Origin of the sequence: Streptomyces sp. CA-106110, from assembly GCF_050936285.1 — a bacterium.
Taxonomy (GTDB): Bacteria; Actinomycetota; Actinomycetes; order Streptomycetales; family Streptomycetaceae; genus Streptomyces.
In genome coordinates this window covers 9,047,501-9,105,171 of sequence record NZ_JBNJNB010000001.1, presented here as the reverse complement: position 1 = coordinate 9,105,171, position 57,671 = coordinate 9,047,501, and the positions used below count along the sequence as shown (strand labels likewise).

Sequence of the window (57,671 nt, the reverse complement as noted above, 5' to 3'; positions counted from 1 at the left end):
GGCGACATGCGGCCGAGCCCCTCAGCAGGGCCGCCCACCGAGAGTACGGGGGCGTTTCCCCCGGCTGTCAAGGCTGTCCATACTGTGAGCTGTGCGTCTCAAGTCGGTTGACGTGGATACGGAAGCCTGTTCCACTTGGCACACGCATCGACAGCAGCGGCTGGTCACCCGCTCCCACATCGACTTCGGTCGTGTGTGGTCCTGTTCCTGTTGAGCCGACCCCCTGCTCGCCCCGGTTTTGCCGGGCCTCTTCCGCGTACCTCCCGCGCCTTCACACGCGTTTCCCCTCCCCTCTTCGCGTTTCCCCTCCCTCGCGCTGTTCCGCCTTCTGCTCCCAGGAGACCGCAGACCATGCGTGCGTCCTCACGCTCCCGCCACGGCTTTCTTCACCTGTGTCCTCACCGTGCCGGCGGCCCCTGTCCCTGACCGCGTGCGGCGAACTCGGTGATCATCGGGTCCGCCGCTGGAATCGACGGACGGCTCTCCCAGCACGATGCCCCGTCAGGGGGCGTACCGGCAGCGCCTCAGCAGTCGCAGCCGCAGTCGCAGCAGTCACAACCATCGCAGCCGTCGCAGCAGTTGCCGCAGCACTCGCACACGTCACAGCAGTCGCAGCAGTCCTGGCAGGCCCCCTGCTTGCGCTCCCGGTTCCAGGGGTCCTCGTACGTCCCGCAGCACAGTTGGCAGGTGCAGGCGAGGCCCAGCCACACCGCGCAGCCCGCGATGAGCCCGCGCCGGTCGCGGCGGGGCGGCTCCGGCGGCGGGCCTCCCGGATCCCCGGGGCCGCCGGGCGCGTACGGTCCGTTCGGCGTGTACGGCCCCGAGGGCGGCGGCCCGTACAGCCGGGGCGCGTCGTGCGAGCAGGCGGTCGTACCGAAGGCTCGGTCCACGGAGTTACGCAGCTCGTGGACGAGCAGGACGTGCGCGAGGCGTTTGTCGGCGAAGGTCACTTCGCGCAGCGCGAGCCGTATGCCGTGCAGCGCGTCGTCGGCGAGTCGACGGGCCTCCTCCAGCGAGGTACCGGTGGCCGTCAGAGGGTTCCAGGCACCTGACGCGGCGTCGGCCGCCCTGTCCTCGACGGCGTCCAGCAGGTGGGCGAGCCGTCCGAAGAGCAGGCCCGCCTCGGCGAGCGGCTCGGCGTTGCGGGGACGTCCGGCCAGGACCGCCGTGTGCGCGAAGGCGGCGGCGGTGGCGGTCTCGGTCGGTTCGGTGACGGTCAGGATCGCCGTGCCGGGCCCGGCGAGCGACTCAAGGCCGGCCTGCCGGTCCACGGCGTCGACGAGTACGGCGGTGTCGAACCCGACCGCGGATCCGGTACGGGCGCCGGCCCTGCCCCAGCTCGCGGCGACCCAGCGCGCGGCGGCCGCCACGGGCCTGCGCGCCAACAGCCCGTCACCGTCGGAGATGTGGTCGCGCACCTTGGCGGAGGCGAGCACCAGGGAGACCGCCGCCGCGAGTCGCGCCCCCTCACCCCGGGCGACGGAGGCCGTGCGCATTCCACGCAGCGGGCAGGGGCCCGCGGTGCGCCGCCACCCCGTGGTCCGCTCCGACTGAGCCCCCGTCAGAACCGAGACGAGCAGACCGTCGCAGTTCGTGACGACTCTGGCGAGCTGACCGTGGTCGCCGCGCAGCGCGAGGCACAGCCCGCACAGATGCGCCATCCACTGGGTTCTCAGGCCCTCACTCAGCCGGTGACGGCAGGGCCGGACTATTCCGAACACGACACTCCCCCGTGGCTCGTTCGACGTTGAGCTGCGGCATCGTAACGACCCCTTCGTTCACCCGTACGCTCCGACCGTCACCCGAACGCCAACGAACATAATATTTCACTCTCAGTCAGCAGCCGTATGTCTTACAGCCCTTGGGGTACGCGGGCTCTCGACGTATTGGCCGTGCACCAGTACCGTCACGAAACCCCCGCGCGCCGTCTATCCACTTGGCGCTGCATCCGCATCATGGACGACCATGGGGTTGCGGAAAGCATGAAGGACCGCTGTGAGAGGAGGCGTCCATGGGATCGGTACGCAAGGCGAGCGCCTGGCTGGGCCTCGTCGACGACAACGATGACGAGCGTTACTACGAAGACGACTACGCCGAGGGCCAGGAGCACGGCGACACCTGGGTGACCGACCCGCGCGTGAAGGTCGCCTCCGAGTCGGCGGAGGAGAAGGGCCGCCGGATCGGCACGGTCACCCCGGACAGCTTCCGGGACGCCCGCGTCATCGGCGAACTCTTCCGGGACGGCGTCCCGGTCATCATGAACTTGACGAACATGGAGTCGCCCGACGCCAAGCGTGTGGTGGACTTCGCAGCCGGTCTGATCTTCGGCCTGCGTGGCTCGATCGACCGTGTCTCCAACCGCGTGTTCCTGCTGACCCCCGCGAACACGGAGATCGTCAGCGGCGACGCCGCGAGCCGGCAGAACAACGGCTTCTTCAACCAGAGCTGAGGCAGGGCCGCTCACCGGCCCTGCCCGCTTCGGGCACGGTCACCGGAAGGCGTCGAGTCCGGTGAGCGCCTTGCCCAGCACGAGCTGGTGCATCTCGACGGTGCCCTCGTAGGTGAGCACCGACTCCAGGTTGGTGGCGTGCCGCATCACCGGGTACTCGAGCGAGATCCCGTTGGCGCCGAGGATCGTGCGGGCGGTACGGCAGATCTCGATCGCCTCGCGCACGTTGTTGAGCTTGCCGAAGCTGATCTGCTCGGGACGGAGCCGTCCCGCGTCCATGCGCCGCCCCAGATGGTGGGCGAGCAGAATCCCCTTGTGCAGTTCGACCGCCATGTCGGCGAGCTTCGCCTGGGTCAGCTGGAACCCGCCGATGGGCCTGCCGAACTGCTCCCTGCTCTTCGCGTACCCGACGGCGGACTCGAAACACGACCGGGCCGCGCCCATGGCACCCCACACGATGCCGTACCGGGCGTGCGAGAGACAGCTGAGCGGCCCCTTGAGCCCGACGACATCGGGCAGTACGGCGTCGGAGGGCAGCCGCACGTCGTCCAGGACGAGTTCACTGGTGACGGAGGCCCGCAGGGACCACTTGTGCCGGATCTCCGGGGCGGAGAAGCCGGGACTGCCGGCCGGGACGACGAACCCGCGGATCCCCTCGTCGGTGCGCGCCCAGACCACGGCGACACCGGCGACGGAACCGTTGGTGATCCACATCTTGCGGCCGTTGAGCACCCAGTCCCCGCCGTCGCGCTTGGCGTGGGTGCGCATCGAGGCGGGGTCGGAGCCGTGGTCGGGTTCGGTGAGCCCGAAGCACCCGATGACCTCGCCCGCCGCCATGCGTGGCAGCCATTGCTGCTTCTGCTCCTCGCTCCCGAACCGGTGGATCGCGTACATGGCGAGGGAGCCCTGCACGGAGACCAGGGACCGGATGCCGGAGTCGGCGGCCTCCAGTTCCAGACAGGCGAGCCCGTACTGCACGGCGCTGGCCCCGGCGCAGCCGTATCCGCTCAGCGACATGCCGAGCGCACCGAGCGAGCCCAGTTCCTTGGCGAGTTCGCGGATCCCCGGCAGCTCCCCCGTCTCGTACCAGTCGGCCACGTACGGCAGTACGCGTTCGGCCGCCCAGGTCCGCACGGTGTCGCGGATGGCGAGGTCCTCGGCCTCCAGCAGGTCGTCGAGCCCGAGCGGATCGGCGGGGTCGAAGGGCGGCAACGTCGAGGACGCGGACATGGAGCAGCCTCCGTGACACTGAAAACTAGCAGCGCTAACCGAACCGGACGGCCCGACCGTACGTCGCGCCGGGCCGTACGTCCAGTATCGGGCGCCGTCCGGTCCGCGGGCACCGTCAGGCGGTGACGCGTGAGTCCGCGGCCTCGCGCTGTGCGGGCACCACGGCCGAGCCGGGCGCGGGTGGCGCCTCGCAGTTCATGGCCCTCGGCAGCCGCAGTGCCATCACCGCGCCCAACAGCAAGAGCGCGGCGCTGACCAGAAGTGTCACATGCAGGCCGTGGACGAAGGAGTCGCGCGCGGCGTGCCGCAGGACGGCGCCGCGTGCCCCGCCCAGCCGGCCGGCCACCTCGTACGCCTCCCCCAGCGACTGACCGGCGGCCCGGGAGGCCGACGCCGGAACCCCGGGCACCGAGGACAGGCCCGGCGCGTACGCCGCGTTCATCACACTGCCGAGCAGCGCGATCCCGATGCCCGCGCCCAGCTGGTACGAGGTCTCACCGATCGCCGCCGCTCCGCCTGCCTGCGACTGCGGCGCCTCGCTCAGCATCGACTCGTACGCCCCGAAGAGCGTCGTCTCAAGACCGAAGCCGAGCAGGACGAAACCGGGCAGCAGCAGCGACGGGTTGTCCCGGTCGCCCATCGCCATCAGCGTGATCACCGCCGCGGCCGTGAGGCAGAAACCGAACGCGACCATGCGTCGCGGACCGAAGCGGCGCAGCGCCTTCGAGCCGACCAGTCCGGCCGCCATCGCCGCGAGCGTCAAAGGAAGCAGCCTCAGCCCAGTCGCCAGGGGCGAGAGGTGCAATACGAGCTGCAGGTACTGGGCCGCGATCAGCTCGAGCCCGACCAGGGCCAGCATCGCGAGCACGATGCAGCCGACCGACGTGCTGAACGCCGGACGCGCGAACATCCGCAGATCCACCAGGGGATGCCTACGGCGTCGCTGCCGCCGTACGAAGGCCACCATCAGGGCCGCGCCCACCACCGGCGGCAGCAGCGTCCACGCGCTCAGCAGCGGCGCTCCGCCACCGAGCCGCTTGACGCCGAGGATCAGTCCGAACAGACCGGCCGCGGCCATGAGCGCTCCGACCACGTCCCAGGGACCGTCGCGGTCGCCCGTCGACTCCGGCAGCAGGAGCCGCCCGACCGGCAGGCTGACCAGCATCAGCGGGATGTTGATCAGGAAGACCGAACCCCACCAGAAGTGCTCGAGGAGGAAGCCGCCCAGCAGCGGCCCGACCGCCGCCCCCACCGCGGCCACCGCGCTCCAGATACCGATCGCGGTCGCCCGCTCGCGGCGGTCGGGGAAGACCTGCCGGAGGATGGACAGCGTGGCGGGCATGATCATCGCGCCGCCCACACCGAGCAGCGCCCGCGCCGCGATCAGCATCTGCGGGTCCCGGGAGAGCGCGGCGAGACCGGAGGCGATGCCGAAGAGGCCGTAGCCGAGCAGCAGGACCCGTCTGCGGCCGACCCGGTCGCCCAGCGTGCCGAACAGGATCAACAGCGAGGCGCAGACCAGCGGATAGGTGTCGACGATCCAGAGCAGTTCTATGGCGCTGGGCTTGAGGTCCTCCGTGACGGCCGGCATCGCGACGTGCAACACAGTGGCGTCGACGGCCACGAGCAGCAGACTCACGCAGAGGACGAAGAGAACGACCCAGCGGTTGGCACCGGCCCCGGCCGCCCGACGGCGCAGCCCAGCGGCGGCCGTGGTCGTCCCGGACATGTACGTACCTCCCAGATGGTCCCTCGCTCCGGCGGATCGACGGGGTGGGGACTCCCCGCGGCTGCGGCCGGGAGGAGCGGGGTCCCGGGGCCACGCGAGGAAGCGAGCGAGTCGTCAGCGTACGCGAGTTCCCGCGGGCGTCGCGTGGCGGACCTCTCATGATTCCCGGGGAGGGGTGTGGCGTGCGCCACCTCCCCCGCGTCCATCACGCGGCCGATGGCGTCTGCGGTTCCGTAATACACCGATAATCGAGCGCGTGACCGATCTTGGAACGCGCCCGGCGCCGACCCGCACCGGCGCCCTGCGCCGGGCCGCCCCCGCGCTGGCGGGATACGCGGCCGTCCGCGCCCTGGGCCTGGTCGTGCTCGCGGTGTGGAGCGCGGCGCGCGGCGCGAGCCCGCACACCCTGCTCACCGCACGCTGGGACTCCCTCTGGTACACCCGGGTCGCCGCCCTCGGCTACGGCTACGAGGTCCGCCTCCCGAACGGCGACGTCCACTCCAGCCTCGCGTTCTTCCCGCTGCTGCCCTGGCTGGAGCAGCTCGGCGCGGCGGTGACCCCTCTGTCGTACGCCGACGCGGGTCTGCTCGTCTCGACGCTCGCCTCGCTCGCGGCCGCCTGGGGGATCTTCGCTGTCGCCGACCATGTGTACGGTCGCCGGGTCGGCGTCTGCGCGGCCCTGCTCTGGGCGGTGCTTCCGGTCGGTGTCGTTCAGTCGATGGCATACAGCGAGTCCCTGTTCACGGCGCTCGCGGCCTGGGCGCTGTACGCGGTCCTGACGGACCGCTGGGTGACGGCGGGCGTGCTCGCCTCGCTGGCGGGTCTGACCCGGCCGGTGGGGGCGGCCGTCGTCGCGGCCGTGTGGGCGGCGGCGATCGCCTCGTACATACGGGACGGGCGTGAGCGCCGGACCGGCGGACCACCGTTCCCTCGCCGGGCCCTCGGCATGCTTCTCGCCCCGCTCGGCGCCGCCGGCTACGTCCTGTGGGTCGGCCACCGCACCGGCCGGGGCCCTCTCGGCTACCTGGACGTCCAGGCGGGGTGGCGCAACGGCTTCGACGGCGGCTACGCCTTCGCCCGTTTCATCGCGAACACCTTCACCTCCTTCCCCTCGGCCCTCGCGGGCATCGGGCTGATCATCGGTGTCGCCGCGATCGTCTGGCTGTACGTGGTGTGCGTACGGCAGGGCCAGCCGCTGCCGCTGCTCGTGTACGCGGGGGTCGTCACCGCGCTCGCCCTGTGCGCGTCGAGCTACTTCGGCTCGAAGCCCCGTCTCCTGTTGCCCGCCTTCCCGTTGCTGCTCCCCCTCGCCCGAGGTCTCGCCCGGTTGCGACCGCCGAGGTCGGCGGCGGTCCTCGGCGGTGTCGCGGTGGCGTCGGCCCTCTACGGAGCGTTCTGGCTCAACGGCTCCGGTCCGCCATGATCGTTCGCGACGACCGGTGACCGGGAGGGTAAGTCCGCCCGAGCATTCGGTGAACGAATAGATAAGGGGCATAAAACGGAGGCGTTGTCGATCAATGGAATTGAAGGCCGAGTGTGACCCCGATAGCGGAATCCATAGAAATAAACCCGCTGTTGAGAGGAATCCCACATCACATCGTCATCACAACCCCGGTGATTCGCGTGGGTGTGGAGCTCACTCGCTGTAACGTCGATTGAGTGCGTACCGAACGAAAGCTGAGCCGTCCAGACCGGGTGTTCGCCCGGTTGGACCGTGAGCCGGAACGACCAGCTCACATTGACGTGCCCAGGATGAGCCGGCACCGAGTGGTTCTCTTCTCGGCAACTCTGGCCTTCTACACGGCGATCGTGTGGGCCGTCGTCGTCTCCTCATGGCTGGTCCGGCTCGACTGGCAGGTCATGTTTTTCCGGCCGTACCAGCAGTGGCCGCAGATCCACGCCTTCCTCGACTACTACGTGGTGCTGGGCCAGCGCGGCCCCACCGCGGTGATGGTCGCGGCCTGGCTGGGCTGGCGCTCCTGGCGGCAGCACACCCTGCGCCCGCTGCTCACCCTGGGCGCCGCGCTGCTCCTGCTCAACATCACGGTGGGCGCCGCCAAGTACGGGATGGGCCGCCTTGGACCGCACTACGCGACCGTCATCGGGTCCAACGAGATGTGGCGAGGCGGCGATATATTTCCCTCCGGCCACACCGCGAACGCCGTGGTGACCTGGGGGATTCTGGCGTATCTGGCCTCCACGCCGCGGGCCAGGCGCTGGCTGTCCGCGCTCTCCGCGGTGACCTCCCTGGGCGTCGGCATGACCACGGTCTACCTCGGGACGCACTGGCTGAGCGACGTGCTCCTCGGCTGGGCCGCGGGTCTGCTGATCCTGCTGGCGCTGCCCTGGTTCGAGCCGCTGATCGCCCGCGCGGAGATCGCCATCCTCGCCCTGCGGGACCGTCGGCGCAGCGGCCGTGCCGTCCCCGTCCCCGTGCCCGCTCCGGCCCCGGTCGCCGCCCGCCCGGCGTTCGTCGCCCCGCGCGTGCCGACCGAGGAGGGGGCCCAGGTCCGGGAACCGGTGGGCGTCACCCGGACGACCAAGGCGCCGGTGTACATGGCCCCCGGTCCGCACACGAGTCGTGGCGAGCGCACCCCGGTGACCCCGGTGGGCAGCCGGCGTCCGCCGAACTCGGACCGCGTGTCGCGCGGCACCCCCTCGGCCCGGCCCCTGACGGGAAGCTGACCAGCGACTACGACGCGGGGACCGGTACGCACGACCTCCTCGCACGGCGAAGGCCCCGGCTCATATCGAGCCGGGGCCTTCGCCGTGGGCGTCACCGGGGCCGGGCCTCAGGGCCCTTTGTCAGCCTTTCCAGCAGCGCCTGACCGTGCCGTCCACGACTTCGAAGTTCAGCCGTCCGACGCGGTACTCCATGGTGATGATCGTCCCCGGCGGCAGCGAACGGACCGTGCTCCAGCCGCGCTCACGGGCCAGCCGCTCGGCACGGTCGGCCGCCAGGCCGACGTACGTCTCGGGGATGTCGTCGGGTTCGGCTCCAGGGGGGTGAATGGGTGCCATGCCGCCACGGTAGGCCGCGGGATCTCACCGGGGAAGTGCACAGCCGTCTCTTCTGTCACACATCCCTCTCCTGTCACGCTTGTGTCACAGAATCACGACACTCGTTTCGTCGACGCGACTGTCACACGTACGAGGGGTTCTCATCCACGGACAACACCTCGAACATAATTCGGAACTGTTCCGCCATCACCGGAAGGGGTGTGAATAACTGCGGAATGCGCGGTGCCGGTCGAACAAGCGGATTGCATTCCCCATTCGGCGGTCGGTATGCATCCGGTCCCGCATAAGAAGTACACGGATTCAGCACAGAATCCACTACCCCGGCCGGGCCGCCTCAGGCCCGCCTCGCGCTACGACGACCGTTCCACGGCCCGGGACAGCAGGTCCCGTGCGGCACGGAGCCTCCCGGTCAGTTCGGCGGGCTCCAGCACCTCGAACTCGAGGCCCGTCATCATCACGTGAATCGCCATCACGTCGAGGTTCGGTGCTCCCGTGCGCAGCAGACAGCTGCCCTCGGTCTCGGCCTCCAGGGTGCCCGCCGACGGCGAGATCCGCTCGGCCGCCTCGTGCAGCGGCACCAGCAGCCGTACGACGGCCTGGGCGGCGTACGCGCGCGTGGAGACGCCCCTGGAGACGTACTCGGCCAGGTCCTCCGCCGGTGGCGTCCGCGGTGTGAAGCGGGGTCCGTGCGGCGGCTTGAGGACCATGCGGTCGACGCGGAACGTGCGCCAGTCGTCGCGGTCGAGATCCCAGGCGACCAGATACCAGCGGCGCTCGGTGCACACCAGGCGGTGCGGCTCGACCGTGCGGCGGGTCAGGGCGCCCAGGGCGTTCTCCCCGCCCGAGCCTGTCCGGGACCGGGGGTGGTCGCGGTACTCGAAGCGCAACCGCTCCGCGTCCCGGCACAGATGGGCGACTTCGGTCAGTACGGCCGGGTCGACCGCCGACGGCCCGGGACCGCGCAGCATCGGCACGGTGAAGGAGTTGAGGGCGCTCACGCGGCGGCGCAGCCGGCTCGGCAGGACCTGTTCGAGCTTGGCGAGGGCGCGTACGGACGTCTCGCCGATGCCCTCGATGCCCTGTCCCGCGGCCGTGCGCAGCCCGACCGCCACGGCGACCGCCTCGTCGTCGTCCAGGAGCAGCGGCGGCAGTTCGGCCCCCGCGCCGAGCTGATAACCGCCGCCGGTGCCCGGGCTGGCGCTGACGGGGTAGCCGAGTTCGCGCAGCCGGTCCACATCGCGGCGCACGGTGCGCGGGCTGACGCCGAGGCGCTCGGCCAGATCGGCTCCGGACCATTCACGGTGGGCCTGGAGCAGGGACAGCAGGCGCAGCAGTCGTGCCGAGGTCTCCAGCATGGCCCCGAGTCTGCCAGCCCTTGCGGACAGCGACTGTCCGCAAGGGAGTACGGGCCAAGGGGCTGACGGACACCGGCAGATCGCGGTACGCCACCCAGAACGGCCTTGCCTCGACCTCTCCCTGCTCCACCCGCAGCGCGGCCTTCGGAGGGCGGAACACCGGCTGCCTGTCGGCGACGTCGGCCGACGGTCGCACGCGCCGCCCTGCGGCCTCTTGCCCCGGCAGGCGCCGCATCGCGCCGCCGGCGACCGGGCCCGGTGTCGGACCCGACAGGGATGGTGGCCGGAACGCCACCGGGCTCCGGCGCCGCGATGCGACGCCGGAGCCCGGTGCACGGACACGCTCAGAGTGCGAGCCGCTGTCCCGGCACGATCATGTCGGGGTCGCCGCCGATGACCGCCTTGTTGCGCGCGTAGAGCTCCCGCCAGTCGATCCCGTGGCGCTCGGCGATCCCGCTGAGGGTGTCGCCGCTGCGGACGGTGTAGTCGCCGCGGGACGCCCCGCGGGCCGTGTGTCCCGCCGAGTGCTCCGGCGCCTTCGCCGGACGCGTCGTCGGGGCGGACTCAGTGGTGGCGGAACCCGAGGACGACCTCGTGGCCGACTGCCCGCCCGACCCGGCGGGCGCGCTTCCGTAGGCTCCGGCACGCGCCGAGCAGACGGGCCATGCGCCCCATCCCTGCGCGTGCTGCACCTTGGCGGCCACGGCTATCTGCGCCTCCCTGGAAGCCTGGTCGGCGGTCGCGGCGTAAGCCGTACCGCCGTACGCGCGCCAGGTGCCGGCAGAGAACTGCAGTCCCCCGTAGTAGCCGTTGCCGGTGTTGATGTGCCAGTTCCCGCCGCTCTCGCACTGGGCGATGCGGTCCCACACTCCGCCGTCGGCCGCGGCGGCGTTGCCGGTCGCGGCGAGCAGTCCGAGCGGGGCGAGCAGGGCCGCGCCGGCGAGGACCGCCGTCGTACGGGTCGTACGGGTCTTACGGGTGTTGTCGGCACATTCAGACATGTAATTCCCTCTCCACAAACCCGGGATCCCCCAAGGCGGGACACGTCGATCCGCGGATGATTCGCGGCCGTCGTGTTCCGCCCCGTCCACCGGAGGTGGTGCTGCGCGCCGACTGTGCGGCGCGGCCGGTGGACGTACCCGGGCGGTGCTCGTTGCACACGGCGGAGGAATGTAGGGAGATCCACCGCCCGTTTTCAACCAACTCCTAGTCATTCCAGGCCAGTTCGCCGTTACCCCCGGTATCGTCGATTTTCGGCCACCCACTTCATTCGCTGATTTCAGGATTTGTCGGCCAGGCGGCTCGATGACCTGTGAGCCACTTCACGCAACCAACTTCCCTGAGCCCTGCAAGAGTTGACACGGAGTAACCGGTTCCGCAGGTACGTTCACCCAGCGCAGCGGATGGTGCGAATCCGTTCGCTCCCGGGCGTGACTCCGGCCACAGATCGGCCGTTGTCTTCTTCATGAGCCGGGGACCGCCGGGCTCATGGGCCGGGAGCCACCCGGCACCGTCACGTACCGCATCCCGAGGGAGCCACCCGTGCCGCGCATGCTCGACGTCAGCGACGCCGTACGCGCCGAGATCGGCGACGAAGAAGCCGACCGGCTGCTCGCCGGAGACAACGCCCCGGGCAGTTATGACTGCACCTCGTGCCGCACGCCCGGCGACTCCGAACAGGAGCGCACCAGCACCGTCCTGTTCATCGGCGAGGAGACCGCCGTCCTCGCTTTCGCCCATGCCTCCTGCCTGCCCTCCCAGGTCGTCCAGGTCACCGAGGAGCAGTTGCAGGGCGCGGTGCGCTCCATCACCGCCGACGAGCAATTCAGCACGGCTGCCCCCGAGCAGGCCGTGCTGGGCGTCACCAGCGGACTGGTGCTGATCGCCGGGGAGTTGCACCCGGCGCTGGTCGTGGAGCCCACCGCGCCCATCGTGCGCCCGGGCACGATGGGGATCGGCGACGACTTCCTGCCCCTGCTCATCGAGCAGGGGTTCATGCCGCTGACCGTGATCGAGTCCGTGCCGCCCGTGCTGCACGGGTGGTCGGTGCTGCTCGCCATGGGCCAGCTGCACGCCGTGCTGCAGCCCGGCGCGAACGGCGGGCAGCCGGTCGCCTGGTGGCAGGCGCACCAGCCGCTCCAGGTCACGGACGGGTGGCGGGCGGCCGCCAACAAGCACCAGCAGATCCTGATGTTCGCCGCGCCGGTGGGCTCGATCGGCCGCCAGCCCCGGGAGGATCTGCTGCGCGACGCGCTGGACAAGGCGGCGGCGAACGGCAAGCTGGTCGCCGCCGCGCTGCCGCTGGCCGGGACCTGAGGTTCCGGGACGGTCCGTTCCAGGGGCCGGGTAGGGAGGTGCGGGTCCGCCGCGGTCGATCGCACGGTTCCCGTACCCCCTCACGGGATGCGGGCTCGCCCGTCAAGTGGCGTGCCGCAGTGGCTGATCGCGCAGCTCCCCGACCCTGTTTCAGCGGCTCCCGCCCCATGGACGGGTGTGCCTGTACGGCGGCGGCACACCTGCGTACAGCCCCCGCGCCCCAGTCGGAGCGCGGGGGCTTTACTTGTGACGAAGCGGACTAATCGACCGCATCCCTTGGGCTGCAGTGTCGTTGGCACCTACGTGCATGCATATGACGTCCCCCGCCGCCAGTCCTACCAGCCGATCCCCTCCGGGCGAGCGGACCAGGACCCGGGCGGCTCATCGGCCACGCCGATCTACGACGAGTACGTCACGTCCTTCAAGGCCTTCCCGGGCGACCGCAGCGGCGAGGAGGACACCGACTTCGTCCCTTTCGCCAACTTCCCACGGGACACGGACTCTTACGGCACGGGGACGTACGGCATCCGCCACGGCACCCCCCGGCACGCGACCGGGCGACTGGCCGCCCAGCACGGCCAGTCGGCCACGGCGAACGACGTCTGGCAGCAGGTGGCCCGGCACGCGAGGGGCATGCACCACGTCCCGGCGCTACCGCCCGCACCGCGCAGGGGGCTGTGAGGACGATGCGAAAGGGGCGGCCCGCCATGGAGCCGCCCCTTCGACGTCTTCGGTGTCCCTACGTCACTTCTTCTTGCTGCGCTTCTCGCGCACACGCACCGAGATGTGGATCGGCGCACCCTCGAAGCCGAACGCCTCGCGCAGCCGTCGCTCGATGAACCGGCGGTAGCCGGCCTCGATGAAACCGGAGGCGAAGAGCACGAACCGCGGCGGCTTGGTGCCCGCCTGCGTGCCGAAGAGGATGCGCGGCTGCTTGCCTCCGCGGACCGGGTGGGGGTGGGCGGCGACCAGCTCGCCGAGGAAGGCGTTGAGGCGGCCCGTGGGGACCCGGGTCTCCCAGCCGTCGAGGGCGGTCTCGATCGCCGGGACCAGCTTCTCCATGTGCCGTCCGGTGCGCGCCGAGACGTTCACCCGCGGCGCCCAGGCGACCTGGGCGAGCTCCGTCTCGATCTCCCGCTCCAGGTAGTAGCGGCGCTCCTCGTCAAGGGTGTCCCACTTGTTGTAGGCGAGGACGAGCGCGCGCCCGGCCTCCACCGCCATGGTGACGATGCGCTGGTCCTGGACCGAGATGTTCTCGGAGGCGTCGAGCAGCACGACGGCGACCTCGGCCTTCTCGACGGCGGCCGCGGTGCGCAGCGAGGCGTAGTAGTCGGCGCCCTGCTGCAGATGCACCCGCTTGCGGATGCCGGCCGTGTCGACGAACTTCCAGGTCTTGCCGCCGAGTTGGATCAGCTCGTCGACCGGGTCGCGGGTGGTGCCGGCGAGTTCGTCGACGACCACGCGGTCCTCGCCCGCGACCTTGTTCAGCAGGGAGGACTTGCCGACGTTGGGACGGCCGATCAGGGCCACGCGGCGCGGTCCGCCGATCCCGGCGGCACCGAAGGTCTGGGCGGGCGCCTCGGGCAGCGCCTCCAGGACGGCGTCCAGCATGTCACCGGTGCCGCGGCCGTGAAGGGCGGACACGGGGTGCGGCTCGCCGAGACCGAGGTTCCACAGGTATGCCGCGTCCGCCTCGCCGCTCTGGCCGTCGACCTTGTTGGCGGCCAGCACCACGGGCTTGCCGGCCTTGCGCAACAGGCGCACGACCGCCTCGTCGGTGTCGGTGGCGCCGACCTTCGCGTCGACGACGAAGACGACCGCGTCGGCCGCCTCGATCGCGTACTCGGCCTGCGCGGCCACGGAGGCGTCGATACCGAGGACGTCCTGCTCCCAACCGCCTGTGTCGACGACCTTGAAGCGGCGGCCCGCCCACTCGGCCTCGTAGGTGACACGGTCGCGGGTGACACCGGGCTTGTCCTCGACGACCGCCTCACGACGGCCGATGATCCGGTTCACCAGAGTCGACTTGCCGACATTGGGGCGACCGACGACGGCGAGAACGGGCAGCGGACCGTGTCCGGCCGCCTCGATGGCGCCCTCGACGTCCTCGAGGTCGAAGCCCTCTTCCGCGGCAAGCTCCATGAACTCCGCGTACTCGGCGTCGCCGAGCGCCCCGTGCTCGTACTCGTGCTCGGCCGAGCCGTCGGGCTGGATGTGGTCGTTCATGAAGTCCGTACCTCGTTCATCGTGGTGATCGGTGGAGCACCGCACCGCGGTGATCCACTACTCAAGTGTCGCCTAGCGCCCGGTGAGGCGCCTGGCCATTTCCAGGTGCTCGGTGAGCTGCTTCTGGATGCGCTCGGTCGCCTCGTCCAGCGCCCTGCGCGTACGCCGGCCGGTCCCGTCGCCCGCGTCGAACGGATCTCCGAAGACGACGTCGATACGGCTGCGCAGCGGCGGCAGCGCCTTTATCAACCGGCCGCGCCGCTCGGAACTTCCCAGCACCGCCACGGGCACGATCGGCGCTCCGCTGCGCACCGCGAAGTAGGCGAGCCCGGCGCGCAGCGAGGCGAAGTCGCCCTCGCCCCGGGTGCCCTCGGGGAAGATGCCGAGCACACCGCCGTTGTCCAGCACGGACAGCGCCCGGGTGATCGCCGTGCGGTCGGTCGCCGTGCGGTCCACCTGCACCTGACCGATGCCGGTCAGGAAGGAGCCGAGCACGCCGACGAACGCCTCCTTCTTGATCAGGAAGTGCGTCGGCCGGGGTGCCACGGACAGGACCATCGGCCCGTCGATGTTGTGGGAGTGGTTGACCGCGAAGATCGCCGGACCGGTGGCCGGGACCTTCCAGGCGCCGAGGACACGCGGCTTCCACAGCCCGCGCATCATGGGTACGCCGATGCGCCGCCCGACCTCGGCGCCCCGCTCGGACGCGGGGGTCAGGGGCGGCTCCGGGCGCCTCGCGGAGGCGTCACGGCCGGGTGACGGACGGGTGCTCACTTGGCCGCCCGCTTCTCCTCGACGAGCGTGACGACGCATTCGACGACCTGCTGGAGGGTGAGCTCGGTGGTGTCCACCTCGACCGCGTCGTCCGCCTTGGCGAGAGGGGAGGTCTTGCGGCTGGAGTCGGCCGCGTCCCGCTTGATGAGCGCCTCACGGGTGGCATGGACGTCCGAGCCCTTGAGCTCGCCGCTGCGTCGCGCGGCCCGCGCCTCGGGGGAGGCGGTGAGGAAGATCTTCAGGTCGGCGTCCGGCAGCACCGTCGTGCCGATGTCGCGGCCCTCGACCACTATGCCGGTCTCCGCGGCGGCGGCCAGGGAGCGCTGCAGCTCGGTGATCCGGGCCCGCACCTCGGCCACGGCGCTGACCGCGCTCACCTTGGCGGTGACCTCCGGGGTGCGGATCGGGCCGGAGACGTCCGTTCCGTCCACGGTGATGGTGGGCGCCGACGGGTCGGTGCCGGAGACGATCTCGGGCTTGCCCACGACCGCCGCGATCGCCGTCGGGTCCGCGGTGTCGATACCGTTGCTGACCATCCACCACGTGATCGCGCGGTACTGGGCGCCGGTGTCCAGGTAGCTCAGCCCGAGCTGCGCGGCCACGGCCTTCGAGGTGCTCGACTTGCCCGTGCCGGAGGGGCCGTCGATGGCGACAATCACTGCCTGGGCGGTCCGGGCGGCGCCGTTTTCCACGGTGAGGACACCTTCCTGGTGCGAGGTGGTGGGTGCGGGGGTACACAGACCCTGTCGTCGCCCTCCCGTCGTCCGCCCGGAGGGCGGGCGGGGCAGGCGGGAGTACGGCCACAGCGTCCGGGGCGCCCCGCACAAGGTTACTGGGTCGCCGGACCCGGTATGACTGACGGACGGCGGGCCCACCGCTACTGGCGAATCGTCCAGCCCCGCTCCCGCAACGCCGCGCTGAGCAGCGGGGCCGCCTTCTGCTCCACCATGAGCTGGACCAGACCCGCCTGCTGCCCGGTCGCGTGCTCGATGCGGACGTCCTCGACGTTGACGCCCGCCGCTCCGGCGTCCGCGAAGATGCGGGCCAGCTGACCGGGCTGGTCGCTGATGAGGACGGCCACGGTCTCGTAGACCCGCGGGGCGGCGCCGTGCTTGCCGGGCACCCGGATCTGGCCGGCGTTGCCGCGGCGCAGAACGTCGTGGATCCCGTCGACGCCCTCGCGCCGCTTGTCCTCGTCGGAGGACTGCAGTGCGCGCAGGGCCCGCACGGTCCCTTCGAGGTCGGCGGCGACGTCGGAGAGCAGGTCGGCTACCGGACCGGGGTTCGCGGAGAGGATGTCGATCCACATGCGGGGATCGGAGGCGGCGATCCGGGTCACATCGCGGATGCCCTGTCCGCACAGCCGTACGGCCGTCTCCTCCGCGTGCTCGAGGCGCGCGGCGACCATGCTGGAGACCAGGTGGGGCATGTGCGAGACGAGCGCGACGGCCCGGTCGTGGGCGTCCGCGTCCATCACGACCGGCACCGCACGGCAGTGCGAGACCAGCTCGAGGGCGAGGTTCAGCACCTCGGTGTCGGTGTCCCGGGTCGGGGTGAGCACCCAGGGGCGGCCCTCGAAGAGATCGCCGGTGGCCGCCAGCGGACCGGACTTCTCACGGCCCGACATGGGGTGCGAGCCGATGTACCGGGAGAGGAGGTCCGGGTCGAGGCCGAGCGCCTCCAGTTCGCGGCGCGGCCCGCCCTTGACGCTGGCCACATCCAGGTAGCCGCGTCCGAGACCGCGCCGCATGGCGTCGGCGAGCGCGGCGGCCACATGGGCGGGCGGGGCCGCGACGACGACCAGGTCGACGGGCCCCTCGGGTGCCTCGTCGGTGCCGGCACCGAGGACGGCGGCCGTACGGGCCTGCTCGGGGTCGCGGTCGGTCAGGTGCACGGTGACACCGCGGGAGGCGAGCGCCAGGGCCGCCGATGTGCCGATCAGCCCGGCACCGATGACGAGCGCGGACCTCACTGGGCGATGTCCTTGCGGAGGGCGGCGGCGGCACCGAGATAGACGTGCACGATGTCGGCCCGCGGCTTGTCGGACGCGATGTGGGCGAGGACGCGGACGACGCGGGGCATCGCACCCTCGACGTCGAGTTCCTGGGCACAGATCAGCGGCACGTCCACGATGCCGAGCTTGCGCGCGGCGGCCGCCGGGAAGTCGCTGTGCAGATCGGGTGTGGCGGTGAACCAGATGCTGATCAGGTCGTCCGTGGTGAGACCGTTCCGCTCCAGGACGGCGGTGAGCAGGGCGCCGACCTGCTCGCTCATGTGCCCGGCCTCGTCCCGCTCAAGTTGGACGGCGCCCCGGACCGCTCGTACCGCCACGGTGTCGCTCCTCGCTGATCTACGGAAACCTCTGATCACACCAGCGTAGTCAGCCCGGAACGTACTGGTGCGCGACGCCCGTCTGGCGAGACGGCACCGCGCCGTGACGCGAACGCCCCCGTGCGCCCCTCGGTGCCGGGGCGGCGGCCGGCTCACCGGGACCGGTGGCCCAGCGGGCGTGTCGGGGGCGCACGGAGCGGCGACACGCCCACTGCCCGCTGAGCGGATCCCGGTCGAGGGCAGCGTCTACCGGGGGGTCACGCGTCCCAGAGGGCCCCGAGCGCCTGCAGTTCGCTTCCGTACTCGATGCGGTCCGCCCACTCCCGTGGCCAGGCCTCGGCGCCGAGGTGGGCGCCCGCGAAGGCGCCCGCGAGGCAGGCGATCGAGTCGGAGTCGCCGGAGGTGCACGCGGCCCGGCGCAGCGCGGTGACGGGCTCGTCCGGGAAGAGCAGGAAGCACAGCAGAGCGGTGGCGAGGGCCTCCTCCGCGATCCACCCCTCGCCGGTCGCCAGGCACGGGTCGATCTCGGCCGAGACGGTCCGCACGGCCTCCTGGAGGCGTTCGAGGATCTCCAGGCACTCGTCCCAGCCGCGCGCGATGAAGTGCTCGGGCGTGGGGTCCTGGGCGCGGGTCCACAGATCGCCGAGCCACTCCTCGTGGTAGCGGCTGCGGTTCTCGTAGGCGTACGACCGCAGCAGTCCCACCAGGCCGGTCGGCTCGGCGCCCTGCGCAAGAAGGTGTATCGCGCGGGCGGTGAGATCGGAGGCGGCGAGCGCCGTGGGGTGGCCATGCGTGAGCGCGGCCTGCAACTGGGCGGCACCGGCCCGCTGTTCGTCGCTCAGCCCCGGTGCGAGCCCGACGGGCGCCACACGCATGTTGGCCCCGCAGCCCTTGGAGCCGATCTGGCTGGCCTGCTGCCAGGGCCGGTTCTCGTCGTTGAGCAGATTGCAGGCGACCAGGCAGGTCCGGCCGGGCGCCCGGTTGTTGTCCGGCGAGTGGTACCAGTCGACGAACTCCTCGCGCACGGGCCGTTGCATCCGCTTCGGCGCCAGGACACCGCGGTCCATGGCCGTGCGCAGCCCGCGTCCGAGCGCCAGCGTCATCTGGGTGTCGTCGGTGACGATCGCCGGCCTCGGCAGCTCCATCTCCCGCCACGGCCCGCACTTGGCGAGGATCGCCGGCACATCGTTGAACTCGGTGGGAAATCCAAGGGCGTCGCCGAGAGCGAGCCCGATCAGGGATCCGGTGGCGGCGTGCTTGGCGAGGGCCGTGCCGGTCATGAGAGCCGTCCTTCCGTGGCGGGGCGGAGCAGGGGCGGGTGCAGGGCGGTGGCGCCGCCCGCACGGTAGAGCGCGGCGGGTTTGCCGCGGCCGCCGGTCAGCCGGGCGGCGCCCGGGACCGGTTTGACGAAGCCGGGGGTGGCGAGGACCTTGCGCCGGAAGTTGGGGCGGTCGAGCGAGGTGCCCCACACGGTCTCGTAGACCTGCTGCAGCTCGCCCAGGGTGAACTCGGTCGGGCAGAAGGCCGTGGCGATACAGGTGTACTCGAGCTTGGCGCCGACGCGTTCCTGGGCGTCGGCGAGGATCCGGTCGTGGTCGAAGGCGAGCGGCCCGGCGGCCTCGTACGGCAGCCAGCGGGCCTGCACGGCGTCGCCGCCGCCGTGCGGCTCGGGAGGGTCGGGCAGCAGCGCGGCGAAGGCCACGGAGACGACCCGCATACGGGGGTCGCGGCCGGGGTCGCTGTAGGTGCGCAGCTGCTCCAGATGGAGCCCGGAGACGTCCGCGAGCCCGGTCTCCTCGGCGAGTTCCCGCCGGGCCGCGTCCTCCGCGGACTCCTCGGGCCGCACGAAGCCGCCCGGGAGCGCCCAGCGGCCCGCGTAGGGCTCCTGCCCGCGCTCGACGAGCAGGACGTGGAGCGCGCCGGCGCGGAGGGTGAGGACGGCCAGGTCGACGGTGACGGCGAAGGGTTCGAAGGCGTACTTGTCATAGCCCTGCACGGCCCCCACGACCCCCACCCCCCTTAATGGTCGCATTGACTATAAAGAGAGCGGACGTCGGCGCACAAGAGGACGGCCGGCTCCCGCACCGCGGGAACCGGCCGCTCGGGCGTGGAGCGTGGCTAGAGTTCGACTTCCTTCATCAGCATCCCCACCTCGGTGTTGGAAAGACGGCGCAGCCAGCCCGACTTCTGGTCGCCGAGGGTGATCGGGCCGAAGGCGGTCCGCACCAGCTTGTCGACGGGATAGCCGGCCTCGGCGAGCATGCGGCGCACGATGTGCTTGCGGCCCTCGTGCAGGGTCACCTCGACGAGGTAGTTCTTGCCGGTCTGCTCGACCACCCGGAAGTGGTCCGCGCGCGCGTACCCGTCCTCCAGCTGGATGCCGTCCTTGAGCTTCTTGCCCAGGTCGCGCGGGATGGGGCCCACGATGTGCGCGAGGTAGGTCTTCTTCACGCCGTACCTGGGGTGGGTCAGCCGGTGCGCCAGCTCGCCGTGGTTGGTGAGCAGGATGACACCCTCGGTCTCCGTGTCGAGCCGGCCCACGTGGAAGAGCCGGGTCTCGCGGTTGGTGACGTAGTCGCCGAGGCACTGACGGCCCTCCGGGTCCTCCATGGTGGAGACGACACCGGCCGGCTTGTTCAGCGAGAAGAACTGGTACGACTGTGTGGCCACGGTCAGCCCGTCGACCTTGATCTCGTCCTTGTCGGGGTCGACCCGCAGGCCCTGCTCGGTGACGATCTCGCCGTTCACCTCGACCCGGGCCTCCTCGATCAGCTCCTCGCAGGCACGCCGGGAGCCGTAGCCCGCGCGAGCGAGCACCTTCTGCAGCCGCTCGCCCTCCTGCTCGGCGCCCGGGAAGGTCTTGGGCAGCTTGAGGTTCGGCTTGCCCGCGTACCGCTCACGGTTGCGCTCCTCGGTCCGCGCCTCGTACTCACGGGAGCGCGAGGGCGTCGTACGGCCGCCACGCTGCTGGGACTGCTTGGGACCGCCCTTGGCGCCGCCCCGTGCGTCCGAGCCGCGCCCTGACTTCGGGCCGTCCTGGGAGGCCCCGGGGCCCACGTCGTAGCGGCGCTCCTCGGGGCGGGGCTTGCGGGGGCGGCCCTGCCGCTCGTCCCTGTTGTTACCGGCACCGCGGTAGTTGCCGCGCCCGTCGTTCCTGCCGCTGCCGCTGCTTCGCATCAAAATTCCGTCGTCGTGTTCGTCGTGTGATCGCCGTCCGCGTCCGGAGCATCGAGTGCGTCCGGGTCGAACGACGGAACGCCCTCCTGGGTCTCGGCCTCGATCGCCTCCGCCTCCGGGAGGAAGGGCGCGAGATCCGGGAGCTCGTCCAGGCCGCGCAGGCCCATCCGCTCCAGAAAGTAGTTCGTCGTCCTGTACAGGATCGCACCTGTTTCGGGTTCCGTGCCCGCCTCTTCGACCAGACCGCGCTGGAGGAGGGTGCGCATGACCCCGTCGCAGTTCACTCCGCGGACCGCCGAGACGCGGCTGCGGCTGACCGGCTGGCGGTAGGCGACCACCGCCAGCGTCTCCAGTGCGGCCTGGGTGAGCCGGGCCTGCTGGCCGTCGAGCACGAAGCGCTCGACGGCGGGCGCGTAGTCGGCCCGGGTGTAGTAGCGCCAGCCGCCGGCGACGAACCGCAGCTCGAAGCCGCGCCCCTGCACCGTGTACTCGTCGGCGAGTTCGCGCAGGGCGTCGGCGATCTGCCGCCGGGGACGCTCCAGGATCTTCGCCAGGTGCTCCTCGGTGGCGGGCTCGTCCACGACCATGAGGACGGCCTCCAGGGCGGGCTTGAGGTCGAGTCCGGCCACCGTGTTCAGGCCGGCCGGAACCTCGGCGGTCTTCTCGCTCACGCCTTCTCCTCCGTCTTCGTGCCGCTCTTGTCGGGATCCTCGGGCGGCCGGTCGAACTCGTCCGTCACCACCGGTGCCTCCTCGCCGACCCCGCCGGTCCAGCGCACGACCAGGTCGCCGAGGGCGGTCTCCTGCTCCAGCGCCACCGCCTTCTCCCGGTACAGCTCCAGCAGGGCCAGGAAGCGCGCCACGACGGTGAGCGTGTCGTCGGTGTCCTCCACGAGCACGCGGAAGCTCGCCTCGCCCAGTTCCCGCAGCCGCGCGACCACGATCCCGGCCTGCTCCTGCACGGACACCAGCGGGGCGTGGATGTGGTCGACGTAGACCTGAGGCTTGGGCTTGGGCTGCATCGCCTTGACCGCCAGCTTCGCGAACCCCTCGGCTCCGATGCTGATGACGACCTCGGGCAGCAACTCGGCGTGGTGGGGTTCGAGACCGACGGTACGGGGGTAGCGCCGGGCCTCGTCCTCGGTGCGCCGGTTGAAGATGTCGGCGATCTGTTTGTAGGCGCGGTACTGCAGGATCCGCGCGAACAGCAGGTCGCGTGCCTCAAGGAGCGCGAGGTCCGCTTCGTCCTCGACCTCGGCGGCGGGCAGCAGCCGTGCCGCCTTGAGGTCGAGCAGGGTCGCGGCGACGACGAGGAACTCGGTCGTCTGGTCGAGGTCCCAGTCCGGCCCCATCGCCCGGATGTGGGCCATGAACTCGTCGGTCACCTTGGACAGCGCGACCTCGGTGACGTCGAGCTTGTGCTTCGAGATCAGCTGGAGCAGAAGGTCGAAGGGCCCTTCGAAGTTGGACAGCCGGACCTTGAAGACACCGTCGTCGGGCTCCTGCTCGGCCGGGAGTGCGCCAGGAGTGCCGACGGCCTCGCCGGAGGATCCGGAACCCGGCGCGGTCACCGCAGCGGCAGGGGCCGCGTCGGCGGCGACAGCCGGGCGGGGCCCCGGTACCGACGTCACGACGGCCGCCGGGCCGGGCACGGCCTCCGGCTCGCCCTCCGGTGCTGCGACACCCGCCCCGGCCGCCTCCGAGACGTCCACTGCGGCCGAGGGGACGGTGACCCGGGACTCCTCCGGGGCGGCTCCCCGCTCACGTTCCGTCTCGGCACGAGCCTCCGCTTCGAGCACCGACGACGCGCCGGTCCCGGACTCCTCCGCCGCGGAACCAGGCCCCGGCACGTCGGCGGCAGGGAGTTCCGCCCCTGCTCGGGAGGGGACGGCGGGCGCGGGCGTGCGGGACGGGGCTGTCCGCGCGGGCTCCTCGGACGGGCGGTCCTGTCCGGCTTCGGGTTCCTGGGGGGCGGCCTGGGGCTCGCTCTTCTGAGAGTCGGCCTCCGGTTCGGGACCCGGGCCGAGCGGGGTCTCTTCGAGGGGCTCCGCTTCCGCGGGAGGCACATCCGGGGCCACCGGTGCGGCGCCCGGCCCGCGCCCCAGCGCACGCCGGCGGCCGGCGGAGCCGGGGGCGGATGAGGAGCCGTCGTACGAGGTCATAGCCGTCGCAGGCTACCTGCTCATCGCCCCCGGAGCCGACGCACGAGGATGCTGGCGTCCCCCCGGGACTCCAGATCCGCCAGTACGACGGCGACCGCCTCACGCACGATGCGCCCGCGGTCGACCGCGAGCCCGTGCTCACCCCGGAGCACAAGACGTGCGTGCTCGAGGTCCATCAGTTCTTCCGCGGACACGTACACGGTGATCTTCTCGTCGTGCCGCTCCCGCCCGCTGGGCCGCCGGCCGGCCGCGCGCGCCCGCTTGCGCGACTGGGCCGTCGAAGAGGCGGGAGAACCTTCCTGCGCCGCCTGCCGGCGCGCGGACCGCTCCGCGGCCTGGGACCGCGTGCGGGACTCCCCCACCTCCGCCTCGGCCGTGTCCGCCGCGACGTGCTCGTCACCCTCCCCGTCACCGCCCTGGACGGGCACCGACGGCGGTGCGTCCTCCGTCGCGGCCGTCGCGTCGCTCTCGCCCGCAGGAGCCGGCACCCGGGCCTCGCCGTTGGCCTGGCGCCTGGGAGAGGACGACTGGAGCGCCATTCCCCCGGTGGTACGGAACAGTTCGTCGGCCCCGGGCAGACTCACTCGGCGTGACACCGGGCGAGCACCTCCCTGGCGAGCTGGCGGTAGGCGGCGGCACCGACGGAGTTGGAGGCGTACGTGGTGATGGGCTCGCCGGCGACCGTGGTCTCCGGGAAGCGTACGGTCCGGCCGATCACCGTGTGGTAGACGTGGTCGTCGAATGCCTCGACGACACGCGCGAGAACCTCACGGCTGTGCACGGTCCGGGAGTCGTACATCGTGGCGAGAATGCCGTCGAGTTCGAGCTCGGGGTTGAGTCGCTCCTGGACCTTCTCGATGGTCTCGGTGAGCAACGCGACACCACGCAGCGCGAAGAACTCGCACTCCAGCGGCACGATCACCTTGTGCGCGGCGGTGAGCGCGTTCACGGTGAGCAGGCCGAGCGAGGGCTGACAGTCGATCACGATGTAGTCGTAGTCGGGCATCAGCGGCTTCAGCGCCCGCTGGAGCGTCGACTCGCGCGCGACCTCGGACACCAACTGGACCTCGGCCGCGGACAGGTCGATGTTGCTCGGCAGCAAGTCCATGTTCGGGACCGCGGTCTTCAGCAGGACCTCGTCCGCGGACATGCCTCGCTCCATGAGCAGGTTGTAGACCGTGAGGTCGAGCTCCATGGGGTTGACGCCGAGGCCCACGGACAGCGCGCCCTGCGGGTCGAAGTCGACGAGCAGCACACGGCGGCCGTACTCCGCGAGCGCGGCACCCAGGTTGATGGTCGACGTCGTCTTGCCGACGCCGCCCTTCTGGTTGCACATCGCGATGATCTTCGCCGGGCCGTGGTCGGTCAGCGGGCCCGGGATCGGGAAGTACGGCAGCGGACGGCCCGTCGGGCCGATGCGCTCGCGGCGCTGGCGGGCCGCGTCGGGCGCGAGCGTGGCCGCGTACTCGGGATCGGGCTCGTATTCGGCGTCGGGGTCGTAGAAGTGCCCTTCGGGCAGTTCGTCGTAGTCGGCGAAGTGGTTGTGGACCCCGCCACTTCCGTTGCCGGCCATGGCGTTCACGTGTTGGCCATCCAAGCTTTGATGTGCTGTCTCAGCCAGGTAAGGGCTCTGGCTCTGGTGGGCAGCGAAGGTACGGACAGCGACGGAGCCGACAGCCTCGAGCCCCGTGGGGCCCGTGCCCCGCGCAGGCATTCCTGGTTGACCACCCCCGGGAGCAAATGTCGACTCATTCACAAGTCGTCTTACCTCCTTGGTGACCAGGAAACTTCTAGATAGGTCAGCGTGGCACCATGCCGACGGTTGGCGACTCTATGGCGTGTCGGCGGTCCGCAGCAACACAATCCGCCGGACCCGGCCCGATGTGTCGGCAATGAAACATCCCGCTGTCAAGGGTGTCCGGGCACCGTTCGCCAGGTTTCACCGATGTACGAAACGGTGGAAGGGTTGCGTTCGAGGCGAGTTGAACGAGTGCCGCAAAGTGACCATACACACACCCGGCCGGACCTTGCCGGACAAGGTCCGGCCGGGTGCCGGGTGTTGACGAGGCGTGTTGACCTATCGCCTTGTAGTGCCGGGTAATCGAACCCGGGTCGCGGCCCGCTCAGCCGATGAGGGTCTCCAGGTCCACGTGCTCGAGGCCGTGCGCCTCGGCGACCTCCTTGTAAACCACCTTGCCGTCATGGGTGTTGAGGCCCTTGGCCAGCGCGGCGTCGCGGCGCAGCGCCTCGGCCCAGCCGCGGTTGGCGAGCTCCACGATGTAGGGCAGCGTGGCGTTCGTCAGCGCGTAGGTGGAGGTGTTGGGGACAGCGCCGGGCATGTTGGCGACGCAGTAGAAGACCGACTCGTGGACCTTGAAGGTCGGCTCGGCGTGCGTGGTGGGACGGGAGTCCTCGAAGCAGCCGCCCTGGTCGATCGCGATGTCGACAAGGACACTTCCCGCCTTCATCCGGGAGACCAGCTCGTTGGTGACCAGCTTCGGGGCCTTGGCACCCGGGATGAGGACGGCGCCGACGACGAGGTCGGCGTCGAGGCAGGCCTTCTCGAGCTCGAAGGCGTTGGAGACGACCGTCTGGATCTTCGTGCCGAAGATCTTGTCCGCCTCCTTCAGCTTGTTGATGTCCTTGTCGAGCAGGGTCACGTGGAAGCCGAGACCGATGGCGATCTGCGCGGCGTTCCAGCCAGAGACGCCACCGCCGATGATGACGGCCTTGCCGGCCGGCACGCCCGGGACACCGCCGGGCAGCACACCGCGACCGCCGTTGGCGGCCATCAGGTGGTAGGCGCCGACCTGCGGGGCCAGCCGGCCCGCCACCTCGGACATCGGGGCGAGCAGCGGGAGCGCCCGGTTCGGCAGCTCGACCGTCTCGTACGCGATGGCCGTGGTGCCGGACTCCAGGAGGGCGTCCGTGCACTCCTTGGAGGCGGCCAGGTGCAGGTAGGTGAAGAGGATCTGGTCCTTGCGGAGGCGGTGGTACTCCTCGGCGACGGGCTCCTTGACCTTCAGCAGCAGGTCGGAGGTGGTCCAGACCTCGTCGGCGGTGTCCAGGATCCGGGCGCCGGCGGCGATGTACTCCTCGTCCGGGATCGAGGAGCCGACGCCGGCGTTCCGCTCGACGACGACCTGGTGGCCGTTGCGCACCAGCTCGTGCACGCCGGCGGGGGTGATGGCCACCCGGAACTCGTTGTTCTTGACCTCGCGGGGGATGCCGACCTTCACGTCGATCACGGTCCTTGACTCAGGGAATGTGGGGCATTGAACTGCATACCCGGACGTGCAGGGGCACATCGGGAGACACCGCCGAAGAATGTGCGGCAGAGCCAGTTTAATGAAGGCGTTCCCGCTGTCTAGCCTTTCATTGCATCAATCTTCAGCTGACGCACTGCGGATTTCGTAGGCGTTACCGGCGGGTTCCTGGTTTTCGGCGTCTTCCGGACCCACTTCACCCAGCATTCGCGAGGCGGCCCCCCGGTGCAGACCGGCGGCCGCAGGCTCGCCGAGGCGTTCGAGAGTGTCGGCCAGCCTGAGCTGCAGCGCCGCCTGGAGCCGTACATCCTCGGCGCGCCGCGCCCACTCGACCGCTTCCTGGCAGGTGCGCAGCGACTCCTCGGGCCGGCCGGCGTACTCCTGGACCCGGGCGAGCTCGCTCAAGGCCCGTGCGTGGGCGGCGACATCGTCGTTCCTGCGGTGTCCCGCCACCGCCGCGCGCCAATTGCGGAGCGCCTCGCCGTAGCGGCCCGCGTAGGTGTGGACGGCCGCGATGCGGCCGTAGAGCCGGGCGGCGTCCGCGCCCTCGTCGCGGGCGAGCCGCTGGGCGAGCGCCCGGCCGTACCAGTCGGCGGCCCGGTCGTAGTCGCCCAGCTCCTGGTGGGCGCCTGCTACGGATTCCATTGCGCGCGCCGTCGCATACGGGTCCTCGGCGCGCCGTCCGGCGTCCAGCGCGGCCCGGTAGCGGGCCAGCGCCTCCGTCGTACGGCCGGTCTGGGCGTCCAGGTCAGCGAGGTTCAGCAGGGCCGCCGCCTGCTCACGGGGCAGGTCGCGGCGCTCGGCGACATCGAGTACCAGCCGGTGGATGCCGTACAGTTCGGGCGCCGCGGCCTGGGTGCCGAAGTGCGCCACCATGGCCCTGACCAGCGCGGCCATGAGGCGCCTGGCCAGGGTGTCCAGCTCGCCGTCGGCGACCGCGAGGCGGGCCGCGGCCAGCAGCGCGGGCTGCCGTACGCGCAACCAGTCCTCCGCGGCACGGGGACTCTCGAAGCGCAGGGCCTTGGGCAGTCCGGCCAGCTTCTCGCGGGCCTGCGGGCTGTCCGTCTCGGTGATCGCGCGGCAGGACTGCAGCAGCCGTACGGTCCGCTCCAGCATCCGCGCCCGGGCCAGCTGCAGCTCGGCCGGGCGGTCCTGGCTGCCGCTGAGGCCTCGCAGCAGGGGCAGCAGACAGCCGGGTACCTCGTACTGCGGTACGGCGCAGGCGACGCGTCGCAGGAAACCGTGGGCCGTGAACTCCTCGAGGGCGGTGCGGGCGTCGTCCACCGAGCAGCCGGCGAGCGCGGAGGCGGTGTGCGGGTCCACGAGGCCGGCGGGGGCGAGATGGAGCAGGCGCAGCATCCGCTGGGCGGTGCCCGGCAGCCCCGCGTGGGCGAGCCGGAAGACCCGGGCCAGTGGCGGTCCCTCGTCGCCGCCGGCCCGCAGCTGCTTGCCGAGGTCGGCGACGCCCGCCTTGGGACGGGCGGCCAGCCAGCCGCCGGCCAGGACGAGTGAGGCGGGGTGGCCTGCGCACTCCTCGACCAGCCGTTCGGCGGCGCTCGGGTCGACGGTGACGCGCACCGATCCGGTGTACCGCGTGAGCAGTTCCTGGGCCGACTTGGTGTCGAGTCCGCCGAGGGTGCAGGGACGGACGTCCGCGATACCGGTCAGCGGGCCCTCGGAGACGGCGACGACGAGGCAGTCGGGAGCCTCGGGCAGCAGCGGGTCCACCTGCTCGGCGGTCATGGCGTCGTCGAGCAGAAGCAGCACGCGACGACCCGCCAGGCCCTCGCGCACCGCCTGGCCCAGCTCGTCCCCGTCGGCGCCCGCGGGGGCGCGCAGGCCGAGGGCGGTCAGCAGTTCGCGGGCGGTGCGCTCGGTCGGTACGGGTGTGCCGTCGGGCTCTCTGAGGCGGGCCCGGAGCACGCCGTCCTCGTAACGGTGTGCGACCTGGCGCACCAGTTCCTCGGCGAGCGCGGTGCGGCCGCAACCGGGGCGGCCGGCGATCAGCAGCACCCGGGCCCGGGGCGCCTTGCGGCCGGAGAGGGTGTCGAGTCCCGCACGCTCGATGTCGAGCATGAGTTCCTTCAACTCCCGTGTGCGGCCGAGGAACTGACCGTCCACGGGGGCGGCGGGCCGCTCGCCCCGGCACAGCTCGACGCCGGGTGTCTCCACCGCCTGATCCGCCACGGGCCACGCTCCCGTCCCACTGCGCACACGGGCCCGCCGATGCCTTGGGGCGGGTCGTTCCCAGAGCCTAGTTGACGCTCTGCGACGATCCCGGTGGACCACGGCGGGCACATCCCCCGATCGGATCAGCCGATGGTACGACCGCCATGGTCGGAGGGTTGTGAGGCCCGTGAGCGAAGGTGCCTCAGGGGTGGTCAGGCCTCGAAGGGCCGTGCCGGCCACGGCGCCTCGGCCGGGCGCAGGGCGTCGAGACCGTCGCCGCCACGCGCGGCGAGGAGTGAGAGGACGCCGACCACGAGGCAGTTGTTGTGCAGCTCGCCGGCGAGCACGCCCCGGGCCAGTTCCTGGACCGGGATCCTGGCCTGCTCCATGTCGGCCTCCTCGTCCTCCACCTCGAAGCGCCGGCCGTCCGCCTCGGACAGACCTCGGGCGAGGAAGATGCGCACCGCCTCGTCGCAGCCCCCGGGGGTGGTGTAGACGTCGGTCAGCACACGCCAGTCCTCGGCCTTGACGTGCGCCTCCTCGTACAGCTCGCGCTGGGCGGCGTGCAGCGGGTTCTCACCGGGGACGTCGAGGAGTCCGGCCGGGATCTCCCAGAGCTTGTGGCGCACCGGGTGGCGGTACTGGCGGATGACCAGGACCCGGTCGTCGTCGTCCAGGGCGAGGACGGCCACCGAGCCGGGGTGCACCTGGTAGTCGCGGCGGGCGACCGAGCCGTCGGGCATGACCACATCGTCGGTGCGGACCGAGGTCTTCTTGCCGACGAACGGGGTCTGACTCGCCCTGACCTCCCACTCCTCGGGGGTGTCCTTGATCGTCATGTCGCCCTGTTCCTCCCACGCCCTCGCGCGAACCGGGGTACGCCTCCCGCAGGACGCGCACCCCGGCCACCGTACAGCTCTTGTGTCACTTGCCGTTCTTGCGCTCGACGGCCGCCTTGACCAGGCCGGCGAAGAGCGGGTGCGGCCGGGTCGGACGGGAGCGAAGCTCGGGGTGCGCCTGCGTCGCCACCAGGTAAGGGTGCACTTCGCGCGGGTACTCGACGTACTCGACGAGCTTGCCGTCCGGCGACGTGCCGGAGAACACGATGCCCGCCTTCTTCTCCAGCTCGGCCCGGTAGGCGTTGTTCACCTCGTAGCGATGGCGGTGGCGCTCCTCGACGTACTCCTTGCCGTCGTACACCTCGCGCACGATCGAGCCCTCGGCTAGCTTGGCCGGGTACATGCCGAGCCGCATCGTCCCGCCCATGTCGCCCTCGCCCGCCACGATGTCGAGCTGCTCGGCCATGGTGGAGATGACGGGGTGGCCGGTGGCCGCGTCGAACTCGGTGGAGTTCGCGTCGGAGATGTCGGCCAGGTTGCGCGCCGCCTCGATCACGATGCACTGCAGGCCGAGGCAGAGTCCGAGCAACGGGATCTTGTTCTCGCGGGCGTACTGGATGGCGCCCACCTTGCCGGACACACCGCGGTCGCCGAACCCGCCCGGGATGCAGATCGCGTCCGCGTCGGACAGCTGCCTCTTGGCGCCCGCCGGGGTCTTGCAGTCGTCGGAGGTGACCCACTTGATCTTCACGCGGGCCTTGTTGGCGAAGCCGCCCGCGCGAAGCGCCTCGGTCACCGACAGATAGGCGTCGGGCAGGTCGATGTACTTGCCGACCAGGGCGAGGGTGACCTCGTGCTCCGGGTTGTGGACGCGGTCGAGCAGGTCGTCCCAGGTCGTCCAATCCACGTCGCGGAACGGCAGGTCCAGCTTGCGGACGACATAGGCGTCCAGGCCCTCGGTGTGCACGACCTTCGGGATGTCGTAGATCGAGCGGGCGTCGGGGCAGGCCACGACCGCCGCCTCGTCCACGTCGCACATCAGGGAGATCTTGCGCTTGATCGCGGTCGGGACCTCGCGGTCGCAGCGCAGGACGATCGCGTCCGGCTGGATACCGATGTTCCGCAGGGCGGCCACCGAGTGCTGGGTCGGCTTGGTCTTCAACTCGCCCGAGGGACCGATGTACGGCAACAGTGAGATGTGCACCACGAAGACGTTGTCACGGCCGACCTCGTGGCGGACCTGGCGCACCGTCTCCAGGAACGGCAGCGACTCGATGTCACCCACCGTGCCGCCGACCTCGGTGATCACCACGTCCACCTCGTCGGTGGCCATGCGCCGGATGCGGTGCTTGATCTCGTTGGTGATGTGCGGGATGACCTGCACCGTGTCGCCCAGGTATTCGCCGCGCCGCTCCTTGGCGATCACCGTCGAGTAGACCTGCCCGGTGGTGACGTTGGCGGAGCCGTCCAGATCGCGGTCGAGGAAGCGCTCGTAGTGGCCGATGTCCAGGTCGGTCTCGGCGCCGTCGTTGGTGACGAACACCTCACCGTGCTGGAAGGGGTTCATGGTGCCCGGATCCACGTTCAGGTACGGGTCGAGCTTCTGCATGACGACGCGCAGGCCCCGCGCCTTGAGCAGCATGCCGAGGCTGGACGCCGTCAGGCCCTTGCCGAGCGAGGAGGCGACACCCCCGGTGACGAAGATGTGCTTGGTCGTCGTGGCTTTGCTGGTTCGGAAAGCAGCGGGCGGCATGGCCAAGAGGGGGCTCCCGTGGTCGCGGTCTGGTGCGGTCCGGCTGGTCCTCCGAGGGATGTCGGGGGTGCCGTCGCTGCGGTTCGGGGGTTTCGTGCCCACCGGTCCACGGGCTACCAGCGTATCAGCGCCCGGGCGGGACTGCTTCCGGCCACGCTCCGCGCATGTGTCACCACAGACGCGCAACAGTCACCCGCGCCCCACTCGTTCGGCGCACTCGCGTTATCCGGAGCGGCGCGCGGATCATGGAGGTGCGTCGTATCCTGCTCGGACACTCGCTGCCGAGCACATCCGGAAAAGGGCACCACCCCCCGCCCGTCACCGGAACAACAAGAGCTCGTCAGATCGTTGAACATCGACTGCTTCTTTTCCGAATGGGTCGGTGGACAACGACTTTCTCACCAACCCCCATGACCGCAAGAGCGACCGCCCCTCGAGGGCGACGTGGCCGTTCGACTGGAGTTCAATTGGCCGGGCGCATCGAAGACTACGCACTCATCGGAGACATGCAGACCGCGGCGCTGGTCTGCCGGGACGGCACCGTGGACTGGCTGTGCCTGCCCCGTTTCGACTCCCATGCCGTCTTCGCAGCACTGCTCGGCACGGAGGAGCACGGCTTCTGGCGGCTCGGGCCGGCCCACGCGCCGAACGCCCAGCCGCCGACGGCGACCCGGCGCTCCTACCGCGGTGACTCCCTGATCCTCGAGTCCGAGTGGGACACCCCGCGCGGCACGGTCCGGGTCGTCGACTTCATGCCCCCGCGTGACGGCGCCCCGCAGCTGATCCGCATCGTGGAGGGCGTCACCGGCCGGGTGCCGATGCGGTCGGCGCTGCGCATGCGGTTCTCGTACGGACGGGTCGTGCCCTGGGTCCACAAGCACGAGGGCCGCACCGTCGCCGTCGCCGGACCCGACTCTGTGTGGTTCGACACCCAGGCCGAGACCTACGGCAAGGGACTGACGACGTACGCCGACTTCACCGTCGCGCCGGGCGACCGGATCGCGTTCACCATCTCGTGGCAGCACTCGCACCAGAAGCCGCCGCCGCTGCCGGAGCCCGAGCAGTCGCTCGAGGCGGCCGAGGACTTCTGGCGCGAGTGGGTGGAGCACTGCACGTACCACGGTCCGTACCGCGAGGCGGTGGTCCGCTCCCTGATCACGCTGAAGGCCCTCACCTACGGGCCGACCGGCGGCATCGTGGCCGCACCCACGACCTCGCTGCCCGAGGAGATCGGTGGCGTGCGCAACTGGGACTACCGCTACACCTGGCTGCGCGACGCGGCGATCACCCTGTCCTCACTGCTGCGCACCGGCTACCGCGAAGAGGCCCGCGCCTGGCGCGAGTGGCTGCTGCGGGCCGTCGCCGGCGATCCCGAGAACCTGCAGATCATGTACGGCATCGCGGGCGAGCGGGAACTGGGCGAGGCCGAGCTGGACTGGCTGCCCGGCTACGAGAACTCGGCCCCGGTGCGCGTCGGCAACGGCGCCGCCCACCAGCTGCAGCTCGACGTGTACGGCGAGGTCACCGAGGCCCTGCACCTGGCCCATATGACGGGCCTGGCCCGCAACGACTACGCCTCGCTGCTCCAGTTGAAGCTGATCCGCTACCTGGAGCAGCACTGGGACGAACCGGACGAGGGCATCTGGGAGGTGCGCGGGCCCCGCCGCCACTTCGTGCACTCCAAGGTCATGGCCTGGGTCGCCGTCGACCGCACGATCAAGCTGATCGAGTCCGGCGACGCGGACGGCCCGCTGGAGAAGTGGCGCGAGTTGCGCGACGACATCCACCGGGACGTGTGCGAGAAGGGCTACGACAAGGAGCGCAACACCTTCACACAGTCCTACGGATCCAGGGAACTGGACGCCTCGCTGCTGCTGATCCCGCAGATGGGCTTCCTGCCGCCGGACGACAAACGCGTGATCGGCACGATCGAGGCGATCCAGCGCGAGCTGTCCACCCCCGACGGCTTCATCCTGCGCTACCCCACCGCGGGCGCGGAGGAGGGCGTGGACGGGCTGCCGGGTGACGAGGGCGCGTTCCTCGCCTGCTCCTTCTGGCTGGCCGACGACCTCGCGATGATCGGCCGTGTGGACGAGGCCCGCAAGCTCTTCGAGAAGCTGCTCGCCCTGCGCAACGACCTCGGCCTGCTCGCCGAGGAGTGGGACCCGCGTCTGCAGCGGCAGGTCGGGAACTTCCCGCAGGCGTTCAGCCATGTCCCGCTGATCGACACCGCCCTGCGGCTGACCGCGTCCGGCGCGTACGGCGGCTGAGTCCGCCCCTCCGCGCGCCGCCGCCGAACAGGACCGGTGCGCCGTGCCCGCCTAGGCTGAAGGCAGATGTGTCCTCTCGCTGGAAGGGGCGGCTGCCATGGCTCCCTCGTCGAAGGCGGGCGCGGCGCTCGCCGTGCTCCGCGAGGACCTCGAGGGCGAGGTCCTCGCCCCCGGTGACTCGGGCTACGACGAGGCCCGGACCGTCTTCAACGCGCTGATCGACCGCCACCCGGCCGTGATCGCGCAGTGCGAGGGGACGGCCGACGTCGTCCGGGCGGTGCGCTTCGCCCGGGACCTGGATCTGAAGATCGCGGTCCGCGGCGGTGGTCACAGCGTCGCGGGCATGGCGCTGAACGACAACGGCCTGGTCGTGGACCTGCGCCGGATGCACGCGATCACGGTCCATCCCGGGTCCGCGTCGGTGCGGGTGGAGGGTGGCGCCCTGATGAGCCATCTGGACCGCGCCACCCAGCCGCACTCTCTCGCCACCACCGGGGGCCGGGTCTCCACGACCGGCGTCGGCGGCTTCGTGCTCGGCGGCGGCAACGGCTGGCTGGACCGCGCCTTCGGCCTCGCCGTGGACAACCTGCTCGGCGTGGAGCTGGTGACCGCCGACGGCACCACGGTGCTCGCGACCGCCGCGGAGAACCCCGAGCTGTTCTGGGCCCTGCACGGCGGCGGCGGGAACTTCGGCGTCGCCACCGCGCTCACCCTCAAGCTGCACGAGCTGCCCGAGTTCTCCGTCGCGCTGCTCATGTTCCTGCCCGAGACGGGCCCGGAGGTGGTGCGGACCTACCGCGACATCATCGCCACCGGACCACCGGAGGTGGGCGGCGCCGTGCTGTACATCACGGGCCCGCCCGAGCCGTTCGTCCCCGGGCACCTGGTCGGCACACTGCTGTGCGCCGCACTGGTCACCTATGTCGGCGGCGAGGAAGGCCTGCGCAAGTTCGCCCAGCCGCTGCTGGCGCTGCCGCACGAGGCGGAGGTCGTCGCCGCGATGCCCTACGCCGACCTGCAGTGCATGCTCGACGATCCGCCCGGGCTGCGGAACTACTGGTCGGTCGAGTACGTGACCGGCCTGCCCGACGAACTGGTCGAGGTCTTCTGCGCCCGCGCCCCCGCGATGCCCGTGCCCTCCGAGTGTCAGCATGTGCTCTTCCCGCAGGGCGGCGCGATCGCCTCCGGACCCGGCGAGTACCCGGTCCCCTACCGGGGTGCGGCCTGGACCGTGCACCCCTTCGGCGTCTGGGAGGACCCGGCGGACGACGAGCAGGCTCTGCGCTGGGTCAGGGACCTGCGCGCCGACGTACGGCCCTGGAGCACCGGGGCGGTCTATCTGAACTTCATCGGGGACGAGGGCAGGGACCGGGTGGTGGCCGGCCTCGGCACCGAGAACTTCAATCGGCTGGCCCGGGTCAAGCGCCAGTACGACCCGGACAACGTGTTCCGGTACAACCACAACATCCCGCCCGCCTGACCGGGGCCGGCGGTGCGCCCGGGGCCTTTGCGCAGGTAGCGTCACCGCATGGACAGCCGTTTCGACCCCGAGGACACCCAGGGCACCGGAATCACCGTGCGGCGGGCGCTGGAACTGCCCGGGCTGCGCAGCGGGCTGCCGGAGGTGCTGGCCGGCGCCGACCGGCTGCACCGGACGGTGCGGTGGGTGCACGCGGGCGAGGTCCCGAACATCGCCTCGCTGCTCAAGGGCGGAGAGCTGCTCCTGACCACCGGTTACGGCCTCGGCACCCGTCCCGCCGACCAGCGTGCGTTCGTCCGTACGCTGGCCGAGCGCGGTATCGCGGCCCTGGTGGTGGAGCTCGGCCCGCGCTTCGCCCGGCTGCCCGCCGCACTCGTCGAGACGGCCCGCACGGCCGGGCTGCCGCTCGTCCAGCTGCACCGCGAGGTGCCGTTCGTGGCGGTCACCGAGGAGATCCACACCGAGATCGTCAACGGCCACTACGCCCTGCTCCAGCAGGCCGAGGAGGTGCACCGCCGCTGCACCGAGGCGCTGCTCGGCGGCGGCGGGGTGCCCCAAGTGCTCACCATCCTGGCCGACTTCAGCGGCAATCCGGTGTTCCTGGAGACGGCCGACGGCCAGCTGCTGTACGCCGCCGGGACGGGCCCGGCGGACACGGACCCGCTCCAGGTGTGGGAGGGCCTGCGGGGCCAGCACAAGGACGAGCCCCCGGCCGGGACGACGCTCGTCGACGTGCCGGGCGGCGGGCCCGGCACCGGTTCCGTGCGGGCCAGGCTGGTGCTGCTGCCGGTGAGCGCGCCGGTCGCGCCGGTGCATCGCATCGCCGCCGAACGGGCCGCGGGCATCCTCGCGGTGGTACTGATGCAGGCCCGGCAGGAGGAGGAGCTGGCGGCGCGCGGGCGCGGTGACTTCCTCACCGACCTCGCCGAGGGCCGGATCGCCGCCGAGGATGCACCCGCGCAGGCCCGGGTGCTCGGCTTCAGACCGGGGACCGGCCCCCTGCTGCCGGTGGTGATGCGGCTCGCGGACGGACTCGCCCCGGGCGGCGGGGGCTGGGCGGTCCTGGCGCGGGCCGTCGCGGAGGAACTGGCCTCCGTGGGCGTGCCGGTCCTGCTGGGTGTCCGGCCGGTGGAGGGCCGGGTGCCGCTGCTGCTGGGTCTGCGTTCGGAGTCGGAGCGCTCGGCGGTCGCCGACCGGGTGGCGGCGGCGCTGCGGGCGGGAGTTGAGCGGGCCGGGATACAACGCCCCGGTGTGCGGCCGCCGGTCGTCGTGGTCGGCGTCGCGGGCGGCTGGGCGGCGGCATCGGCGGGGCTGCGGCACGCGGCGGAGACGGCGACAGCGGCACAAGGGCTGCCGGAGCACCCCTGGTACGACGCCCGCCGCCTCGACATCGACCTCCTGCTGTGGCGTCTGCGCGACCACCCGGACCTGGCGGCCTTCGTGGACCGTGCCATCGGCCCGCTGCGCGAGCACGACCTGCGCTCCAGGCCACCGCTGTTGCCCACGCTGGAGACGTATCTGGCGCATGCGGGCCGCAAGGCGGAGACCGCTCGCGAACTGCATCTGAACCGGCAGACCCTCTACAACCGGCTCGCCCGGATCGGTGAGTTGCTGGGCACGGACCTCGACGACCCGCAGACGGTGCTGGCCCTCAGCCTGGCGCTGCGGGCCCGGAGGCATGTGCCCTAGGTGTGCTGCGCTGGGGCGTCGGAGACGGACCGCGCAAGGACGGCTCCGTCGCCGGCAGCACGCCGAAGTGACGCCTCACGTCGGCTCCGACGTGCCGCCGGCCGGGCGCGGCGAGGGGCGAGCCCCGCCGCGCCCAGTAACTACAGCCGAACGTCAGCCTCGCGACGTCGTGTTCAGGAAGATGGGGTTGGTCAGCGCGGCCATGGGGCCGAACAGCAGGGCGTCGCCCATGGTGTTGCCCTGACCCGGGCTGCCGTCCGCCATCGGGTGACGCACCTCGGCGCGTACGTACGCCGCGAGCGAGGCCGTCGTCCGCCACACGACCGTGCCGGAACCGGCGGCGCCCACCGACTCCTGGTGCATCTGGCCCTCGTCGGTGATGAACCGGACCGTGCCGTGGGGCACGCCCTGCACGTCGAGGCGGACGTCCACCGGCGCCTCGGCGGGAACCTCCAGCTTCTCGCCGATGCCGGCCTGCTTGCCGTGGCCGCTGGCGGTGAAGGTCAGCTTGACCGAGGACGACTCCGCGATCCAGCTACGGCCCGCGCGGATACCGTCCGTGATGGGGTCGGTGGCCAGGTCGTCGGCGAAGACAACGTTGTGCGGGAGACCGATGACCTGCGGGTCGCTGTGCGCGTCGCTGTTGCCCATGGCCGGGAGCCAGCGCTTGCCGGTGCGGACCGCCTCACCGAGCTTCTGGTCCCAGGTGCTGACCGCGTGCTCGTCGTCGTAGGTCCACGGTCCGGTCCACACCTCGGTGGCGTCGGCGTCGTCGAAGCCGAACTTCCACTGGCAGGCCACGTACGCGCAGTACATGTGTGCGGGAACCACAAGGCCGCCGGCGCGGTGCACCTGTCGTGAGAAGCGGCCGAACGCGTCGTCGCGCGAGCGGTAGCGCCAGTCGATCCACTCGCCCGCCGGAAGGCCGAGGGCCAGCCAGTGACCGTTGCGGGTGGTGACCTCCTCACCGGTCATGATCAGCAGGTCCGGTCTGGCGTACTCGCCCCACACCGCGTGCGAGGAGGACGTGTTGTGGTCGGTGGAGACCATGAAGTCCAGCCCGGCGGCACGCGCACCGGCAGCGACCTCGCTCGGCAGGCGCTTGCCGTCGGAGTAGACCGTGTGCAGGTGGCAGTCGCCGCGGTACCAGTCACGGCCACGGCCCTTGGCCCGCTGCGGCGGGTACTTCGTCACGAAGGCGGGCCCGGGCTCGCCGTAGGTCAGCGTCACCTGGACGCGGTAGTTCATGCCCTGCGGCGCCACCTGGTACGGGCCGAGCACGATGTGCCAGGTTCCGGCGTTGACGGGGCCGGGCAGGTAGCCGGGGGTGGCGTCGCTGTTGCTGATCTCGAACGAGGTGCGGAAACCACCGGACCAGCCGCGGAAGCCACGACCGCCGAGCGCGATCCCCCGCTCGTCGAACACACCGACGTCGCAGGAGTTGCCCGGGGTGCCGGAGGCGACGGCCGGCTTGTCGTAGGAGTACGACACGGCGATCTTCTGCACGCCCTTGGGGACCTCGACGGGGAGGTAGACGAAGTCCGCGACTCCGGTCTCCAGGAACCCGGTGATGACGCGGGTCTCGTCGCCGCTGGTCGGGGCAGTGCCACCGGAGGTGCCATCGGCCGCGTGCGCGAAGGAGACCGGGGCGAGGGTCAGCGCGGCGGCACCGGCCATCCCCGCGGTGAGCAGCCGTCGCCGCCCCATTCCGGCGCCCGCGTTGTCGGCACCCGCGGCGTCGGGTTCGAAGGGTTCCGCGTTGTGCTCGCAGTGTCCGTCAAGGCACATGTTGTCCTCAGCAAGGTCGGTGAAGGGTGCACGATGAATGCGCTGGAAGCGTTCAGACCCTGATCCGGCTTGGTGGACGGCGGATGATCTCGGAATGACCGGTCTGCGGCTCCCGGGCATCGACCTGCGGCAGTTGTCCGGATCACGCAGCGAACGCGCTGGTCACGGTCGTTCGTCGAGAGGCGCCTCGTTGCCCCGCGTGCCGCTCGCGGTGGTCGCCCTCCGGGAGAAACCTCGGCGCGTCTACGCGTAGGGCACGATCTGCGTCAACTCATCGTAGACGCTGAGGACTTGTGCCACTGTCTCATCCTCGGTCGGCCAGCCGGCGGCCTGCCGGGTGCCCTGCTCCTTCAGCAGCTCGCGCCGCGCCGGATCACCGAGGACCCGTACGACGGCGGTGGCGAGCGCCCCCGCGTTCCCGTACGGCACAAGTTCGGCCGCGTCGCCGACCAGTTCGCGGATGCCGCCGACATCCGTGGCGACCAGCGGCACCCGGGCGTGCAGGGCCTCCTGGGCGAGAACGGACCGGGACTCCCAACTGCTCGTCAGCAGTGCGAGGTCGGCGGCGGCCAGCAGTTCCCCGGCGTCCTCACGCCGGCCGAGCAGCCGCACTGGCAGTCCCTCGCTGTCGATGCGGCGCTGGAGCACACCGCGCAGCGGCCCCTCCCCGGCGATGACGACCAGGGGCACCGGGTCGAGCCGGAGCCAGCCGCGCGAGGCGTCGAGCAGCATGTCGTACCCGCGGTGCCGGTCCAGGGACCCGACGGCCATGAGCAACGGGCGGTCCGTGGCGCCGAGTTCGGCGCGGATCTTGGGGTGCGGCCGGTCGGGGTCGTCGTACTCGACGGGTTTGCGGGGTGCGGGCAGAGCGACCGCGGCGAGCCGTGCGTCCCGCGCGCCGCGGCGGCGGGCCCGGTCGACGAGGTCGGAGGAAGTGCCGAGGACGAGGGAGGCGGCCCTGGCCACGCGCCGTTCGAGAAGGCGCTGGAGATGAGCGCGCGCGCCCTCGGCGTGCGCCTGTGTGTGCCAGGTGACGACCAGCGGGATGCGCCGCCCGCTCAGCGCGAGCGCGGCGCGCAGACCCGCGTGCAGCCCGTGCGCGTGCACCAGGTCGGCGTCCGCACAGGCGATACGGAGCGCGGCGAGGGCGCTGGGGTCCGTGCTGCGGGGAACGGGGATGTGCCGGCCGCCCACGCCGGTGAAGTCATAGGTGCGTTCGGCCTCGACGGGAGCGCACACGCTCACGCGCACGCCCCGTGCGACCAGACCCGAGGTCAGCATGCGCACATGCGCGCTGCTGCCCGCGCTGCCTCCGCCGAGCACCTGCACGGTGCGCAGCGGCGACCGGCCGTGCGGTGAGTGGCTGCTCGCAAGGCTCACGTGGCCGGGGCTCCTGGTTCGGCATCGGACGGTCACGAAGAAACGTACAGAAGGATCGCGCGATGAGGGTGGACCGCGCGAGGTGCTCCGCGGATGACCCAAGCATGCCAGGGCGCGGGCCTCCTGGTGCACCGGCGGGTGCGTGCGACAACCGCGGGCCGGTCCGCGGGACACCGGTGTGGTCACTCACATGGGTGAGGGAGTCGGGCGCCGGCGTCGCTCACGGCAGGGCTTGCCGGGAGCTCCGACGCGCCACGACCTCGCCGCATCGCTCACCTTCTCCCCGTACACGGCCGCGGCCACCAGGGCCGCCGCGTGGACGACGAGTCCGGCCCGGCCTTTCCCGCTCCCGGCTCCTCCCCCGCTCCCGGCTCCTCCCCCGCTCCCGGTCGCCCCCGGGCGCGGCGACCCCCATGCGGCGGCGACGGCGGTGCCGAGCGCCGCCCCGAGGGCGTGCGCGCCCGTGTCACCGATCATCGCGCGTGCGCCGAGATCCTCGGGGAGGACGGCGGCCGCGGCGCCGGTCGCGGTGGCGGCCAGTTCCCCGGCCGGGCCGCCGCGCAGCAGACCCGGAGCGCCGAGCGCGAGGACGGCACCGGCGGCACGCCCGGGGCGTACGTCCATGAGGTTCACGAAGTGCGCGGCCCCCGCGATCACCACACCCGCGAGCACCTTGTCCACGGGCCGCTCCTTGAGCGCTGCTCCGGTGGCCAGCGCGGCGGCGGAGATACCGAACAGCTTCACGGCACCGCTGGTGATCTCGCCTTCCCAGAGAGCCGAGAGGTGGGCCCGGAATCCGCGTCGCGGGTCACCGGCACCAGCCACGTCGTCGCAGGCACCGCACGCTCCGGCGGCGAGCACCGCCGCCCCGGCCGCGGGGTGGACGCGCCACGCACCGAGCGCTGCCGCAGCGGCCAGCGCGGGACCCGGGTACAGCCCGACGGTCCGGCCCGCGTGGTTCGTGCGCTCCCAGCGGTGACGCCCGCCCGGAGCCCTTGTGCGCAGGACGGCGGTCGCGGCGCGGGTGACGGCCGCGGTGAGTCCGAACGAGACGATCCTGGGGATGCGCGTGATCATCCCGTCACCCTACGAGAGCCGTCCGGTGCGGGCGGCCGCTACCCGTCGGCCCGCGCCGTCGCCAGCAGTTCCTCGGCATGCGCCCGGGCCGTCTCCGAGTCCTCCTGGCCGGCCAGCATCCGCGACAGTTCGCGGATACGCTCCTCGCCCTGCAGAACCTTCACGCCCGAGCGGGTCACCGATCCGTCGTTCGTCTTCTCCACCAGCAGCTGCCGGTCCGCGAAGGCCGCCACCTGCGGCAGGTGGGTGACGACCACGACCTGCGCGCTCTTCGCGAGCCGGGCCAGGCGCCGCCCGATCTCGACGGCCGCCTTTCCGCCGACGCCCGCGTCGACCTCGTCGAAGAGGTACGTGGGCACGGGGTCCGTCCCCGCGAAGACGACCTCCACGGCGAGCATCACGCGGGACAGCTCGCCGCCCGAGGCGCCCTTGGCGATGGGCCGCGGCGGCGCGCCGGGGTGGGGTGCGAGCAGCAGCTCGACCTCGTCGACGCCCGACGGCCCGTAGGCGACCGTACGCCCGCCGACCTCGACACCGTCCGGGTCGTCCGTCTGCCGGAGCTCGAACGACACTCGCGCGTGCGGCATGGCGAGCGAGGCCAGCTCCGCGGTGACGGCGGCGGCGAACCGCTCGGCGGCCTCCGTCCGCGCGTCGGTCAGCGCCTGGGCGAGCGCGCCCAGCTCGGTGCGCAGCCCGTCCCGCTCGGCGGTCAGCTCCTCGATCCGCTCGTCGTCGCCGTCGAGTTCGGTCAGCCGTGCGGCGCTCTGCTCGGCCCATGCGAGGACGGCGCCCACGTCCTCGCCGTACTTCCGGGTCAGTGCGTTCAGCGCGGCCCGCCGTTCCTCGACGGCGGCCAGCCGCAGCGGATCCGCGTCCAGGTCGTCGGCGTACCCGGCCAGCTCACCGGCCACATCACCGAGCAGGATCCCGATCTCCCCGATCCGTTCGGCGAGCCCCGCCAGCGCCGGGTCGTGCGACCGCACCGCTTCCAGGGCCCGGTGCGCACCGGCCACCAGCGTGGAGGCGTCGACGCCCTCGGGGTCCTCCGGATTGCCCGCCAGCGCGGCGTGCGCGACCGTCGCGGCGGAGGCGAGCGCCTCCGCGTGCCCGAGCCGCTCCGCCTCCTCGGCCAGCTCCACGTCCTCGCCGGCCCGGGGCTCCACGGCCGCGATCTCCTCGAGCCCGAAGCGCAGCATGTCGGCTTCCTGGGCCCGCTCACGGGCGCGGGTGGTGATCTCCTCCAGTTCGGTGGAGACGGCCCGCAGCCGCCGGTAGGCCTCGCCGTACTTGGTGAGCGGCACCGCGACCGCGTCACCGGCGTACCGGTCGAGTGCCTGCCGCTGCCGCGAGAGTTTCAGCAGTCCCTGCTGGTCGGTCTGCCCGTGGACGGCGACCAGTTCGTCGGCCAGCTCCGCGAGCACGCCGACGGGCACGGAACGTCCGCCCAGGTGCGCACGGGAGCGGCCCTCGGCGGAAACGGTACGACTGATCAGCAGCGCCCCGTCGTCCAGCTCGGCCCCGGCCTCCTCGGCGCGTACGGCCGCGGTGGCGCCCTCGGGCACGGTGATCCGCCCCTCCACGACCGCGTTCTTGGCCCCGATCCGTACGAGCGCCGGGTCGGCGCGTCCGCCGAGCAGCAGGGCCAGGCTGGTGACGACCATGGTCTTGCCCGCACCCGTCTCACCGGTCACGGCGGTGAAGCCGGGTGACAGCTCGACGACCGCGTCGTCGATGACTCCGAGCGACCGTATCCGCATCTCCTCCAACACGGAGAAGACCTTACGAGGTCGGCCGGGGGATGTGCGACGGCCCCCGGCCCGCTCGCGCGAAGGCGCAGGTGGCGGAACGGCACCGAGCGGCGCATATCACCCCCGCGAGGTACCGCGCCCCCGGCGGCCCCTAGGGCCTGTTCTGAGTTTCGATCACAGTTCGGCTGAGCGGCTGCGCCGTGCCTCCGCTTCGGTGTAGACAACTGGCCGTGGCACGAGGCGATCTGGCGGACGATGAGTGGGCCCTGGTCGAGCCGTTCCTGCCGGTAGGCGGGCGCGGGCCGTACGACCCGGAGGCGGTGCGACGGCAGTTCAACGCGGTCATGTGGCGGTTCCGCACCGGGAGCCCGTGGCGCGATATCCCCGAGCGCTACGGCTCCTGGTCGACCGTGTACGGGCGCTTCGAGCAGTGGGCGAAGGCGGGCGTGTTCCAGGCGCTGATGGACGGCATGATCGCCGAGGCGGCGGCCCGCGGCCAGGTGGATCTCTCGCTGGTCAGCGTGGACTCCACCATGGCCCGCGCGCACCACCACGCGGCCGGGATGCGCGTCGATCCGGAACTGCTGGACGAACTAGCGAAGGCGGTGGAGGAGGAAAAGGGGATTCACCAACCGGGCAAAGCGCCGCGATAGCCCTGGCCGACGATCCGGCCGAGGCCGGCAAGGCGCGAGCCAGGGAGGAACGTCGTCGTGTACGCCGCCTCCGCCAGGCGCGACTGCGCACCGCGGACCTCGGTCGCTCACGCGGCGGGCTGACCACCAAAACCCACCTCTCGGCCGACCGGCGCTGCCGCCCCTTGTCTTTCGTGCTCACGCCCGGCCAGGCCGCCGACAGCCCCCGCTTCGCCGAGGTCGTGGACAAAATCAAGGTGCGGGGCCGGGTCGGCCGACCCCGAACCCGGCCGGACGCTGTGGCCGGGGACAAGGCGTACTCCTCCCGCCGCAACCGCAACTACCTGACACTATGAGGGCCGGGCCCCCTTCCGCGCCAGCCCGGTGGATGCTGTTTCCGGGTGTCCATACGAGCTCGGGAAGGAGGCCCGGGATGTCTGTCTACGTCGGAATCGACGTGCATCGCAAGAGGTCGCAGATCGCCATCGCCGACCAAGGCGGTGGGATCAACGTGAACAGGAACGTGCCCAACGGGCGGGTGCCGGTGCTGGGGGTGATCGGGGATCTCCCCACGGGCACACCGGTGGCGTTCGAGGCCGCCTTCGGCTGGGGCTGGCTGGTCGAGCTGCTCCAGGAGCACGGCTTCGAGCCGCACCTGGTGCATCCGCTGCAGTGCAAAGCCATCGCCTCGGCCCGGTTGAAGAACGACAAGGTCGATGCGGCCACCCTGGCCCAGCTGCTGCGCGCCGATCTGTTGCCAGAGGCCTGGATCGGCCCGCCGTCGGTCCGGCAGCAGCGGGCCGTGCTCCGACATCGGGCCCAACTGGTCCGGTTGCGGACCCTGTTGCGTAACCGGATCCATGCCGTGTTGGCCGATCACGGCTGTGACCGGGGAACCAGCCGCAGCTGCTGGAGCGGTCCCGGCCGCCGCTGGCTGGAGCAGCTCCCGCTGCCCGCGTCCTCCCGCACAGTGATCACCGACCTGCTGGAGCTGATCGATGCCGTCCAGGTTCCCATCGACCGGCTTGACGCTCGGCTGACGGCCGAAGCCAAGAATGACCCGCGGGTGAAGGTCCTGACCACTCTGCCGGGAGTAGGACCACTCACCGCTCTGGTCCTGCTGGCTGAGATCGGCGACATCCGCCGCTTCCCCTCGGCCCGCAAGCTCGCTTCCTGGGCTGGGCTCACTCCCACCGTCCGCGGCTCGGACCGCACCGTCCGCTACGGCCACATCTCCAAACAGGGCGACCCCTGGGTGCGCTGGATCCTGAGCGAAGCGGCCCAGACCGCCAAACGATCCCCGCAGTTCGCCGCCTGCTACGAGCAGATCGCCCATCGCCGCGGCAAGAAGATCGCCACGATCGCGATCGCCCGCAAACTCCTCACCCGCACCTGGCACCTGCTCGTCGAGTACGAAGCCGACCAGCACGCCACCCGTCCCGTCGGGGAGGCAGCGCTGAGCCAATGACAGTCACACTTCCCCTTCCGAGAGGTTGCCGACCCCGGGTGCGCTCGCGTCAGCGCATGAGCCGGCCCCGCCGTGCTCGACTACCTGAATGAGCAGCCCGGCCCCCGGACTAGGGTCATGGCGCCGGCCCGGCGACGGTGCACGGAGCCGAATGGGTGCGTGTGAGACTCCTCCGCCCGACCTACCCCCGGGGATCATCGACAGCCCTCGACCGAGGAGACACGGGCTCCTCCACCCACCTCCGGCACCAGCCCCGAGCATGCCGGGCCAGGTTCCAGTCTGCTCTTGACAAGCCCGGCCCTCATGGGTGCGCCGGCGCAAGATCCGAGCCGTGATCCCGGAGAAGGCAGACCAGGCGGCAAACCGCAAGAAGAAGGGCTCGCACGGCGGTCGTCCCGTCGGCCACGATGCGGCGCTATACAAGGAGCGCAACACCGTCGAACGCGCCATCAACAAGATCAAGGAGTGGCGGGGGCTGGCCACGCGCTATGAGAGAGAGACGCCGCGCAGCTACGAGGCCGGGCTGCACCTGCGGGGTGCCGTCATCTGGCTGCGCAGCCTGCGACCCGCCCAATGATCAGAACTCAGAACAGGCCCTAGTGCGGCGCCCCCCGCCACCCGGACACGGGCAGCGCGAACTTGGCCACCAGCCGGTCCGTGAAGGAGGCGTGGTGCAGCCGGGCCAGCCGCACCGGAACCGCTCCCCGTCGCACCTCGACCCGTGCCCCCTCGGGCAGCTCCACCGTCCGGCGCCCGTCGCACCACAGCACCCCGTGCGGGGTGTCCGGCTGCACCTCCACGGCGAGCACGGAGTTCGGCGAGGTCACCAGCGGCTTGGCGAACAGCGCGTGCGCACTGATCGGCACCATCAGCAGCGCCTCCACCTCCGGCCACACCACGGGCCCGCCCGCGGAGAAGGCGTAGGCGGTCGACCCGGTGGGCGTGGCGCAGACGATGCCGTCGCAGCCGAACCCGGTCACCGGCCGCCCGTCGATCTCCAGGACGACCTCCAGGAGTTTCTCGGCGGAGACCTTCTGCACGGCCGCCTCGTTCAGCGCCCAGTCGGTGTGCACGATGTCGCCGTTCTTGTGCACGACGACGTCGACGGTCATGCGCTCCTCGACCTCGTACGCCTTCATCACGACCCGGTCGACGACCCGGTCGAGGTCGTCGCGCTCGGCCTCGGCGAGGAAGCCGACCCGGCCGAGGTTGACGCCGAGCATCGGCACCCCGGAGGCGCGGGCGAACTCCGCGCCGCGCAGGAGCGTGCCGTCACCGCCGAGCACGATGAGCAGCTCGCAGCCGTCCAGGCACTGGGGAGTCGCCTCCTTGACGAGCTCCACCTCGTCCGACAGAGGCAGGTCCTCCGCCTCGGCCTCCAGGACGCGCACGCCGATGCCGCACCTCAGCAGCCCCTTGACCACGAGCTCGGCACTGCGGATGGCCGCGGGCCGCCCGGTGTGGGCGAGAAGGAAGACAGTACGACCTGGGATCTGTGTCAACGCGGCCCCTCCGCCACTGCACGGTCAACGTCGGCCGGATCCAGTGCGGGTGCTCCGGCTCGCAGCCACAGAAAGTACTCGACGTTGCCCGAGGGTCCGGGCAACGGGCTGGCCGTCACACCCTTGACGCCGAGTCCCAGCTCCGCGGCACGCTCGGCCACCCCGCGCACGGCCTCCGCACGCAGGTGCGGGCTGCGGACGACGCCTCCGCTGCCCAGCCGTTCCTTGCCCACCTCGAACTGGGGCTTGACCATCATCACCAGGTCGGCGTCCGGCTTCGCGCACCGCACAAGGGCGGGCAGCACCAGTCCGAGCGGGATGAAGGACAGATCCCCCACAACAAGATCCACAGGCTCCCCATCGATCGCTTCGAGCGTCAACTCGCGTACGTTCGTACGGTCCTTGACGGTGACGCGTTCATCGCTCTGCAGAGTCCAGGCCAGCTGTCCGTATCCGACGTCGACTGCGACGACATGGGCGGCGCCCGCGCGCAGCAGGACGTCGGTGAAGCCACCGGTGGACGCACCTGCGTCGAGCGCGCGCCGCCCACCGACCTTCAGACCCTGCGGTACGAAGACCTCCAGGGCGCCCGCGAGCTTGTGGCCGCCCCGGGACACGTAGTCGGGGTCGCTGCCGTCCTGTGCGACGACGATGGCCGCCGCGGTCTCCACCTGGGTGGCGGACTTGGTGGCGACGGTCTTGCCGACGGTGACCCGGCCCGCGGCGATCAGCTGGCCGGCGTGCTCGCGCGAACGCGCGAGCTTCCGGCGGACCAGCTCCGCGTCCAGACGGCGGCGTGCGACTCCTGCCACGTTCGGTTCAGCTCCTGTGTCCGTACGGCGACGGGGGCGCCGGAGGTCCCGGGCGGGCGTCGAGCGCGGTGAGCGCGTCGCGCAGCCCCCTGTGTACATCCTCGTACACCTCCACATGGCCGTCCGTGGCGAGGTGGTCGGCGTCCGCCAGCCGTTCCAGCTGTGCGTCGACGTCGGCGTCACCGGTGGGGGTCCGGGGCACGTTCAGCGGGGCGGGCGCGGCCGGGTCGTTCTCCGGTTCGAATGCGGTGCCGTCCGGGGCGTCCGGATCCGGTACCGCCGCCTCCGTGGAGACCTCGGCCTCGGGCACTGAGTCGCTCATGCCCCGACGCTACCTCGAAGCGCTGAGGTACCGTCGCTGACAATGGCGACCATTGAGGAGTGCCGCAGCGCACTCGACAAGCTCTCCGACAACCTGGCGGGCGCCGACGGCGACGTCCGGGCGGCCGCCGGCATGGACCGCTCGCTCAGCTGCCGGATCACCGACCTGGACATCAGCTTCCTCGGTCGCCTCAGGAACGGCCGGATCGAGGTGCTCGACACGATCCAGGGACCGCCGCCCGAGAAGGCCCAGATCCGGCTGACGATGACCGGCGACGACCTGGTGGCGATGGTCGACGGCGAGCTGAACTTCGCCAAGGCCTGGGGCTCGGGCCGGGTGAAGCTGGAGGCGGCCCTGCTCGACGTGTTCCGCCTCAGAAAGCTTCTGTAGGCCCCGGCCGCCCGGAGGCCCGCCCCACTCCCGCGCCAGACGCCTCAGGAGGCCTTCTCGGCCGTCGTACGGGCGCGTGCCTTGCGGGCCGCCGGCACCACCAGCGGCGTCCCGGTCTCCGGATCGTCGATGACCTGGCAGCGCAGCCCGAAGACCTCCTCCACCAGCCCGGCAGTGACGATGTCGTTCGGGGCGCCCTCGGCGATCACCTTGCCGGCGCGCAGGGCGATCAGATGGGTGGCGTACCGGGCGGCGTGGTTGAGGTCGTGCAGCACCGCGACGAGCGTGCGCCCCTGCTCCTCGTGCAGCTGCGCGCACAGGTCGAGCACGTCTATCTGATGCTGGATGTCGAGATACGTGGTCGGCTCGTCGAGCAGCAGCAGCGGTGTCTGCTGGGCGAGCGCCATCGCGATCCACACCCGCTGCCGCTGGCCGCCGGAGAGCTCGTCGACATAGCGGTCGGCGAGCTCCGCGACGCCTGTCTGCGCCATCGACTCCTGGACGACCCGCTCGTCCTCGCCGGACCACTGGCGCAGGAGTCCCTGGTGCGGATAGCGGCCGCGGCCCACGAGGTCGCCGACGGTGATCCCGTCAGGCGCGATCGAGGACTGCGGCAACAGCCCCAGGGTCCGCGCCACCTTCTTCGCCGGCAGCGACTGGATGGCCTGCCCGTCGAGCAGCACCCGCCCCTGGGACGGCTTGAGCATCCTGGACAGGGCGCGCAGCAGCGTGGACTTGCCGCAGGCGTTCGGGCCGACGATCACCGTGAAGGAGTTGTCGGGGATCTCCACGGACAACTGCTCGGCGATCACGCGCTGGTCGTAGGCAAGGGTGACGTTGTCCGCGGAGAGGCGGTTCACAGTGCTCCTCATGACGTTCGTGTCGGGTCCGCCGGCGGCGCTCATATGCGGCCCGCCCGTCGCTCGCTGACCAGCAGCCACAGCAGGTAGACGCCGCCGAGCACTCCGGTGACCACGCCGACCGGCAGCTGGTCCGCGCCGAAGACCCGCTGGGAGGCCCAGTCGGCCGCGACGAGCAGGGTGGCGCCCATGGTCATGGAGGGCAGCAGGTTCGGGCCGGGCGAGCGAGTGAGCCGGCGCGCGAGCTGCGGTGCGGTGAGCGCCACGAACCCGACCGGGCCCGCGGCCGCGGTGGCGCCAGCAGTAAGCAGCACGGCGGAGACCATCAGCAGCAGCCGTACGCGTTCGACGCGCACCCCGAGGGCGTACGAGACGTCGTCGCCCATCTCCATCATCCGCAGGCCCCGGGCGTTGCCGAGGACCAGGGGGACGAGGACGGCACACATCAGGAGCAGCGGCCACACCTGGTCCCAGTCGCGGCCGTTGAGAGAGCCGGTCATCCAGACGATCGCGCGGGTCGCGTCGACGATGTCGGCCTTGGTCAGCAGAATGCCGTTGACCGCCGTGACGACGGCCGACACGCCGATGCCGACCAGGACCAGCCGATAGCCGTGCACGCCCTGCTTCCAGGCCAGCAGATAGATGGCGAGCCCGGTCGCCAGGCCGCCGACGAGGGCGCCCACGGTGACCTGTGTGGCGCTCCCGGAGAACAGCACGATCATCACGAGTGCCCCGGCCGTCGAGCCCTGCCCGAGACCGAGCACGTCCGGGCTGCCCAGCGGGTTGCGGGTGACGGACTGGAAGAGCGCACCGCCGAGACCGAGCGAGGCGCCGACCAGCAGCCCGACGAGCACGCGCGGCAGACGCAGTTCGGTGACGATGAACTCCTGCCCCGGGTTGCCGTCGCCGACCAGCGCCCTGAGGACGTCCCCCGCCGGGATCGAGTAGTCGCCCGTCCCGATCAGTACGACACTCGCGGTGAGCGCGGCGACCAGGAGCAGCACGACGACGGTGAACGCCCGGACGTCCAGGCGCACGGAGAGTCCGCCGGGGGTGCGGAACGTACGGGTGGTCTTCACAGCTGCGCCGTCCTCCTGCGCCGTACGAGGAAGATGAAGACCGGGCCGCCGATGACCGCGGTCACGATGCCCACCTGGAGTTCGGCGGGCCGGGCGACGACCCGGCCGAGGACGTCGGCGCCCAGCAGCAGCACGGGCGACAGAACGGCCGCGTACGGCAGGATCCAGCGCAGGTCGGGACCCGTGAAGGACCGCACGGCGTGCGGCACCATCAGCCCGACGAACGCGATCGGCCCGCAGGCCGCGGTGGCCGCCCCGCACAGGACGGTGGCGGCGGCCATGGACAGGGCGCGGGTGCGGTCGAGGGCGGCGCCCAGGGCGCGGGCGGTGTCGTCACCCATCGCCACGGCGTTCAGCGGCCTGGCCAGGGCCAGCGCGACGACGGTTCCGGCCAGCAGGAACGGCAGGACCTGGGTGATGGTCGAGTCGGTGGCCGACGCCAGTGAGCCGACGGTCCAGAAGCGCATCTTGCCGAGCGCCGCGTCGTCCGTGATCATCACGGCCTGGAGGTAGCCGTAGAGCGCCGCGCTGATCGCGGTGCCGGCGAGCGCGAGCCGCACAGGCGTGGCGCCCCGGCTGCCGCCGAGGAACCACACCAGGGCCCCGACGGCGGCCGCGCCGAGGAAGGCGAACCAGACGTAGCCGCTCAGGCTCGTGACACCGAAATACGTGATCGCGGTGACGACCGCCGCCGACGCGCCCGCGTTGATACCGAGCAGGCTGGGGTCGGCCAGCGGATTGCGGGTGAGCGCCTGGAGGACGGCACCGGACAGGCCGAGGGCGGCGCCGGCGAGCAGCCCGAGGGCCGTGCGGGCGAGGCGGTCGCCCACCACGACGTCGGCATACGTCCCCGAGTCGTGGAACAGGCCGTGCCAGACCTGGGCCGGTGACAGCCCCTTCGCACCGATCGCGATGCTCGCCAGCGCGACGAGCGCCAGGGTCAGGAGGGAGACGAGGAGCCCAAGAGCCCGTGTCACCCTCCGAGTCGGGGGCGCGGAGGCGAGCTCCGCGCGTGATTCGGGAGGACTGTCGACCAACACGAGGTTAGGTTAGCCTACCCTCGCTATGGGCTCGACGGGGTGGCCGTCCTCCCCCTCACAGACCGAGTCGCGCCAGCGCCTTCCCGCCGTCCAGCTCGCACGGGCCCGTTCCGGCCGCCGTCCAGGCCGCCGCGCACAGCGCCCGCAGCCCGTCCAGGGTCCCGCCCTCGCCCTCCAGTTCGAGCCGCTCCTTGCCCGCCGTCGCCGTCCAGCCGCCGCAGCGGAAGCCGTCACCCGACGCCACGACGTCCGGCTGACCGGTGAGCAGCCCCCTCAGGTCCTCATCCACATAGGTCGGCCGGTGCTGCGGCAGGGCGGCGAGCAACCGGGTCCCGTCCGTCACTCCCGTCAGCACCAGCAATGAGTCGACCCCGCCGTTGATCGCGCCCTCGATGTCCGTGTCCAGCCGGTCCCCGACCACCAGCGGCCGCCGCGCGCCCGTCCGCAGGATCGTCTCCCGGTGCATCGGCGGCAGCGGCTTGCCCGCCACCTGCGGTTCGGCACCCGTCGCGATCCGTACGACCTCCACGGCCGCCCCGTTGCCCGGCGCGATCCCCCGGGCGCTCGGGATCGTCAGATCCGTGTTGGACGCGAACCACGGCACACCGCGCGCGATGGCATAGCAGGCCTCCGCGAAACGCCCCCACTGGAGCTCCGGACCGCCGTATCCCTGCACCACGGCCACCGGGTCGTCCTCGGCCGACTCCACGGGTGTGAGCCCCCGCTCCCGCAGGGCGACGCGCAGCCCCTCGCCACCGACGACCAGCACGCGGGACCTGGCGGGCACCTGCTCACTGATCAGCCGGGCGACCGCCTGCGCCGAGGTGATCACGTCGGACGCCTGCGCCGGTATCCCCAACTCCGTGAGGTGCGCGGCCACCGCGTCCGGTGTGCGCAGCGCGTTGTTCGTGACGTACGCCAGATGCATTCCGCCCGAACGGGCGGTACCGAGGGACTCCACGGCGTGCGGAATCGCGTTCCCCCCGGCGTACACCACGCCGTCCAGGTCCAGCAGAGCGGTGTCGTACGCCTCGTTCAGGGGCTGCGCACTGCCCTCCGGCTGTGTCCTGACGGTCTGGCTCATTACGCATCGCTCCTCGCTCGCTCGTTTCCCCCGATCATCCCGCACGACGCCCGCACACTTACGATGCATCAATGAACACTGCAGGTCCCTGGGACGTACCGGCGCACACGGGCCTTGAACTGAGCCCTTTCCGGGGCCTGCGCTATGACCCCGACCGCGTCGGCAGCCTCGCCGCGGTCACCTCCCCGCCGTATGACGTCGTCGTACGCCCGGACGGGCTGCTCCACCTCGAATCGGCCGATCCGCACAACATCGTCCGGCTGATCCTCCCCCAGGCTTCCACCCCCGCCGCACGCAACAAGCAGGCGGCGGAGACCATGCGCCGCTGGGTCACCGAGGGGATCCTGACCGCCGACGCCGAGCCGGGCCTCTACGTCTACGAACAGCGAGGGGGCGGTGTGCTGCAACGCGGCATCATCGGGGCCCTGCGCGTGTCCCAACCGTCGGACGGTGTGGTCCTGCCCCACGAGGACGTGATGCCGCATGTGATCGCCGACCGCGCGGCCCTGATGCGCGCGACCTCCGCCAACCTCGAACCGCTGCTGCTGACCTACCGCGGCAAGGGCTCGGAAACCGGTGCGGCGGCCGTCATCGAGAGCACCGCCGAGGGCCCGCCACTGTTGTGCACCACCACCGAGGACGGTTTCAGCCACTGCCTCTGGGCGGTGACGGATCCAGTCGACCTCGCCGAGATCCAGATGGACCTGGCCCACCACCAGGCCCTGATCGCCGACGGGCACCACCGCTGGGCGACGTATCTGCGTCTACGCGCGGAGCACACCTCCCCCAGCCCCTGGGACTACGGTCTGGTCCTCCTCGTGGACACCGCCCGCTATCCCCTCCGGGTCCGCGCGATCCACCGCCTGCTGCACCGTCTTCCGGTCGCCGAGGCGCTGTCCGCCCTCACGGGCCTGTTCCGCGTACGCGACCTGCACGTCTCACTGCCCGAGGCCATGGCGGCGCTGGCCGACGCGTCCTGCGCCGGCAACGCGTTCCTGCTGGCGGGCGACGGCGCCTTCCACCTGGTCGACCGGCCCTCCCCGGACGTCCTGGCGCGTACGGTCCGGGCGGACCGCCCGGAGGCCTGGCGCACCCTGGACGCGACGGTCCTGCACGCGACGCTGCTCGAGAACATCTGGCGCATTCCCGAGGACTCGCCCGATCACATCGCCTACATCCACGACACCGCCGCCACGGTCGAGAAGGCCGAGCGGGACGGCGGGACGGCCGTGCTGATGCACCCGGTCCGCGAGGAGGTCGTACGCGAACTGGCCAGGCAGGGCGTGACGATGCCGCGCAAGTCGACGTCGTTCGGTCCCAAGCCGGCATCGGGACTGGTGCTCCGGGCCCTGGCGCCACCCGACGCGATCTGAAAGCCGCTCCCTGCGTGACGACGGGGCGGGGATCCGCTGAGGATCCCCGCCCCGTCACCCGGTCGGGTCAGCGCTCGTCGTCGTCTTCGGAGTCGCCCTTCTCGCTCTCCTCGTCCTGCCCGGCAGCCGCGTCCGAGAGCTGCGGGTCGCCTTCGCTCTCGCCGTCCGACTCATCGTCGAGCGCGTCGAGGAACTCCACGCCGTCCAGTTCGGCGAGCCGGTCGGAGGCATCCGTGCTGCCGTCCTTGTCCGCCTCGACGGCCTTGGCGAACCAGTCGCGGGCCTCGCTCTCCCGACCGGCCGCGAGGAGCGCGTCGGCGTACGCGTAGCGCAACCGCGCCGTCCACGGCTGTACGGCGCTGGAGGCCAGCTCCGGGCTCTGCAGCGTCACGATGGCCGCGTCGAGCTGCCCCATGTCCCGGCGCGCACCGGCCGCGACGAGCCGCATCTCGACCTGAGCCGCCTTGTCGAGCTTGTGCACCTCCGGGGCACCCGCCATGTCGAGCGCCTTCTCGGGCCGCCCGAGACCGCGCTCGCAGTCGGCCATGACCGGCCACAGGTCGGTGTTCCCGGTCATGCGGCGGGCGGCCCGGAACTCGCCGAGTGCCTCCCCGTACTTCTGGTTGGCGTACGCGGCGAAGCCGGCCGCCTCGCGCACGGCGGCGACACGGGACGCGAGACGCAGCGCCACCTTGGAGTACGCGTACGCGCCCTCCGGGTCCTCGTCGATGAGCCTGGCGACCATCACCAGGTTCTTGGCGACGTCCTCGGCGAGCGTCTTGGGCAGGCTCTGCAGCTCCTGCCGTACGTCCTTGTCGATCTCCTCGCCGGTGACGTCCTCGGGGATCGGCAGCCGCTTGATGGGCTCACGGTCGCGGTCGCGGTCCCGCTCCTCACGGAACCGAGGACCCGCACCACGACGGTCGTCACCACGACGGTCGTCGCGGCCGCGGAAGCCACCGGGGCGGGCGCCGCGGTCATCACGACGCGGACCGCGCGCACCAGCACCGCGGTCGCCACGGTCGTCGCGACCACGGAAGCCACCGCGCTCACCGCCGCGGTCGTCACGACGGCCGTACCCGGCACGGTCTCCATAGCCGCCACGGTCGCCGTGACCGGCGCGGTCTCCGTAGCCGCCACGGTCGTCGCGCCGACCGTAGCCCGTGCGCTCGCCGTCCCTACGGTCGTCGCGGCGGTCGTCCCTACGGTCGTCACGGCGGCCGTATCCGGCGCGGTCGTCACGGCGGTCGTCGCGCCGGAAGCCACCGTGGTCGTCTCCACGACGGTCATCACGGCGGTCGTCCCGACGGTCATCACGCCGGAAGCCGCCGCGGTCGTCCCCGCGACGGTCGTCTCCACGGCGGTCGTCGCGCCGGCCAAAGCCGCCGCGCTGGTCGTCCCGGCGGAAACCGCGGTCACGGTCGTCGCGACGCTCACCACGGTCGTCGTCACGTCGGCCGTAACCGGTGCGGGTGTCGTCGCGCCGACCGTAGCCACCCCGGTCGTCGTCACGGCGGCCGTAGCTCCCACGGTCGTCGTCACGGCGGCCACCGCGGTCGTCGTCGCGCCGGTGGGCGGGACGGTCACCGTCCCGGCGGAAGTCCCGGTCGCGGTCGTCACGGCGCGGGCCTCCCGGGCGTTCGTCGCGGCGGAAGGAGGGACGTCCGCCCCGGTCGCCGGAGCCACCACGGTCGTCACGGCGGAAGCCGCCCCGGTCGCCGGAGCCACCACGGTCGTCACGGCGGAAGCCGCCCCGGTCCCCAGAGCCACCACGGTCGTCACGGCGGAAGCCGCCCCGGTCCCCAGAGCCACCACGGTCGTCACGGCGGAAGCCGCCCCGATCGCCTCGGCCACCGTCCTGGCGGTCATCCCGGCGCTCGTCGCGTCGGAAGCCGCCGCGGTCGTCCCCGCGACGGTCATCTCCACGGCGGTCGTCGCGCCGGCCGTAGCCGCCGCGCTCGTCGTCACGGCGGGCGAAACCGCCGCGGTCGTCGCCCCGACGCGCCCCTCCGCGGTAGCCGCCGCGGTCACCACTGTCCCGTCGGCGCTGGTCGCGCTCAGGACGCTCGTCGGGAGAGTTGGTGGACATCGGTGACTCCTGTCTTCGGTACTGCAAACTCATTCTCACGCAGCCGGGTACCCGGCGCGCTCCGGAAAAACGAAAAAGGACCCTTGGTCCCAGCGAGTCGCTGGGACCAAGGGTCCTCCAAAGATTGTTCGGCGGCGTCCTACTCTCCCACAGGGTCCCCCCTGCAGTACCATCGGCGCTGTAAGGCTTAGCTTCCGGGTTCGAAATGTAACCGGGCGTTTCCCTCACGCTATGGCCACCGAAACCCTAATGGTTTCGAGCGAACAAGCACACTCTTCAGTTGATGTTCTGCTCTGTACCGACAACGGATCGTTGCCTCAGAACCAACACAGTGGACGCGAGCCTCTATGGACAAGCCCTCGGCCTATTAGTACCGGTCACCTCCACACGTTACCGTGCTTCCAGATCCGGCCTATCAACCCAGTCGTCTACTGGGAGCCTTACCCCATCAAGTGGGTGGGAGTCCTCATCTCGAAGCAGGCTTCCCGCTTAGATGCTTTCAGCGGTTATCCCTCCCGAACGTAGCCAACCAGCCATGCCCTTGGCAGAACAACTGGCACACCAGAGGTTCGTCCGTCCCGGTCCTCTCGTACTAGGGACAGCCCTTCTCAAGACTCCTACGCGCACAGCGGATAGGGACCGAACTGTCTCACGACGTTCTAAACCCAGCTCGCGTACCGCTTTAATGGGCGAACAGCCCAACCCTTGGGACCGACTCCAGCCCCAGGATGCGACGAGCCGACATCGAGGTGCCAAACCATCCCGTCGATATGGACTCTTGGGGAAGATCAGCCTGTTATCCCCGGGGTACCTTTTATCCGTTGAGCGACGGCGCTTCCACAAGCCACCGCCGGATCACTAGTCCCGACTTTCGTCCCTGCTCGACCCGTCGGTCTCACAGTCAAGCTCCCTTGTGCACTTACACTCAACACCTGATTGCCAACCAGGCTGAGGGAACCTTTGGGCGCCTCCGTTACTCTTTAGGAGGCAACCGCCCCAGTTAAACTACCCATCAGACACTGTCCCCGATCCGGATCACGGACCCGGGTTAGACATCCAGCACGACCAGACTGGTATTTCAACGACGACTCCACAACCACTGGCGTGGCTGCTTCAAAGTCTCCCAGCTATCCTACACAAGCCGAACCGAACACCAATATCAAACTGTAGTAAAGGTCCCGGGGTCTTTCCGTCCTGCTGCGCGAAACGAGCATCTTTACTCGTAGTGCAATTTCACCGGGCCTATGGTTGAGACAGTCGAGAAGTCGTTACGCCATTCGTGCAGGTCGGAACTTACCCGACAAGGAATTTCGCTACCTTAGGATGGTTATAGTTACCACCGCCGTTTACTGGCGCTTAAGTTCTCAGCTTCGCCCCACCGAAATGGAGCTAACCGGTCCCCTTAACGTTCCAGCACCGGGCAGGCGTCAGTCCGTATACATCGCCTTACGGCTTCGCACGGACCTGTGTTTTTAGTAAACAGTCGCTTCTCGCTGGTCTCTGCGGCCACCCCCAGCTCAAGCAGCAAGTGCTCTCACCAGGCATGGCCCCCTTCTCCCGAAGTTACGGGGGCATTTTGCCGAATTCCTTAACCATAGTTCACCCGAACGCCTCGGTATTCTCTACCTGACCACCTGAGTCGGTTTAGGGTACGGGCCGCCATGAAACTCGCTAGAGGCTTTTCTCGACAGCATAGGATCATCCACTTCACCACAATCGGCTCGGCATCAGGTCTCAGCCCCATGTACGACGGATTTACCTATCGCACGGCCTACACCCTTACCCCGGGACAACCACCGCCCGGGATGGACTACCTTCCTGCGTCACCCCATCACTCACCTACTAACCGCTTGGTTCGGCGGCTCCACCACTTTCCTTTCCCCGAAGGGTCCGGAACGGCTTCACGGCCTTAGCATCACGATGCTCGATGTTTGACGCTTCACAGCGGGTACCGGAATATCAACCGGTTATCCATCGACTACGCCTGTCGGCCTCGCCTTAGGTCCCGACTTACCCTGGGCAGATCAGCTTGACCCAGGAACCCTTAGTCAATCGGCGCACACGTTTCTCACGTGTGAATCGCTACTCATGCCTGCATTCTCACTCGTCAACCGTCCACGACTACCTTCCAGTGCCGCTTCACCCGGCAGACGACGCTCCCCTACCCATCCATACACCCGTTGGGGCTTATATATGAATGACACGACTTCGGCGGTACGCTTGAGCCCCGCTACATTGTCGGCGCGGAATCACTAGACCAGTGAGCTATTACGCACTCTTTCAAGGGTGGCTGCTTCTAAGCCAACCTCCTGGTTGTCTGTGCGACTCCACATCCTTTCCCACTTAGCGTACGCTTAGGGGCCTTAGTCGATGCTCTGGGCTGTTTCCCTCTCGACCATGGAGCTTATCCCCCACAGTCTCACTGCCGCGCTCTCACTTACCGGCATTCGGAGTTTGGCTAAGGTCAGTAACCCGGTAGGGCCCATCGCCTATCCAGTGCTCTACCTCCGGCAAGAAACACACGACGCTGCACCTAAATGCATTTCGGGGAGAACCAGCTATCACGGAGTTTGATTGGCCTTTCACCCCTAACCACAGGTCATCCCCCAGGTTTTCAACCCTGGTGGGTTCGGTCCTCCACGAAGTCTTACCTCCGCTTCAACCTGCCCATGGCTAGATCACTCCGCTTCGGGTCTTGAGCGTGCTACTCAAACGCCCTATTCGGACTCGCTTTCGCTACGGCTACCCCACACGGGTTAACCTCGCAACACACCGCAAACTCGCAGGCTCAT

General features: G+C 70.9%; 46 protein-coding genes, 2 rRNA genes and 2 pseudogenes (1 of these 50 cut by a window edge). 14 read left to right on the top strand and 36 right to left on the bottom strand.

The window, feature by feature from the left end; translation table 11 throughout:
- Positions 1-524 precede the first annotated feature (524 nt).
- Positions 525-1,721 (bottom strand): DUF5685 family protein, encoded by a 1,197-nt coding sequence (locus tag ACQEXA_RS41945; RefSeq protein WP_433132679.1) that lies wholly within the window; start codon positions 1,719-1,721, stop codon positions 525-527.
- Between the two features lie 290 nt (positions 1,722-2,011).
- Between ACQEXA_RS41945 and ACQEXA_RS41940 the strand changes: the two genes are divergently transcribed.
- A complete protein-coding gene (locus ACQEXA_RS41940; protein WP_432926090.1) occupies positions 2,012-2,449 on the top strand; it encodes a cell division protein SepF in 438 nt (145 codons plus the stop codon).
- Positions 2,450-2,488: 39 nt separating this feature from the next.
- Here ACQEXA_RS41940 and ACQEXA_RS41935 read toward each other — a convergent pair whose 3' ends face one another.
- Entirely contained in the window at positions 2,489-3,679 is a 1,191-nt protein-coding gene (locus ACQEXA_RS41935) for an acyl-CoA dehydrogenase family protein (RefSeq protein ID WP_432926092.1), read from the bottom strand.
- Positions 3,680-3,794: 115 nt separating this feature from the next.
- On the bottom strand, positions 3,795-5,408 hold the full coding sequence (locus tag ACQEXA_RS41930) for an MFS transporter (protein ID WP_433132677.1): 1,614 nt from the start codon (positions 5,406-5,408) through the stop codon (positions 3,795-3,797).
- Between the two features lie 256 nt (positions 5,409-5,664).
- Here ACQEXA_RS41930 and ACQEXA_RS41925 point away from each other — a divergent pair, with 256 nt between their 5' ends.
- Together ACQEXA_RS41925 and ACQEXA_RS41920 are read left to right on the top strand one after the other, a co-directional pair.
- A complete protein-coding gene (locus tag ACQEXA_RS41925; RefSeq protein WP_432926096.1) occupies positions 5,665-6,831 on the top strand; it encodes a glycosyltransferase family 39 protein in 1,167 nt (388 codons plus the stop codon).
- A gap of 236 nt (positions 6,832-7,067) precedes the next feature.
- Entirely contained in the window at positions 7,068-8,093 is a 1,026-nt protein-coding gene (locus tag ACQEXA_RS41920) for a phosphatase PAP2 family protein (protein WP_433132675.1), read from the top strand.
- 120 nt (positions 8,094-8,213) lie between these two features.
- On the opposite strand, the gene ACQEXA_RS41915 is transcribed toward ACQEXA_RS41920, so the two are convergent.
- From ACQEXA_RS41915 to ACQEXA_RS41905, 3 genes are all read right to left on the bottom strand, one after another.
- On the bottom strand, positions 8,214-8,429 hold the full coding sequence (locus tag ACQEXA_RS41915; RefSeq protein ID WP_359391657.1) for an I78 family peptidase inhibitor: 216 nt from the start codon (positions 8,427-8,429) through the stop codon (positions 8,214-8,216).
- Between the two features lie 350 nt (positions 8,430-8,779).
- Positions 8,780-9,784 (bottom strand): helix-turn-helix transcriptional regulator, encoded by a 1,005-nt coding sequence (locus tag ACQEXA_RS41910; RefSeq protein WP_432926100.1) that lies wholly within the window; start codon positions 9,782-9,784, stop codon positions 8,780-8,782.
- A 344-nt stretch (positions 9,785-10,128) separates the two neighbouring features.
- The gene (locus tag ACQEXA_RS41905) at positions 10,129-10,785 is read right to left on the bottom strand and encodes a transglycosylase family protein (protein ID WP_432926102.1); all 657 of its coding nucleotides are present in this window, start codon (positions 10,783-10,785) and stop codon (positions 10,129-10,131) included.
- Between the two features lie 541 nt (positions 10,786-11,326).
- Between ACQEXA_RS41905 and ACQEXA_RS41900 the strand changes: the two genes are divergently transcribed.
- Both ACQEXA_RS41900 and ACQEXA_RS41895 read left to right on the top strand, forming a co-directional pair.
- On the top strand, positions 11,327-12,100 hold the full coding sequence (locus ACQEXA_RS41900) for a hypothetical protein (RefSeq protein ID WP_432926104.1): 774 nt from the start codon (positions 11,327-11,329) through the stop codon (positions 12,098-12,100).
- A gap of 303 nt (positions 12,101-12,403) precedes the next feature.
- Positions 12,404-12,781, top strand: a complete 378-nt coding sequence (locus tag ACQEXA_RS41895) for a hypothetical protein (RefSeq protein WP_432926106.1) — start codon at positions 12,404-12,406, stop codon at positions 12,779-12,781.
- A gap of 63 nt (positions 12,782-12,844) precedes the next feature.
- On the opposite strand, the gene der is transcribed toward ACQEXA_RS41895, so the two are convergent.
- The 16 genes from der to ACQEXA_RS41815 all read right to left on the bottom strand — a co-directional run bounded on the left by der (position 12,845) and on the right by ACQEXA_RS41815 (position 30,796).
- The gene (der, locus tag ACQEXA_RS41890) at positions 12,845-14,326 is read right to left on the bottom strand and encodes a ribosome biogenesis GTPase Der (RefSeq protein WP_432926107.1); all 1,482 of its coding nucleotides are present in this window, start codon (positions 14,324-14,326) and stop codon (positions 12,845-12,847) included.
- 72 nt (positions 14,327-14,398) lie between these two features.
- On the bottom strand, positions 14,399-15,139 hold the full coding sequence (locus ACQEXA_RS41885; protein WP_432926109.1) for a lysophospholipid acyltransferase family protein: 741 nt from the start codon (positions 15,137-15,139) through the stop codon (positions 14,399-14,401).
- Positions 15,097-15,792 carry a (d)CMP kinase gene (gene cmk / locus ACQEXA_RS41880; RefSeq protein WP_432926111.1) on the bottom strand — a complete coding sequence of 232 codons (696 nt, stop codon included), beginning with the start codon at positions 15,790-15,792 and terminating at the stop codon, positions 15,097-15,099. Before cmk ends, ACQEXA_RS41885 begins: the two co-directional genes overlap by 43 nt.
- Positions 15,793-15,977: 185 nt before the next feature.
- Positions 15,978-17,072, bottom strand: a complete 1,095-nt coding sequence (locus ACQEXA_RS41875; RefSeq protein WP_432926113.1) for a prephenate dehydrogenase — start codon at positions 17,070-17,072, stop codon at positions 15,978-15,980.
- Positions 17,069-17,431 carry a chorismate mutase gene (gene aroH / locus ACQEXA_RS41870; protein WP_360994166.1) on the bottom strand — a complete coding sequence of 121 codons (363 nt, stop codon included), beginning with the start codon at positions 17,429-17,431 and terminating at the stop codon, positions 17,069-17,071. Before aroH ends, ACQEXA_RS41875 begins: the two co-directional genes overlap by 4 nt.
- Positions 17,432-17,688: 257 nt before the next feature.
- Entirely contained in the window at positions 17,689-18,711 is a 1,023-nt protein-coding gene (locus tag ACQEXA_RS41865; RefSeq protein ID WP_432926115.1) for an ADP-ribosylglycohydrolase family protein, read from the bottom strand.
- Positions 18,708-19,427 (bottom strand): NUDIX domain-containing protein, encoded by a 720-nt coding sequence (locus ACQEXA_RS41860; RefSeq protein ID WP_432939036.1) that lies wholly within the window; start codon positions 19,425-19,427, stop codon positions 18,708-18,710. The genes ACQEXA_RS41865 and ACQEXA_RS41860 overlap by 4 nt, the downstream gene beginning before the upstream one ends.
- A gap of 122 nt (positions 19,428-19,549) precedes the next feature.
- On the bottom strand, positions 19,550-20,608 hold the full coding sequence (locus tag ACQEXA_RS41855) for a pseudouridine synthase (protein ID WP_359391647.1): 1,059 nt from the start codon (positions 20,606-20,608) through the stop codon (positions 19,550-19,552).
- Positions 20,608-21,279: an SMC-Scp complex subunit ScpB gene (scpB, locus tag ACQEXA_RS41850; protein WP_432926117.1), complete on the bottom strand. Its 672-nt coding sequence runs from the start codon at positions 21,277-21,279 to the stop codon at positions 20,608-20,610. Before scpB ends, ACQEXA_RS41855 begins: the two co-directional genes overlap by 1 nt.
- Complete coding sequence (locus tag ACQEXA_RS41845) at positions 21,276-22,319, bottom strand: segregation and condensation protein A (RefSeq protein WP_432939039.1); 1,044 nt, start codon at positions 22,317-22,319, stop codon at positions 21,276-21,278. Before ACQEXA_RS41845 ends, scpB begins: the two co-directional genes overlap by 4 nt.
- 470 nt (positions 22,320-22,789) lie before the next feature.
- Positions 22,790-23,365 (bottom strand): hypothetical protein, encoded by a 576-nt coding sequence (locus tag ACQEXA_RS41840; protein ID WP_432926119.1) that lies wholly within the window; start codon positions 23,363-23,365, stop codon positions 22,790-22,792.
- Complete coding sequence (locus ACQEXA_RS41835) at positions 23,350-24,483, bottom strand: ParA family protein (protein ID WP_359391644.1); 1,134 nt, start codon at positions 24,481-24,483, stop codon at positions 23,350-23,352. The genes ACQEXA_RS41840 and ACQEXA_RS41835 overlap by 16 nt, the downstream gene beginning before the upstream one ends.
- Before the next feature lie 409 nt (positions 24,484-24,892).
- On the bottom strand, positions 24,893-26,017 hold the full coding sequence (gene ald / locus ACQEXA_RS41830) for an alanine dehydrogenase (RefSeq protein ID WP_433132673.1): 1,125 nt from the start codon (positions 26,015-26,017) through the stop codon (positions 24,893-24,895).
- A gap of 135 nt (positions 26,018-26,152) precedes the next feature.
- On the bottom strand, positions 26,153-28,222 hold the full coding sequence (locus ACQEXA_RS41825) for a tetratricopeptide repeat protein (protein ID WP_432926121.1): 2,070 nt from the start codon (positions 28,220-28,222) through the stop codon (positions 26,153-26,155).
- Between the two features lie 194 nt (positions 28,223-28,416).
- A complete protein-coding gene (locus tag ACQEXA_RS41820; RefSeq protein WP_359391642.1) occupies positions 28,417-29,043 on the bottom strand; it encodes an NUDIX hydrolase in 627 nt (208 codons plus the stop codon).
- An 85-nt stretch (positions 29,044-29,128) separates the two neighbouring features.
- On the bottom strand, positions 29,129-30,796 hold the full coding sequence (locus ACQEXA_RS41815; RefSeq protein ID WP_432926123.1) for a CTP synthase: 1,668 nt from the start codon (positions 30,794-30,796) through the stop codon (positions 29,129-29,131).
- 467 nt (positions 30,797-31,263) lie between these two features.
- On the opposite strand from ACQEXA_RS41815, the gene ACQEXA_RS41810 reads away from it, so the two are divergent.
- The 3 genes from ACQEXA_RS41810 (at position 31,264) to ACQEXA_RS41800 (ending at position 36,235) form a co-directional block, all read left to right on the top strand.
- Entirely contained in the window at positions 31,264-33,066 is a 1,803-nt protein-coding gene (locus ACQEXA_RS41810) for a glycoside hydrolase family 15 protein (RefSeq protein WP_432926125.1), read from the top strand.
- Between the two features lie 97 nt (positions 33,067-33,163).
- Positions 33,164-34,546, top strand: a complete 1,383-nt coding sequence (locus tag ACQEXA_RS41805) for an FAD-binding oxidoreductase (protein ID WP_432926127.1) — start codon at positions 33,164-33,166, stop codon at positions 34,544-34,546.
- Between the two features lie 48 nt (positions 34,547-34,594).
- Complete coding sequence (locus ACQEXA_RS41800; RefSeq protein WP_433132671.1) at positions 34,595-36,235, top strand: PucR family transcriptional regulator; 1,641 nt, start codon at positions 34,595-34,597, stop codon at positions 36,233-36,235.
- 153 nt (positions 36,236-36,388) lie between these two features.
- Here the strand turns inward: ACQEXA_RS41800 and ACQEXA_RS41795 are convergent, their stop codons facing one another.
- The 4 genes from ACQEXA_RS41795 to recN form a co-directional block, all read right to left on the bottom strand.
- Positions 36,389-37,942 (bottom strand): CehA/McbA family metallohydrolase, encoded by a 1,554-nt coding sequence (locus ACQEXA_RS41795; protein ID WP_432939041.1) that lies wholly within the window; start codon positions 37,940-37,942, stop codon positions 36,389-36,391.
- Between the two features lie 324 nt (positions 37,943-38,266).
- A complete protein-coding gene (locus ACQEXA_RS41790; RefSeq protein WP_432926131.1) occupies positions 38,267-39,403 on the bottom strand; it encodes a glycosyltransferase family 4 protein in 1,137 nt (378 codons plus the stop codon).
- 186 nt (positions 39,404-39,589) lie between these two features.
- Complete coding sequence (locus ACQEXA_RS41785; RefSeq protein WP_432926133.1) at positions 39,590-40,480, bottom strand: hypothetical protein; 891 nt, start codon at positions 40,478-40,480, stop codon at positions 39,590-39,592.
- A 38-nt stretch (positions 40,481-40,518) separates the two neighbouring features.
- On the bottom strand, positions 40,519-42,237 hold the full coding sequence (gene recN / locus ACQEXA_RS41780) for a DNA repair protein RecN (protein ID WP_359391756.1): 1,719 nt from the start codon (positions 42,235-42,237) through the stop codon (positions 40,519-40,521).
- A gap of 191 nt (positions 42,238-42,428) precedes the next feature.
- On the opposite strand from recN, the pseudogene ACQEXA_RS41775 reads away from it, so the two are divergent.
- From ACQEXA_RS41775 to ACQEXA_RS41765, 3 genes and pseudogenes are all read left to right on the top strand, one after another.
- Positions 42,429-43,207 (top strand): annotated as a pseudogene (locus tag ACQEXA_RS41775) (IS5 family transposase); the annotation flags it as partial.
- Between the two features lie 86 nt (positions 43,208-43,293).
- Positions 43,294-44,328 carry an IS110 family transposase gene (locus tag ACQEXA_RS41770; RefSeq protein ID WP_432920626.1) on the top strand — a complete coding sequence of 345 codons (1,035 nt, stop codon included), beginning with the start codon at positions 43,294-43,296 and terminating at the stop codon, positions 44,326-44,328.
- A 301-nt stretch (positions 44,329-44,629) separates the two neighbouring features.
- Positions 44,630-44,905: pseudogene (locus tag ACQEXA_RS41765) on the top strand (IS5/IS1182 family transposase); the annotation flags it as partial.
- A gap of 19 nt (positions 44,906-44,924) precedes the next feature.
- Here ACQEXA_RS41765 and ACQEXA_RS41760 read toward each other — a convergent pair.
- Genes ACQEXA_RS41760 through ACQEXA_RS41750 form a run of 3 tightly spaced genes read right to left on the bottom strand, consistent with a single transcriptional unit; the run spans position 44,925 to position 46,964 of the window.
- Positions 44,925-45,830, bottom strand: coding sequence for an NAD kinase (locus ACQEXA_RS41760; protein ID WP_359391636.1), 906 nt, complete (start codon positions 45,828-45,830; stop codon positions 44,925-44,927).
- Positions 45,827-46,642 (bottom strand): TlyA family RNA methyltransferase, encoded by an 816-nt coding sequence (locus ACQEXA_RS41755; protein ID WP_359391635.1) that lies wholly within the window; start codon positions 46,640-46,642, stop codon positions 45,827-45,829. Before ACQEXA_RS41755 ends, ACQEXA_RS41760 begins: the two co-directional genes overlap by 4 nt.
- Positions 46,643-46,649: 7 nt before the next feature.
- Positions 46,650-46,964 (bottom strand): hypothetical protein, encoded by a 315-nt coding sequence (locus ACQEXA_RS41750; protein WP_432926136.1) that lies wholly within the window; start codon positions 46,962-46,964, stop codon positions 46,650-46,652.
- A 42-nt stretch (positions 46,965-47,006) separates the two neighbouring features.
- On the opposite strand from ACQEXA_RS41750, the gene ACQEXA_RS41745 reads away from it, so the two are divergent.
- A complete protein-coding gene (locus tag ACQEXA_RS41745; RefSeq protein ID WP_432926138.1) occupies positions 47,007-47,354 on the top strand; it encodes an alkyl sulfatase C-terminal domain-containing protein in 348 nt (115 codons plus the stop codon).
- 44 nt (positions 47,355-47,398) lie between these two features.
- Here ACQEXA_RS41745 and ACQEXA_RS41740 read toward each other — a convergent pair whose 3' ends face one another.
- Genes ACQEXA_RS41740 through ACQEXA_RS41725 form a run of 4 tightly spaced genes read right to left on the bottom strand, consistent with a single transcriptional unit; the run spans position 47,399 to position 51,417 of the window.
- Positions 47,399-48,259 (bottom strand): ABC transporter ATP-binding protein, encoded by an 861-nt coding sequence (locus ACQEXA_RS41740; RefSeq protein WP_359391632.1) that lies wholly within the window; start codon positions 48,257-48,259, stop codon positions 47,399-47,401.
- Positions 48,256-49,293, bottom strand: a complete 1,038-nt coding sequence (locus ACQEXA_RS41735; protein WP_432926140.1) for a FecCD family ABC transporter permease — start codon at positions 49,291-49,293, stop codon at positions 48,256-48,258. Before ACQEXA_RS41735 ends, ACQEXA_RS41740 begins: the two co-directional genes overlap by 4 nt.
- Positions 49,290-50,333 (bottom strand): FecCD family ABC transporter permease, encoded by a 1,044-nt coding sequence (locus tag ACQEXA_RS41730; protein WP_432926142.1) that lies wholly within the window; start codon positions 50,331-50,333, stop codon positions 49,290-49,292. The genes ACQEXA_RS41735 and ACQEXA_RS41730 overlap by 4 nt, the downstream gene beginning before the upstream one ends.
- 55 nt (positions 50,334-50,388) lie before the next feature.
- Positions 50,389-51,417 (bottom strand): HAD hydrolase-like protein, encoded by a 1,029-nt coding sequence (locus tag ACQEXA_RS41725; protein WP_433132669.1) that lies wholly within the window; start codon positions 51,415-51,417, stop codon positions 50,389-50,391.
- A 71-nt stretch (positions 51,418-51,488) separates the two neighbouring features.
- Here ACQEXA_RS41725 and ACQEXA_RS41720 point away from each other — a divergent pair, with 71 nt between their 5' ends.
- Positions 51,489-52,790, top strand: coding sequence for a DUF1015 domain-containing protein (locus tag ACQEXA_RS41720; RefSeq protein ID WP_432926145.1), 1,302 nt, complete (start codon positions 51,489-51,491; stop codon positions 52,788-52,790).
- 67 nt (positions 52,791-52,857) lie between these two features.
- On the opposite strand, the gene ACQEXA_RS41715 is transcribed toward ACQEXA_RS41720, so the two are convergent.
- A complete protein-coding gene (locus tag ACQEXA_RS41715) occupies positions 52,858-53,643 on the bottom strand; it encodes a hypothetical protein (protein WP_432939046.1) in 786 nt (261 codons plus the stop codon).
- Between the two features lie 258 nt (positions 53,644-53,901).
- Here ACQEXA_RS41715 and ACQEXA_RS41710 point away from each other — a divergent pair, with 258 nt between their 5' ends.
- Positions 53,902-54,885: a hypothetical protein gene (locus ACQEXA_RS41710; protein WP_433134838.1), complete on the top strand. Its 984-nt coding sequence runs from the start codon at positions 53,902-53,904 to the stop codon at positions 54,883-54,885.
- A gap of 120 nt (positions 54,886-55,005) precedes the next feature.
- Here the strand turns inward: ACQEXA_RS41710 and rrf are convergent.
- Together rrf and ACQEXA_RS41700 are read right to left on the bottom strand one after the other, a co-directional pair.
- Positions 55,006-55,122: ribosomal RNA gene (gene rrf / locus ACQEXA_RS41705) — 5S ribosomal RNA — on the bottom strand.
- Between the two features lie 104 nt (positions 55,123-55,226).
- Positions 55,227-57,671: ribosomal RNA gene (locus ACQEXA_RS41700) — 23S ribosomal RNA — on the bottom strand; it runs 656 nt beyond the window's last position.

What these genes read in the sequence shown, in the direction of transcription:
- ACQEXA_RS41745 (WP_432926138.1), top strand. Translation starts at nt 47,007, where the DNA reads ATGGCGACCATTGAGGAGTGCCGCAGCGCACTCGACAAGCTCTCCGAC.
- ACQEXA_RS41725 (WP_433132669.1), bottom strand. Translation starts at nt 51,417, where the DNA reads ATGAGCCAGACCGTCAGGACACAGCCGGAGGGCAGTGCGCAGCCCCTG.
- ACQEXA_RS41905 (WP_432926102.1), bottom strand. Translation starts at nt 10,785, where the DNA reads ATGTCTGAATGTGCCGACAACACCCGTAAGACCCGTACGACCCGTACG.
- ACQEXA_RS41770 (WP_432920626.1), top strand. Translation starts at nt 43,294, where the DNA reads ATGTCTGTCTACGTCGGAATCGACGTGCATCGCAAGAGGTCGCAGATC.
- ACQEXA_RS41855 (WP_359391647.1), bottom strand. Translation starts at nt 20,608, where the DNA reads ATGCGAAGCAGCGGCAGCGGCAGGAACGACGGGCGCGGCAACTACCGC.
- ACQEXA_RS41865 (WP_432926115.1), bottom strand. Translation starts at nt 18,711, where the DNA reads ATGACCGGCACGGCCCTCGCCAAGCACGCCGCCACCGGATCCCTGATC.
- ACQEXA_RS41815 (WP_432926123.1), bottom strand. Translation starts at nt 30,796, where the DNA reads ATGCCGCCCGCTGCTTTCCGAACCAGCAAAGCCACGACGACCAAGCAC.
- ACQEXA_RS41740 (WP_359391632.1), bottom strand. Translation starts at nt 48,259, where the DNA reads ATGAGCGCCGCCGGCGGACCCGACACGAACGTCATGAGGAGCACTGTG.
- ACQEXA_RS41885 (WP_432926109.1), bottom strand. Translation starts at nt 15,139, where the DNA reads ATGCGTCGTCACGCTCGTCGAGGAGAAGCGGGCGGCCAAGTGAGCACC.
- ACQEXA_RS41795 (WP_432939041.1), bottom strand. Translation starts at nt 37,942, where the DNA reads ATGGGGCGGCGACGGCTGCTCACCGCGGGGATGGCCGGTGCCGCCGCG.
- ACQEXA_RS41785 (WP_432926133.1), bottom strand. Translation starts at nt 40,480, where the DNA reads ATGATCACGCGCATCCCCAGGATCGTCTCGTTCGGACTCACCGCGGCC.
- ACQEXA_RS41930 (WP_433132677.1), bottom strand. Translation starts at nt 5,408, where the DNA reads ATGTCCGGGACGACCACGGCCGCCGCTGGGCTGCGCCGTCGGGCGGCC.
- ACQEXA_RS41750 (WP_432926136.1), bottom strand. Translation starts at nt 46,964, where the DNA reads ATGAGCGACTCAGTGCCCGAGGCCGAGGTCTCCACGGAGGCGGCGGTA.
- ACQEXA_RS41820 (WP_359391642.1), bottom strand. Translation starts at nt 29,043, where the DNA reads ATGACGATCAAGGACACCCCCGAGGAGTGGGAGGTCAGGGCGAGTCAG.
- der (WP_432926107.1), bottom strand. Translation starts at nt 14,326, where the DNA reads ATGAACGACCACATCCAGCCCGACGGCTCGGCCGAGCACGAGTACGAG.
- ACQEXA_RS41720 (WP_432926145.1), top strand. Translation starts at nt 51,489, where the DNA reads ATGAACACTGCAGGTCCCTGGGACGTACCGGCGCACACGGGCCTTGAA.
- ACQEXA_RS41910 (WP_432926100.1), bottom strand. Translation starts at nt 9,784, where the DNA reads ATGCTGGAGACCTCGGCACGACTGCTGCGCCTGCTGTCCCTGCTCCAG.
- ACQEXA_RS41800 (WP_433132671.1), top strand. Translation starts at nt 34,595, where the DNA reads ATGGACAGCCGTTTCGACCCCGAGGACACCCAGGGCACCGGAATCACC.
- ACQEXA_RS41915 (WP_359391657.1), bottom strand. Translation starts at nt 8,429, where the DNA reads ATGGCACCCATTCACCCCCCTGGAGCCGAACCCGACGACATCCCCGAG.
- ACQEXA_RS41935 (WP_432926092.1), bottom strand. Translation starts at nt 3,679, where the DNA reads ATGTCCGCGTCCTCGACGTTGCCGCCCTTCGACCCCGCCGATCCGCTC.
- recN (WP_359391756.1), bottom strand. Translation starts at nt 42,237, where the DNA reads ATGCGGATACGGTCGCTCGGAGTCATCGACGACGCGGTCGTCGAGCTG.
- ACQEXA_RS41835 (WP_359391644.1), bottom strand. Translation starts at nt 24,483, where the DNA reads ATGCCTGCGCGGGGCACGGGCCCCACGGGGCTCGAGGCTGTCGGCTCC.
- ACQEXA_RS41805 (WP_432926127.1), top strand. Translation starts at nt 33,164, where the DNA reads ATGGCTCCCTCGTCGAAGGCGGGCGCGGCGCTCGCCGTGCTCCGCGAG.
- ACQEXA_RS41940 (WP_432926090.1), top strand. Translation starts at nt 2,012, where the DNA reads ATGGGATCGGTACGCAAGGCGAGCGCCTGGCTGGGCCTCGTCGACGAC.